The organism is Kitasatospora sp. NPDC018058 (genome assembly GCF_044327205.1).
In the GTDB taxonomy this organism is placed as follows: Bacteria; Actinomycetota; Actinomycetes; order Streptomycetales; family Streptomycetaceae; genus Kitasatospora.
This window is the reverse complement of the sequence record NZ_JBIRFA010000030.1, coordinates 22,629-79,843: the sequence shown is the minus strand read 5'-3', so window position 1 is coordinate 79,843 and position 57,215 is coordinate 22,629. Positions and strand designations below refer to the sequence as shown.

Annotated in this window: 52 protein-coding genes and 1 pseudogene (1 of these 53 only partly in view); 6 read left to right on the top strand and 47 right to left on the bottom strand. The window is 72.5% G+C overall.

Annotated features, from left to right (window positions below):
- Positions 1–84 carry the end of a hypothetical protein gene (locus tag ACH4E7_RS32635; protein WP_396252757.1) on the top strand. 1,068 nt of this gene lie to the left of the window's left edge, so 84 of the gene's 1,152 nt are visible here — the last part of the coding sequence; its start codon lies beyond the left edge, outside the window; it ends in the stop codon at positions 82–84.
- A gap of 3 nt (positions 85–87) precedes the next feature.
- Here ACH4E7_RS32635 and rlmN read toward each other — a convergent pair whose 3' ends face one another.
- The 6 genes from rlmN to rpsB form a co-directional block, all read right to left on the bottom strand.
- Positions 88–1,188 (bottom strand): 23S rRNA (adenine(2503)-C(2))-methyltransferase RlmN, encoded by a 1,101-nt coding sequence (gene rlmN, locus ACH4E7_RS32630; RefSeq protein WP_396252756.1) that lies wholly within the window; start codon positions 1,186–1,188, stop codon positions 88–90.
- A 74-nt stretch (positions 1,189–1,262) separates the two neighbouring features.
- Positions 1,263–2,525 (bottom strand): phosphatidate cytidylyltransferase, encoded by a 1,263-nt coding sequence (locus ACH4E7_RS32625; protein WP_396252774.1) that lies wholly within the window; start codon positions 2,523–2,525, stop codon positions 1,263–1,265.
- A 341-nt stretch (positions 2,526–2,866) separates the two neighbouring features.
- Entirely contained in the window at positions 2,867–3,424 is a 558-nt protein-coding gene (gene frr, locus ACH4E7_RS32620) for a ribosome recycling factor (RefSeq protein ID WP_355254729.1), read from the bottom strand.
- Between the two features lie 96 nt (positions 3,425–3,520).
- Positions 3,521–4,285, bottom strand: a complete 765-nt coding sequence (gene pyrH / locus ACH4E7_RS32615; protein ID WP_030056790.1) for a UMP kinase — start codon at positions 4,283–4,285, stop codon at positions 3,521–3,523.
- A 261-nt stretch (positions 4,286–4,546) separates the two neighbouring features.
- Entirely contained in the window at positions 4,547–5,386 is an 840-nt protein-coding gene (tsf, locus tag ACH4E7_RS32610) for a translation elongation factor Ts (protein ID WP_396252755.1), read from the bottom strand.
- 129 nt (positions 5,387–5,515) lie between these two features.
- Complete coding sequence (gene rpsB, locus ACH4E7_RS32605) at positions 5,516–6,358, bottom strand: 30S ribosomal protein S2 (protein WP_396252754.1); 843 nt, start codon at positions 6,356–6,358, stop codon at positions 5,516–5,518.
- A gap of 583 nt (positions 6,359–6,941) precedes the next feature.
- Between rpsB and ACH4E7_RS32600 the strand changes: the two are divergent.
- Positions 6,942–7,442: pseudogene (locus ACH4E7_RS32600) on the top strand (peptidoglycan DD-metalloendopeptidase family protein); the annotation flags it as partial.
- Between the two features lie 270 nt (positions 7,443–7,712).
- Here the strand turns inward: ACH4E7_RS32600 and ACH4E7_RS32595 are convergent.
- From ACH4E7_RS32595 to proS, 18 genes are all read right to left on the bottom strand, one after another.
- Positions 7,713–8,306, bottom strand: coding sequence for a TetR/AcrR family transcriptional regulator (locus tag ACH4E7_RS32595; RefSeq protein ID WP_396252773.1), 594 nt, complete (start codon positions 8,304–8,306; stop codon positions 7,713–7,715).
- A 112-nt stretch (positions 8,307–8,418) separates the two neighbouring features.
- The gene (gene whiG, locus ACH4E7_RS32590) at positions 8,419–9,438 is read right to left on the bottom strand and encodes an RNA polymerase sigma factor WhiG (protein ID WP_396252753.1); all 1,020 of its coding nucleotides are present in this window, start codon (positions 9,436–9,438) and stop codon (positions 8,419–8,421) included.
- Positions 9,439–9,775: 337 nt separating this feature from the next.
- Positions 9,776–10,981 (bottom strand): DNA-processing protein DprA, encoded by a 1,206-nt coding sequence (gene dprA, locus ACH4E7_RS32585; protein ID WP_396252752.1) that lies wholly within the window; start codon positions 10,979–10,981, stop codon positions 9,776–9,778.
- On the bottom strand, positions 10,978–12,687 hold the full coding sequence (locus tag ACH4E7_RS32580) for a YifB family Mg chelatase-like AAA ATPase (RefSeq protein WP_396252751.1): 1,710 nt from the start codon (positions 12,685–12,687) through the stop codon (positions 10,978–10,980). Before ACH4E7_RS32580 ends, dprA begins: the two co-directional genes overlap by 4 nt.
- 1 nt (position 12,688) lies before the next feature.
- Complete coding sequence (locus ACH4E7_RS32575; protein ID WP_396252750.1) at positions 12,689–13,192, bottom strand: YraN family protein; 504 nt, start codon at positions 13,190–13,192, stop codon at positions 12,689–12,691.
- A gap of 168 nt (positions 13,193–13,360) precedes the next feature.
- Positions 13,361–13,687 (bottom strand): DUF2469 domain-containing protein, encoded by a 327-nt coding sequence (locus ACH4E7_RS32570; RefSeq protein ID WP_030056781.1) that lies wholly within the window; start codon positions 13,685–13,687, stop codon positions 13,361–13,363.
- Positions 13,688–13,742: 55 nt separating this feature from the next.
- Positions 13,743–14,216: an NUDIX hydrolase gene (locus tag ACH4E7_RS32565; RefSeq protein WP_396252749.1), complete on the bottom strand. Its 474-nt coding sequence runs from the start codon at positions 14,214–14,216 to the stop codon at positions 13,743–13,745.
- A gap of 112 nt (positions 14,217–14,328) precedes the next feature.
- Positions 14,329–15,087 (bottom strand): signal peptidase I, encoded by a 759-nt coding sequence (gene lepB, locus ACH4E7_RS32560; protein ID WP_396252748.1) that lies wholly within the window; start codon positions 15,085–15,087, stop codon positions 14,329–14,331.
- Between the two features lie 145 nt (positions 15,088–15,232).
- Positions 15,233–16,240: a signal peptidase I gene (lepB, locus tag ACH4E7_RS32555; protein ID WP_396252747.1), complete on the bottom strand. Its 1,008-nt coding sequence runs from the start codon at positions 16,238–16,240 to the stop codon at positions 15,233–15,235.
- Positions 16,241–16,482: 242 nt separating this feature from the next.
- Complete coding sequence (gene lepB / locus ACH4E7_RS32550; RefSeq protein WP_396252746.1) at positions 16,483–17,424, bottom strand: signal peptidase I; 942 nt, start codon at positions 17,422–17,424, stop codon at positions 16,483–16,485.
- Positions 17,408–18,178 (bottom strand): signal peptidase I, encoded by a 771-nt coding sequence (gene lepB / locus ACH4E7_RS32545; RefSeq protein WP_396252745.1) that lies wholly within the window; start codon positions 18,176–18,178, stop codon positions 17,408–17,410. Before lepB (ACH4E7_RS32545) ends, lepB (ACH4E7_RS32550) begins: the two co-directional genes overlap by 17 nt.
- Before the next feature lie 302 nt (positions 18,179–18,480).
- Positions 18,481–18,831: a 50S ribosomal protein L19 gene (gene rplS, locus ACH4E7_RS32540; RefSeq protein ID WP_030243502.1), complete on the bottom strand. Its 351-nt coding sequence runs from the start codon at positions 18,829–18,831 to the stop codon at positions 18,481–18,483.
- A gap of 154 nt (positions 18,832–18,985) precedes the next feature.
- The gene (gene trmD / locus ACH4E7_RS32535; protein WP_396252772.1) at positions 18,986–19,804 is read right to left on the bottom strand and encodes a tRNA (guanosine(37)-N1)-methyltransferase TrmD; all 819 of its coding nucleotides are present in this window, start codon (positions 19,802–19,804) and stop codon (positions 18,986–18,988) included.
- 71 nt (positions 19,805–19,875) lie between these two features.
- A complete protein-coding gene (rimM, locus tag ACH4E7_RS32530) occupies positions 19,876–20,514 on the bottom strand; it encodes a ribosome maturation factor RimM (RefSeq protein ID WP_396252744.1) in 639 nt (212 codons plus the stop codon).
- 132 nt (positions 20,515–20,646) lie between these two features.
- Positions 20,647–20,886, bottom strand: a complete 240-nt coding sequence (locus ACH4E7_RS32525) for an RNA-binding protein (RefSeq protein ID WP_030056773.1) — start codon at positions 20,884–20,886, stop codon at positions 20,647–20,649.
- Between the two features lie 2 nt (positions 20,887–20,888).
- Complete coding sequence (gene rpsP, locus ACH4E7_RS32520) at positions 20,889–21,317, bottom strand: 30S ribosomal protein S16 (protein ID WP_045700219.1); 429 nt, start codon at positions 21,315–21,317, stop codon at positions 20,889–20,891.
- A gap of 398 nt (positions 21,318–21,715) precedes the next feature.
- On the bottom strand, positions 21,716–22,294 hold the full coding sequence (locus ACH4E7_RS32515) for a hypothetical protein (protein WP_280685330.1): 579 nt from the start codon (positions 22,292–22,294) through the stop codon (positions 21,716–21,718).
- Positions 22,295–22,694: 400 nt separating this feature from the next.
- A complete protein-coding gene (proS, locus tag ACH4E7_RS32510; protein WP_396252743.1) occupies positions 22,695–24,107 on the bottom strand; it encodes a proline--tRNA ligase in 1,413 nt (470 codons plus the stop codon).
- A 222-nt stretch (positions 24,108–24,329) separates the two neighbouring features.
- Between proS and ACH4E7_RS32505 the strand changes: the two genes are divergently transcribed.
- Positions 24,330–25,154 carry a class I SAM-dependent methyltransferase gene (locus ACH4E7_RS32505; RefSeq protein WP_396252742.1) on the top strand — a complete coding sequence of 275 codons (825 nt, stop codon included), beginning with the start codon at positions 24,330–24,332 and terminating at the stop codon, positions 25,152–25,154.
- Positions 25,155–25,300: 146 nt separating this feature from the next.
- Here the strand turns inward: ACH4E7_RS32505 and ftsH are convergent, their stop codons facing one another.
- The 7 genes from ftsH to ACH4E7_RS32470 form a co-directional block, all read right to left on the bottom strand.
- Positions 25,301–27,331 carry an ATP-dependent zinc metalloprotease FtsH gene (ftsH, locus tag ACH4E7_RS32500; RefSeq protein WP_396252741.1) on the bottom strand — a complete coding sequence of 677 codons (2,031 nt, stop codon included), beginning with the start codon at positions 27,329–27,331 and terminating at the stop codon, positions 25,301–25,303.
- A gap of 92 nt (positions 27,332–27,423) precedes the next feature.
- Entirely contained in the window at positions 27,424–27,966 is a 543-nt protein-coding gene (locus tag ACH4E7_RS32495) for a GNAT family N-acetyltransferase (protein ID WP_396252740.1), read from the bottom strand.
- A gap of 66 nt (positions 27,967–28,032) precedes the next feature.
- Positions 28,033–29,589, bottom strand: a complete 1,557-nt coding sequence (gene ffh, locus ACH4E7_RS32490; protein WP_396252771.1) for a signal recognition particle protein — start codon at positions 29,587–29,589, stop codon at positions 28,033–28,035.
- 149 nt (positions 29,590–29,738) lie between these two features.
- Positions 29,739–32,174: a [protein-PII] uridylyltransferase gene (locus ACH4E7_RS32485; protein WP_396252739.1), complete on the bottom strand. Its 2,436-nt coding sequence runs from the start codon at positions 32,172–32,174 to the stop codon at positions 29,739–29,741.
- A gap of 147 nt (positions 32,175–32,321) precedes the next feature.
- Entirely contained in the window at positions 32,322–32,660 is a 339-nt protein-coding gene (locus ACH4E7_RS32480) for a P-II family nitrogen regulator (protein WP_396252738.1), read from the bottom strand.
- Positions 32,657–34,024, bottom strand: a complete 1,368-nt coding sequence (locus ACH4E7_RS32475) for an ammonium transporter (protein WP_396252737.1) — start codon at positions 34,022–34,024, stop codon at positions 32,657–32,659. Before ACH4E7_RS32475 ends, ACH4E7_RS32480 begins: the two co-directional genes overlap by 4 nt.
- Positions 34,025–34,331: 307 nt before the next feature.
- Positions 34,332–35,786, bottom strand: coding sequence for a hypothetical protein (locus tag ACH4E7_RS32470; protein WP_396252736.1), 1,455 nt, complete (start codon positions 35,784–35,786; stop codon positions 34,332–34,334).
- A gap of 615 nt (positions 35,787–36,401) precedes the next feature.
- On the opposite strand from ACH4E7_RS32470, the gene ACH4E7_RS32465 reads away from it, so the two are divergent.
- On the top strand, positions 36,402–37,079 hold the full coding sequence (locus ACH4E7_RS32465) for a bifunctional DNA primase/polymerase (protein WP_396252735.1): 678 nt from the start codon (positions 36,402–36,404) through the stop codon (positions 37,077–37,079).
- Between the two features lie 66 nt (positions 37,080–37,145).
- Here the strand turns inward: ACH4E7_RS32465 and ftsY are convergent, their stop codons facing one another.
- From ftsY to ACH4E7_RS32435, 6 genes are all read right to left on the bottom strand, one after another.
- On the bottom strand, positions 37,146–38,372 hold the full coding sequence (gene ftsY / locus ACH4E7_RS32460) for a signal recognition particle-docking protein FtsY (protein WP_396252734.1): 1,227 nt from the start codon (positions 38,370–38,372) through the stop codon (positions 37,146–37,148).
- Between the two features lie 244 nt (positions 38,373–38,616).
- Positions 38,617–42,264 (bottom strand): chromosome segregation protein SMC, encoded by a 3,648-nt coding sequence (gene smc / locus ACH4E7_RS32455; protein ID WP_396252733.1) that lies wholly within the window; start codon positions 42,262–42,264, stop codon positions 38,617–38,619.
- 157 nt (positions 42,265–42,421) lie between these two features.
- A complete protein-coding gene (locus ACH4E7_RS32450; RefSeq protein WP_396252732.1) occupies positions 42,422–42,625 on the bottom strand; it encodes a hypothetical protein in 204 nt (67 codons plus the stop codon).
- Between the two features lie 411 nt (positions 42,626–43,036).
- Positions 43,037–43,336, bottom strand: a complete 300-nt coding sequence (locus tag ACH4E7_RS32445; protein WP_396252731.1) for an acylphosphatase — start codon at positions 43,334–43,336, stop codon at positions 43,037–43,039.
- A gap of 30 nt (positions 43,337–43,366) precedes the next feature.
- A complete protein-coding gene (locus ACH4E7_RS32440; protein WP_396252730.1) occupies positions 43,367–43,870 on the bottom strand; it encodes a winged helix-turn-helix transcriptional regulator in 504 nt (167 codons plus the stop codon).
- A 121-nt stretch (positions 43,871–43,991) separates the two neighbouring features.
- Positions 43,992–45,329 carry a hypothetical protein gene (locus ACH4E7_RS32435; protein ID WP_396252729.1) on the bottom strand — a complete coding sequence of 446 codons (1,338 nt, stop codon included), beginning with the start codon at positions 45,327–45,329 and terminating at the stop codon, positions 43,992–43,994.
- A gap of 316 nt (positions 45,330–45,645) precedes the next feature.
- Here ACH4E7_RS32435 and ACH4E7_RS32430 point away from each other — a divergent pair, with 316 nt between their 5' ends.
- Complete coding sequence (locus tag ACH4E7_RS32430) at positions 45,646–46,566, top strand: hypothetical protein (RefSeq protein WP_396252728.1); 921 nt, start codon at positions 45,646–45,648, stop codon at positions 46,564–46,566.
- A 4-nt stretch (positions 46,567–46,570) separates the two neighbouring features.
- Here ACH4E7_RS32430 and mutM read toward each other — a convergent pair whose 3' ends face one another.
- The 10 genes from mutM to ACH4E7_RS32380 form a co-directional block, all read right to left on the bottom strand.
- Positions 46,571–47,449, bottom strand: a complete 879-nt coding sequence (gene mutM / locus ACH4E7_RS32425) for a bifunctional DNA-formamidopyrimidine glycosylase/DNA-(apurinic or apyrimidinic site) lyase (protein WP_396252727.1) — start codon at positions 47,447–47,449, stop codon at positions 46,571–46,573.
- A 54-nt stretch (positions 47,450–47,503) separates the two neighbouring features.
- On the bottom strand, positions 47,504–48,292 hold the full coding sequence (gene rnc, locus ACH4E7_RS32420; protein ID WP_396252726.1) for a ribonuclease III: 789 nt from the start codon (positions 48,290–48,292) through the stop codon (positions 47,504–47,506).
- A 20-nt stretch (positions 48,293–48,312) separates the two neighbouring features.
- Positions 48,313–48,486: a 50S ribosomal protein L32 gene (rpmF, locus tag ACH4E7_RS32415; protein ID WP_030056747.1), complete on the bottom strand. Its 174-nt coding sequence runs from the start codon at positions 48,484–48,486 to the stop codon at positions 48,313–48,315.
- Positions 48,487–48,488: 2 nt separating this feature from the next.
- Positions 48,489–49,133, bottom strand: a complete 645-nt coding sequence (locus ACH4E7_RS32410) for a YceD family protein (RefSeq protein ID WP_396252725.1) — start codon at positions 49,131–49,133, stop codon at positions 48,489–48,491.
- Between the two features lie 171 nt (positions 49,134–49,304).
- The gene (locus ACH4E7_RS32405) at positions 49,305–50,477 is read right to left on the bottom strand and encodes a cell division initiation protein (RefSeq protein WP_396252724.1); all 1,173 of its coding nucleotides are present in this window, start codon (positions 50,475–50,477) and stop codon (positions 49,305–49,307) included.
- Positions 50,478–50,675: 198 nt separating this feature from the next.
- Entirely contained in the window at positions 50,676–51,167 is a 492-nt protein-coding gene (gene coaD / locus ACH4E7_RS32400; protein WP_396252723.1) for a pantetheine-phosphate adenylyltransferase, read from the bottom strand.
- Positions 51,168–51,214: 47 nt separating this feature from the next.
- Positions 51,215–51,799, bottom strand: a complete 585-nt coding sequence (gene rsmD, locus ACH4E7_RS32395; protein ID WP_396252722.1) for a 16S rRNA (guanine(966)-N(2))-methyltransferase RsmD — start codon at positions 51,797–51,799, stop codon at positions 51,215–51,217.
- A 160-nt stretch (positions 51,800–51,959) separates the two neighbouring features.
- Complete coding sequence (locus tag ACH4E7_RS32390; protein WP_396252721.1) at positions 51,960–52,493, bottom strand: hypothetical protein; 534 nt, start codon at positions 52,491–52,493, stop codon at positions 51,960–51,962.
- Positions 52,494–52,598: 105 nt separating this feature from the next.
- Positions 52,599–54,827 carry an ATP-dependent DNA helicase RecG gene (gene recG / locus ACH4E7_RS32385; protein WP_396252720.1) on the bottom strand — a complete coding sequence of 743 codons (2,229 nt, stop codon included), beginning with the start codon at positions 54,825–54,827 and terminating at the stop codon, positions 52,599–52,601.
- 39 nt (positions 54,828–54,866) lie between these two features.
- Positions 54,867–56,498, bottom strand: a complete 1,632-nt coding sequence (locus tag ACH4E7_RS32380; protein WP_396252719.1) for a DAK2 domain-containing protein — start codon at positions 56,496–56,498, stop codon at positions 54,867–54,869.
- A 303-nt stretch (positions 56,499–56,801) separates the two neighbouring features.
- On the opposite strand from ACH4E7_RS32380, the gene rpmB reads away from it, so the two are divergent.
- Complete coding sequence (gene rpmB, locus ACH4E7_RS32375) at positions 56,802–56,987, top strand: 50S ribosomal protein L28 (RefSeq protein WP_014138233.1); 186 nt, start codon at positions 56,802–56,804, stop codon at positions 56,985–56,987.
- Positions 56,988–57,215 lie beyond the last annotated feature (228 nt).

Genomic DNA, 57,215 nt, shown 5'->3' with positions numbered 1-57,215 from the left:
GCGCTGCGCACCCTCGCGGTCGGCACCGCGCTGCTGCTGACCGGCGGGGCGACCGCCGCACTGGCGGCCGCCGGACTGCGCTAGCTCCTAGCCGGCCGCGGCCAGCTGGCCGCAGGCGCCGTCGATCTCCTGGCCGCGGGTGTCGCGGACGGTCGTCGGCACGCCGTGCGACTGGAGCCGACGGACGAACTCGCGCTCGTCCTCCGGCCGGGAGGCCGTCCACTTGGAACCCGGGGTCGGGTTCAGCGGGATCAGGTTGACGTGCACCCGGTGGTTCTTGATCAGCCGGCCGAGCAGGTCCGCGCGCCAGGCCTGGTCGTTGATGTCCTTGATCAGCGCGTACTCGATGGAGACCCGGCGACCGGACTTCTCCGCGTAGTTCCAGGCCGCGTCCAGCACCTCGGCGACCTTCCACCGGGTGTTCACCGGGACCAGCTCGTCGCGCAGCTCGTCGTCCGGGGCGTGCAGCGACAGCGCCAGACGGCAGCTGAGGCCCTCGTCGGCCAGCCGGTTCATCGCCGGGACGAGGCCGACGGTGGAGACCGTGATGCCGCGCTGGGACAGCCCGAAGCCGTCCGGGGCCGGGTCGGTCAGTCGGCGGATCGCGGCCAGCACCCGGTTGTAGTTGGCGAGCGGCTCGCCCATGCCCATGAACACCACGTTGGACAGCCGCGCCTCGCCGCCCGGGATCTCGCCGGTCTTGAGCGCGCGCATCCCGGCGGCGATCTGCTCGACGATCTCGGCGGTGGACAGGTTGCGGGTCAGCCCGGCCTGGCCGGTGGCGCAGAACGGGCAGTTCATGCCGCAGCCGGCCTGCGAGCTGATGCACATGGTGACCCGGTCCGGGTAGCGCATCAGCACCGACTCGACGAGGGTGCCGTCGAACAGCTTCCACAGCGTCTTGCGGGTGGCGTCATCGTCGCAGGAGACGTGCCGCACCACCGACATCAGCTCGGGCAGCAGGCTCTCGGTGAGCTTCTCCCGGCTGGCGGCGGGGATGTCCGTCCAGCTGGCCGGGTCGTTCGACATCCGGCCGAAGTAGTGGTTGGAGAGCTGCTTGGCGCGGAACGGCTGCTCGCCCAGCTCGGCGACGGCCTCCTTGCGCTCGGCGGGGCTCAGGTCGGCGAGGTGTCGCGGGGGCTTGGCGCCGCGCGGCGCGACAAAGGTGAGTTCTCCGGGCTTAGGCATGGTTGTTCCAGTGTCGCAGACGCGCGAGGGCCCCGGACGCCTGGCGTCCGGGGCCCTCACGGTGAGCTCTCGCGCTAGCTGCCGACGAAGGCGGCCAGCAGCAGCCAGACCACCGGGGCGGTCGGCAGGAGCGAGTCCAGCCGGTCCATGATGCCGCCGTGGCCGGGCAGCAGCGTGCCCATGTCCTTGATCCCGAGGTCGCGCTTGATCATCGACTCGCCCAGGTCGCCCAGGGTCGCGGTGACCGCCGCGCAGCCGCCCAGGATCAGGCCCTGCCACCAGCTGCCGTCGTCGATGATCAGCTGCATCAGCAGAGCGCCCGCCAGCATCGACAGACCGATGCCGCCGGCCAGGCCCTCGCGGGTCTTGCCAGGACTGATCGTCGGGGCCAGCTTGGTCTTGCCGAACTTGTAGCCCACGGCGTAGGCCCCGGTGTCGCTGCAGATCGTGACGATCAGGAAGAGCACGATCCGCTGGGGGCCGTCGTCGGCCGCCAGCATCATCGCCACGAAGGTGGCCAGGAACGGCACGTAGAAGGCGGTGAACACACCCGCCGTTATGTCCCGCAGGTAGTCCTCCGGCGGTTCGGCCATCCGCCAGACCATCACCGCCAGCCCGGTCAGCGCGAGCGAGGCCGCAGCCCACTGGATCCCGGCCCAGTAGCCGGTGGCGACCATGGCGACGCCGCCCACCAGCAGCGGGATCAGCGGCACCTTGATCTGCTTGCGCTCGGCGAGCCGGGTCGTCAGCTCCCAGCTGCCGACCGCGACCGCGGCCATCACGACGACCAGGAACAGCGCCTTGACCACGAACAGGGAGGCGACGATCACCGCCCCGAGACCCACCCCCACGCCTATGGCGGCCTGGAGGTTACGGCCACCGCGCTGCTTACGCGGCTCCGGCTGCGGGGCGGGCTGGGCGGCCACGGGTGTCTCCTGCCCTGGGTGGGACGACGGCACGAAGTGGGGCTGCTTGGCCGCCTGGTGGCTCTGCGGCGGCACGGGATGCACCGGAGCCCCCGGGTACGGCTGGGCGCCGGGACCGGGGGCGGGAACGGTGGTGACGCCGTCGGCTATCGCGCGCAGCACGACCGTCTCCGTCACACCCGGCGGCGCCGTCTCGGGCTGCTCGTCCCGGAACAGCGGGCCGCCGGTCAGCCGGCCGGCCTCCCGAGCCGGGCCCGAGCCGGGCTCGGCCGGCTGACCGGGGGCCGCCGGCCGACCCTGCGCCGTGTGCTGGCCGGGGGCCGCCTGGCCGTACGGCGTCGACGGGCCCTGAGCGGGGCCGTGGTCGGGCATGCCGGAACGCGGGCCGGGATCGGCCGGTACGGGAGGCATGACCTGGGTCTCCTCCGCGTCGCCGCCCCAGTACACCGGAGGCTGCTGCGGGTGATCCGAACGGAGGTCCTGGTCACCCGGGACAGCGCTCGGCGCACCCTGGTGGGCGGCCTGGCCGCCCGGGTGGCCGGGGTGTCCCTGGGCGGGATGCCCCGGAACCGCGTGCCCCGGAACCGCATGCCCCGGGACGGCGTGCCCCTGGGCCGGCGCCGGGTGCTCGCCGTACCCCGGCGTCGGCTGGGCCGACGGCCGGGGTGCCTGCGGCTGCGGCGCCGGGCGGTAGGGCTGGAACTGCTGGTCGGACGGGCCCCAGTAGCCAGGGGCGTCAGGGGCGTCGTTCATCAGACCTCGAGCAGCTCGGCTTCCTTGTGCTTCAGCAGCTCGTCGACCTGGGCCACGTACTTGGCCGTGGTGTCGTCGAGCTCCTTCTCGGCGCGGCGGCCGTCGTCCTCGCCGACCTCGCCGTCCTTCACCAGCTTGTCGATGGCGTCCTTGGCCTTGCGGCGCACCGAACGGATCGAAACCTTGGCGTCCTCGCCCTTGGTGCGGGCGATCTTGATGAACTCCCGGCGGCGCTCCTCGGTGAGCTCAGGCAGCACCACTCGGATGATGGAGCCGTCGTTCGACGGGTTGACGCCCAGGTCGGAGTCGCGGATGGCCTGCTCGATGGCCTTCAGCGCGGTCTTGTCGAACGGCGAGACGACCGCCATCCGGGGCTCCGGCACCGAGAACGAGGCCAGCTGGTTGATGGGAGTCACGGCGCCGTAGTACTCGGCGACGATCTTGGCGAACATCGCCGGGTGGGCACGGCCGGTGCGGATGGCCGCGAGGTCGTCCTTGGCGACGGAAACGGCCTTCTCCATCTTCTCCTCGGCCTCGAGGAGGGTCTCTTCGATCACTGTGGTCTCCCTGTCCGGTTCATCTGCTGTTGTCCCGACCGGTGTCGGCGTCGGGGCCGGTCGCGGCGGACGCCGTCCCGTACGGCTGGTTGCTGCTCAGGCCCGGACGGAATCCTGGCTGATGAGTGTGCCGATCTTCTCACTCTTCACCGCGCGCGCGATATTGCCCTCCGCCAGCAGTTCGAAGACCAGCATCGGGAGGTTGTTGTCCTTGCACAGCGTGATCGCGGTGAGGTCGGCGACCTTCAGGTCACGCGCGATGACCTCGGAGTACTCCAGCGCGTCGAACTTCACCGCGTCCGGGTTGGTCCGCGGGTCGGAGTCGTAGACGCCGTCCACGCCGTTCTTGCCCATCAGCAGGACGTCGGCGTGGATCTCCAGGGCGCGCTGGACGGCCGTGGTGTCGGTGGAGAAGTACGGCATGCCCATACCGGCACCGAAGATCACCACACGGCCCTTCTCCAGGTGCCGGACGGCCCGCAGCGGCAGGTACGGCTCGGCGACCTGGCCCATGGTGATCGCGGTCTGGACCCGGGTCTCGATGCCTTCCTTGACCAGGAAGTCCTGCAGCGCGAGGCAGTTCATGACGGTGCCGAGCATGCCCATGTAGTCCGAGCGGGCCCGGTCCATGCCACGGACCTGCAGCTCGGCACCCCGGAAGAAGTTGCCGCCACCGATGACCACCGCGACCTCGGTACCGGCGCGGACGACCGTGGCGATCTCCCGAGCGATCGCGTGCACGACGTCCGGGTCGACGCCGAGCCCGCCGCCACCGGCGAAGGCTTCACCGGACAGCTTCAGCAGCACCCGGCGGCGCGAGCCCGCCTTGGGGTCCTGCGCGGTCTCCTGCGTCTCCTGCATGGACTTCTCCTTTTTGCACCTGCTGGTTCACAGGCCTGGGTGTGCGGATACCCGGCCTGCGTGTACACGCGAGGAGGCCACTGCCGCGGGAACCGGTTCGGTGTCCTGCACGGCAATGGCCTCCTCGTCGTTCATGGTGCCGAAGCGGCCCGCCCATGGACGGTTGGCGCTGGGTGAGCCCGTTCGGCGTTCCGCCCGCCCTGGTCAGCGGGCGGGGGCGGTTCCCAGCCTAAAGGGGCCGGGGACCAGGTGGAACGTGGCTCAGGCGCCGACGCGGAAGCGGGCGAAGCGCTTGAGGGCGACGCCGTTCTCCTCGAGGACCTTGGCGACGGTCTTCTTGTTGTCCTTGGCGAAGGCCTGCTCCAGGACGGAGTTCTCCTTCACGAAGCCGGTGACGCGACCCTCGACGATCTTCGGCAGGGCGGCCTCCGGCTTGCCCTCCTCGCGAGCGGTGGCCTCGGCGACGCGGCGCTCGTTCTCGAGGTCCTCGGCCGGGATGTCCTCGCGAGACAGGAACTTCGGCGCGAAGGCGGCGATGTGCTGCGCGACGTCCTTGGCGACCTCGGCGTTCTCCTTGTCCAGCTCGACCAGGACACCGACGGCTGGCGGCAGGTCGGGGCTGGTCTTGTGCAGGTAGACCGCGACGTAGCCGTCACCGTCGAACTGGGCGAAGCGACGGAAGACGATCTTCTCGCCCAGGCTCGCGTTGGCCTCGTCCACGAACTGCTGGACGGTCTTGCCGGCCTCGATCTCGGACGCCAGGGCGGCGTCCAGGTCGGCCGGGGTGGTCTTGGCGACGTGGGCGGCGATCGCGTCGGCGACCTCGACGAACTTCTCGCCCTTGGCGACGAAGTCGGTCTCGCAGTTCAGCTCGACCAGGACGCCGGACTTCTTGTCCTCGGCGATCAGCGCGGCGACGGCGCCGTTGGAGGCGTCACGGCCCTCGCGCTTGGCAACGCCCTTCTGGCCCTTGATGCGCAGGAGCTCGACGGCCTTCTCGACGTTGCCCTCGGCCTCGTCCAGGGCCTTCTTGCAGTCCATCATGCCGGCGCCGGTGAGCTCACGGAGCTTCTTGACGTCCGCGGCGGTGAAGTTCGCCATGGTGTGAATCTCTTCTCGCGTCTCGCGTGTCTGCGTGGGGTGGCACCGGGACCGGTGGTTCGGTCCCGGTGCGGGAGAGAGGGGCACCCGCCGGCTTCGTACCGGCGGTTACCCCTCACCCTTGGTACGTCAGGCCTGCTCGGCCGGAGCCTCGGCGGCGGCGGCGGGGGCCTCCTCGGCCTTCTTCTCGCCCTCGATGAGGTCCTTCTCCCAGTCGGCCAGCGGCTGGTCGGCGCCCGGCTCGGCCTTGGTGTCGCCCTTGGTGTCGCCCTTGGCGACACCGGCGCGGGCCTTCAGGCCCTCGGCGACGGCGTCGGCGATCACGCGGGTCAGCAGGGTGACGGAGCGGATCGCGTCGTCGTTGCCCGGGATCTTGTAGTCGACCTCGTCCGGGTCACAGTTGGTGTCGAGGATGGCGACGACCGGGATGTTGAGCTTCCGGGCCTCGCCGACCGCGATGTGCTCCTTCTTGGTGTCCACGATCCAGACAGCGCTGGGAACGCGCTGCATGTCGCGGATACCGCCGAGGGTCTTCTCCAGCTTGTCGTGCTCGCGCTGGAGGACCAGGAGCTCCTTCTTGGTGAGGCCGGAGCCGGCCACGTCCGAGAAGTCCAGCTCGCCGAGCTCCTTCAGGCGCTGCAGGCGCTTGTAGACGGTCGAGAAGTTGGTCAGCATGCCGCCGAGCCAGCGCTGGTTCACGTAGGGCATGCCCACGCGGGTGGCCTGCTCGGCGATGGCCTCCTGGGCCTGCTTCTTCGTACCGACGAAGAGGACGCTGCCGCCGTGGGCAACGGTCTCCTTGATGAACTCGAAGGCGCGGTCGATGTAGTTCAGCGACTGCAGGAGGTCGATGATGTAGATGCCGTTGCGCTCGGTGATGATGAAGCGCTTCATCTTCGGGTTCCAGCGGCGGGTCTGGTGACCGAAGTGGACGCCGCTCTCCAGCAGCTCCCGCATCGTGACGACGGCCATTGCCGTGCTCCTCAGGTGTTACGGCCCGGCTGTGGCGTTCCCGTGGGGTCTCCCGTCGGGTGACCGCCTACGGCCGGGTCAGTCTCGGTTTGTCCGTGGCGGCCAGGTGACAGCCACGCCTGACGCCCCGAACGTGCCGAGCCGCTCCACCCGCTCGGTCCGGGGACCGGTCGGGCTCGGCGGACCGAGCGGCACTCGCACCTGGCGGGGCTGCGGATGAACCGCGTCCGACCACCGGTGGCGGGGCGTGCGAAGTCGACCCGGTGGACCGGGTCGCGTGTGAAGTGTACGGGAAGCCCCGAGGGGCGAGCGACTTCGCGAGCGGCGGAAGGCCTGCGGAGGGCGTTGGAGAAGTCTGGGAAACGGCTGCGGCGGGCGGGTCCGCGGCGTCGGGAGGGCGGTGCGGACCGGATGCGCTTCGGCTGGGCGCCTGCCCACGATCCGGTGCCGGCCTGCCGCTTGTACACCGGATGGCGGCGTCCGTACACCCGCCGGAGGGACACCGGTCGGAGGTGGGGGCGGTTTGTCCACAGGAATCCGGACGTGGGTGGTGTGAGGCCGGGGGCACGGCGAGCCTCGGGGCATGACTGGGCTCAGTGGGGTTCGAGGGGTGTTCGCCGTCTTCGCCGGGATGGTGCTGGTGGTGACGACGGTGCTCGGGTTGTCCGGCGGCGCGGGGGCCGCGGCCGGCGCGACCGGGGACGGGCCCGAACGGGGTGCGGCGGCGCGGGCCTGGCCGGTGGGCGGGCCCGGTGGGGTGCTCCGGCGGTTCGAACCGCCGGCGAAACCCTGGGCGGCCGGACACCGGGGAGTGGACCTCGCCGCCGCGCCCGGGGCGGAGGTACGGGCGGCGGCCGCCGGGGTGGTCGCGTTCTCCGGCCTGGTGGCTGGGCGGCCGGTGGTGACCGTCGCCCACCCGGGCTCGGGGACTCCCCCGCTCCGGACCACCTACCTGCCCGTCACCGGCACCCTCCCGGTCGGCACCCAGGTGACCGCCGGGCAGGTGGTCGGGCAGCTCGCCCCGGACGGACGGCACTGCGGCGCACGGGACTGCCTGCACTGGGGGCTGCTGCGCGGCAGCCGCTACCTCGATCCGCTGGCCCTGCTCGGCGCGGGCACGGCACGGCTTCTACCACTGGGCGGCGCGGGGCGGGTGGGCGGAACGGGGCCGGTGGACGGCACGGGGCCGGTGGGCGGAACGGGGCCGGTGGGCGGAACGGGGCCGGTGGGCGGAACGGGGCCGGTGAGCGGAACGGGGCCGGTGAGCGGAACGGGGCCGGTGGGCGGAACGCCGAGCGGCCCTGTCACGGACCGTGGTTCTGTCACGGGCGGCGGCTCAGGCGCGGGCGGCGGCTCAGGCGCGGGCGAGGCCGTGCAGCGCCAGGGCGACGGCGGCGTCGGCGATCGCCTCGGTGGTCTCGGGGGTCTCGGCCGGGCAGCCCGCGCGTTCGCCGGAGGCCGGCTGCTCGGCCCGGCGGACGGCCGCCTCCACGATCCCCTGCAGCAGCGCCGCGGCGAGTCGGGGCTGCTCATGCCCGAGGTCCTCCAGCGCCTGCACGACCAGGCCGACGAGACGACCGTGCGCCGCCCGGATGCGCTCCCGCGCAGCCTCGTCGAGTTCCAGCGCGGAGATCGCCACGACCGCCCGGTGCCTCGGGTCGACGGCCAGCGCCAGCTGGCCCCGGACATACGCCTCTATCTGCTCGGCGGCGGTGTCGCAGCTCTCCATCCCGGCCTCGATCTCGGCCGCCCAGAGCGGGAAGTCCACCTCGCAGAGCGCCTCGACCACGGCGGCGCGGGAGCGGAAGTACTCGTAGACCGAGGAACGCGCCAGCCCGGTGCGCGCCGCGAGCCCGGGAAAGGTCAGGGCCTCCATGCCGCCCTCGGTGAGCAGAGTGCGGGCAGCGTCGAGGAGGGCTGCCCGCTGCAGCTGGCGATGCTCGGCCACCGTGGCCGCTCGGATCTTCGGCACGCACCCACTGTACGGAGCCGTACCCGCAGCCGGTACGGCGCCGCGCATTCGGGCGAGGTACAGGCCCGCCGGGCGGATCCGGTGCGCGCTAACGGATGTCCGAGAGCTTGGCGCGGAGCTGGAGGACGGACTTGGTGTGGATCTGGCTCACTCGACTCTCCGTCACCCCCAATACCTGTCCGATCTCGGCGAGGGTGAGTCCCTCGTAGTAGTAGAGCGTCACCACGGTCTTCTCCCGCTCGGGGAGGGTGTTGACCGCCTGAGCCAGCAGTCTCCGCAGCTCGCGGTCCTCGGCCACCTCGACCGGGTCGTCCGCGCCGTGGTCCTCCAGGGTGTCCATCAGGCTCAGCCGGTCGCCGCCCTCACCCACCGGGTGCAGCAATTCGTCCAGGGCCACCACGTTGGCGAGCGACAGCTGGCTGAAGATCGCGTGCAGGTCCTCGATCGCGATGCCCATCTCGGCCGCGACCTCGGGCTCGTGCGGCGTCCGGCGCAGCCGGGCCTCCAGCGTCGCGTACGTCCGTTCGACGGCCTTCGCCTTCTGCCGCACCGAACGGGGGATCCAGTCCAGGGCACGCAGTTCGTCGATGATCGCGCCGCGGATACGACTGATCGCGTAGGTCTCGAACTTGATGGCGCGGTCGATGTCGAACTTCTCGATCGCGTCGATCAGCCCGAAGACCCCGGAGGAGACGAAGTCGGCCTGCTCGACGTTGGAGGGCAGACCGACCCCGACCCGGCCCGCGACGTACTTGACGAGCGGCGAGTAGTGCAGGATCAGCTGCTCGCGCAGCCGCTGATCGCCGGTCCCCTTGTAGGAGCGCCAGAGCTCTTCGAGTGCGCTGCGCCCCGGGGCGCCGGGCAGTGAGGTCGCGCCGGGTGGGGAGGTGCCGTCCAGTGGGGAGGTGCCGTCCGGGGTGGGGGCGCTGCCGGGAGGGGTGGTGGCACTACCGGGAGGGCGAGGCGCATGGTCGACGGTCGCGCCGCCGGGCGCGCCCGCCCCACCGGCCGCCCCGCTGTCGTGGGTCGGCTCGGTGCCGCGGGTCGCGTCCGCGGGTTGACCGGGCACCACCGTCGGCCGGCCGCCCTGGCGCGACAGGCCTCCCATCGTCCCCGCCGGCTTGGAGGGGAACTCATTCGCAGGTCGCCGCTCGGTCCGCGGCCCTCCCGAGGACCGAGCGCCACCGGTCACTCTGTGTCCGGGAATGTGTGTGGGCATACGTTGGTCTGCGCCGTTCTGCCGAGTCATGTGCTGATAGGGAAGGCAGGTGGAGCGTAGCGTGACCAACTCACTGCAAAGCGCTACCGCCACCCGGTCGTCCCTCAATCCGGTGGCGTTCACTCACCGGATCCGGCCATACGAGCGGAAGAACCGGATCAGCAGGTCAGCCGGGCCGTCCCGGCGCGTCCTCCCCTGGCGCACTCGTGTTCTCCCCTCCTCATGGTCACCTCCTTCTCCGCACCATGCGCCAGTGCGCACCGTGCCGCTCCACATAGCCGAGCGAGACCAACTCGTAGAGCCGCTGCAGGACTTCATCGGGCGAGAGCCCGGACTGACGGGCCAGCCGCTCGACCGGGGCGCCCTCCGCCGTGGCCGGGACGGCCTCCAGCACCCGGGCCACCGCCGGCTCCAGTAGGTCCCGGGGCAGTACCGGCCCGCTGCGCTGCGGCGCCAGGTCGTCCCCGATCGCCCCGATCAGCTCGGTGATCTCGGCCGCGTCGGTCACCAGCGTGGCGCTGCCGCTGCGGATCAGGGCGTGCACCCCGGCGGAGAGCTCCGAGGTGACCGGGCCGGCGACGCCCATGGTGTGGCGGTTGAGGTCCCGCGCCCGTCTGGCCGTGCTCAGGGCTCCGCTGCGTATGGCCGCCTCGACCACCACGGTGCCCCGGGTGAGCGCCGCGATGACCCGGTTGCGGAGCACGAAGCGGAACCGATTCGGGTGCTCCCCGGGCGGGAGTTCGCTGACCAGCAGCCCCTGAACGCCGATCCGCCGGATCAGTTCGGCGTTCCCCTTCGGGTAGGCGACGTCGACCCCGCAGGCGAGCACACCAACGGTCATCCCTCCGACGGCGAGCGCCCCTCGGTGGGCGGCCGCGTCGATCCCGTAGGCGGCGCCGGAGACCACCACCCAGCCGCGCTCGGCCAGTTGGGCCGACAGCTCCCCGGCGACATGGGCGCCGTAGGCCGTGCAGGCCCGGGAGCCCACCATCGCCACCGAGCGCAGGGCGAGCAACCGGAGTGAAGCGGTGCCGGTGGTCCACAGCCCGATCGGGCGTCCGTCACCCAGGTCGTCCAGTTGGCTGGGCCATTCCGTGTCCCCCGGAATGATGAAGCGTCCACCGACTGCTCGCACCCGTTTCAGGTCGTCCGCCGGGTCGAGACCCGGGAGCCGCGCCTGGTAGGCGGCGAGCCGGGCGGCGTCCAGCCCGGGGTGCTCGGGGACGGTCCCCGCCCGGATCGCCCGGGCCACCTCCACGGCGGGGAGCTGCCTGAGCCAGCGGCCGACCACCGCGTCGCCCGGTTCGCTGAGCCGGTTCAGCAGGACGCGGGCGAGGCGCTCCGGATCGGGTCCGGCCGCGGTGGCGGGCTCGGCTGCGGTGGCGGGCCCAGCCGTTCGCGGTGCTTGAGGGTCCCTCAACAGCCGGCTCATGCCGCGTCCTCCTCGCTCACCGGGGGTTGTTCCCGCACCGGCGGCCAGTCGTCGTCCGGGCCGCTGCGGCGCTGGGGCGGGATGCCCCCGAGCTGGCCGAAGGGGCGATTGTTCAGCGGCAGTCCCTGCTCCACCCCGGTGCGCATGACCAGGGCGGTGCGCACGTCCCGTTGGTCCGGCCGGTCGCGGCCGGCCAGATCGGCGACCGTCCAGGCGACCCGGAGCACCCGGTCCAAGCCGCGGGCGGTCAGCAGTCCGCGCTCCAGCTGGCGCGCGGCGTCGTTGAGTGCGCCGGACGAGAGCTGCCAGTGGGTGCGCAGTTCATGGCCCGGCACCTCCGCGTTGGTCCGCCAGGGGGTGTGCTCCAGCCGGGCCGCCGCCCGCTCCCGCGCGGCCAGCACCCGGGCCGCGACGGTCTCGGTGCTCTCCGCCGTGGCGTCCCGCTCCATCAACTCGACCCTGGTCACCGGGGCGACCTGGACCTGGAGGTCGACCCGGTCCAACAGCGGCCCGGAGAGCCGCCCTTGGTACCGGCTGACCATCGCGGGCGTGCACTCGCAGCCCTCGCCCCGCCGTGAGTACCGGCCGCACGGGCAGGGGTTGGCGGCCAGGCAGAGCAGGAACCGGGCCGGGAGCCGGAGGGACCCGGCCGAGCGGGCGATCACCACCTCGCCCGACTCCAGCGGCTGCCGCAGCGCGTCGAGCACCCGCACCGGGAACTCCGGCGCCTCGTCGAGGAAGAGCACCCCACGGTGGGCCAGCGAGACCGCACCCGGTCTCGGCAGTCCGCTGCCGCCGCCCACGATCGCGGGCATCGTGGTGGAGTGGTGCGGGGCGCAGTAGGGCGCGGTGTCGATCAGCGGGCGCCCGGCCGGGAGCAGGCCCGCCACCGAGTGGACGGCGGTGACCTCCAACGCCTCCTTCTGGGTCAGCGGCGGGAGCAGCGAGGGCAGCCGCTCGGCCAGCATCGTCTTGCCCGCGCCCGGTGGGCCCTTCAAGTAGAGGTGGTGCCCTCCGGCGGCGGCGATCTCCAGCGCCCGCCGGGCCTCGTACTGTCCGGCCACGTCGGCCATGTCGAGCCTGAGCGCCCGGTCGTCGGGCAGGCCCCGCACGCCGGCGCTGGGCAGCATCAGGCCGGCCATCAGCGGATCCGGCCGGCCGCCGATCAGGTCGGGCGGCTCCTCCGGCGCCGTCGCCCCGGTCAGGATGGCGATCAGTTGGCGCAGGCTGCGCACGCCGATCACCGTCACCCCGGGGACGAGCGAGGCCTCGGGCGCGGTCTGCTCGGCGACCACGACCCGCACGTACCCGGCGTCGGCGGCGGCCAGCACCGACGGCAGCACCCCGCGGACCGGCCGCACCCGGCCGTCCAACCCCAGCTCCCCGATGAGCAGCAGGTCGGCGATGGAGGACGGGTCGAGCCGCTCGGCCGCGGCCAGCACGGCACAGGCCACCGCGAGGTCGAAGCCGCTGCCGCTCTTGGGCACCGAGGCGGGGCTGAGGCCGACGGTCAGCTTGCGCTGCGGCCAGGCCTCCCCACTGTTGCAGACCGCGGCGCGGACGCGGTCGCGGGCCTCGGTGAGTGCTTTGTCGGGCAGGCCGACCAGGGTGAACGCGGCCACCCCGGGCTCCAGATCGGCCTGGACCTCGACGATCACTCCGTCGACGCCGACCAGCGCGACGGAACAGGTCCGGGCGAAGGCCATCTCAGACCACCCCCCGCAGGTGGTCGACCAGGGCCGCACCCCGCGCCCGGTTGACCACTGCCACCAGGTCGATCCGCACCCCACCCGGCGGAGCGGGCGGCCATTGCGGATCGGCTGGCCCGGGGTCGTACCCGGGCCCGGCGAGCCGGGCGAAGTGGCCGGGCCAGCGTTCGGCCATCCAGCGCTCGGCCAAGCGTTGCAGTCGGGCCGCCTTGGCCCGGTCGATGGCCTCGCTGGGTTGTTGGAAGCCCCGCTCGGAGCGGGTCTTCACCTCGCAGACCGCGACGGTGTCGCCGTCGAGGGCGACGATGTCCAGCTCGCCCTCGACACAGCGCCAGTTGCGGTCCAGGATGCGGAGCCCGGCCTCCGTGAGGCGGCGGGCGGCGACCCGCTCCCCATAGCGGCCGAGCCCGTTCCTGGTGCCGCGGTCCGGGCGCTTCCCGGTGTCCGCCCCGGCTGCGGCCGTGTTCGGTACGGCCTGGTCCTGCGCGATGGTGTTCTGCATGGTGACCACCTCCGCCGAGGAGGCTGCACCACCGTGCGCGACGAAGCCGGGAAATTCCGACTCCCTGTGGATAACCCGGGCCTGTGGATAACTTTTGTCACCCGCAGGGGTGAGAAGCCCCCGTCGCGCGAAATTCGGTTGGACAACGCGGGACGGAGTCGTCCAACGTCAGTTCCCGAAGCCGGACTCGTCCGAGGGCAGCTCCAGATCGCTCTTCGCGAGTTCCTCGATGTTCACGTCCTTGAAGGTCAGCACCCGGACCTTGCGGACGAACCGGGCCGGCCGGTACATGTCCCAGACCCACGCATCCGCCATCGACACCTCGAAGAACACCTCGCCCTGGACCGAGTGCACCTGCAGCTCGTAGTCATTGGTGAGGTAGAACCGTCGCTCGGTCTCGATCACGTACTTGAACAGGCCGACGACGTCCCGGTACTCCCGGTAGAGCTTGAGCTCCATCTCGGTCTCGTACTTCTCGAGATCTTCGGCACTCATCCAGGCGTCCCCTCAACTTGTCACGTCCACCCATTGTGGACCACCACACCCACGCTCAGAGCCGTACCGGATCGACCGGCGGGCCCTCCGCCAGCAGTCGCCCGAGGAAGTCCGCCAGTCCGGCCGGATAGACCGTTTCGGCGGTCCCCCGCAGTTCCTCGACCGTCCACCAGCGCGCCGTGAGCAGCTGGGCGTGCTCCTCCTCGCCCATGCCCGAGTGGTCCAGACCCGTCTCCGTAGTCCGGGCCAGGTGGAACCACTGCTCCTGCTCGTAGCGCTGTCCCTGAAAGGAGAACGACACCGTGCCGTACGCCACCAAGGGCCCCAGGTCCACACCCCGCAGGCCGGTCTCCTCCGCGAGCTCCCGCTCGGCGGCCTCGCGCGCGTCCTCCCCCGGCTCCAAGCCGCCCCCGGGCGTGAACCACCACGTCTCCCCGGGCACGGCCGGATCGGCGCCCAGGAAAAGGAGGATGCGGTCCAGCCCGTCCAGCAGCAGGATCCGCGCAGCCCTGCGACGCTGTGCTGTCATGGCAGCGCTCCACACTCCTTCCGTACGCATCGGTGGCGCTACCGATCCTGCCACCCGACGCGTCCGTCCGGGGCGATGTTCCGCAGAGCGGCCCGGTCGGCGACGGCCACGCTCAGGAGCTGCGCCCCCGGCGAAGCCGGCGGGCCAGGCCCGCCACCCCGCCCACCGCCGAGGTCACGACGATCAGCGCCGCGCCCGCGACGCTGGCGTAGGCGGCCGGCTCCAGCGGCCCGGGCTCGCCGGCCTTCGGGCCCGCGAAGGAGTCGAAGGCCGTGGTGCGGTCGAGCACGCCCATCCGGCCGAAGGGCTGAAGGGTGGCCTCGACCCTGGCCTCGACCGCGGCGGCCGGGACGGTCCCGCCGTCCACCTCCAGGTGGGTGCGGGAGTCGAGCGAGCCGAGCCGGTTGTCACCGAGCAGGAACAGCCGCCCCTGCGGCACCGTCACGCTGAACGACTCGCCCTGGCGGCCCTGGGTCTCGAGGTAGGGCTCGTCCACCGGCTGCCCGTTCACCGTCAGCCGCTGGTCACTGCCGGTGGTGGCGACGGTGTCCCCGCCGACCGCGACCACCCGCTTGGCCATGAGCTCCCCGCCCCAGGCCTGGTCGCGGAAGACCACCACGTCGCCCCGGCCGATGTCGCCGCCGCCGACCTTGCGGGCGAGCACGGTGTCCCCGGCCTGGAGCATCGGATGCATCGAAGCGGTGGGGATCTTGTACGGCCGGTAGTCGACCGCGATGAGGGCGAAGCCGCCGATCATCAGCACCAGCCCGAGCGCGAGCGCGATGCCCTGCAGCACGGCGGCGGGCCCGCGACGGGAACGGGCGGGGGGCACGGCCGGTCGGTCGGCCGACTGTTCCACGACACTGCTCATCGACACCGTCCACTTCTGGCCGACCGGAGAACACCACTGGCACGCCGGCGGCTCGGGCGGAAACGCCGACGGGCCGTGGCACGTCCGAGCAGATTACTCGTCGGTACCACGGCCCGCACAAGAGCTGGGGACGATCCGGTGGAGCTCAGGACTCCTTCCGGCGGTCCGCCCGGGCCCGCGCCCGGCGCACCAGCGGAAGCAGGGCGACGGCACCCACCGCACCGGCCACGGGGGGTTCCATCGGCAAGGCCCCTGTCAGACCCTCCTGGTCGAAGGTGTCCGGCACCGGCAGCGTGGACCAGTGGGAGACCGGCCAGGCCACCACGAAGGCACGCCCGATGACGTTGTCCACCGGCACGGCTCCGCCACCCGGCTGGTCCATGTGGAAGCGGGAGTCCAGCGAGTCGGCGCGGTGGTCGCCCATCACCCAGATGCGGCCGTCCGGCACCTTCAGCGGGCCGAAGGGCTGCGTCCCGCAGGGGGTGTTGCCCGGGTAGACGTACGGCTCGTCGAGCGCGACGCCGTTGACCGTGACCGGTCCGTCGCCCTTGCACTCGACGGTGTCCCCGCCGACCGCGATGACCCGCTTGATCAGGTCCTTCTCGTTGGCGGAGGGCATCAGGCCGACGAAACTGAGCACGTCCTGGACACCGCGGACGAAGGAGTTGCCGCTCTGCTGCGTCGGCTCGTCGTTCAGCCAACCGCCCGGGTCGTGGAACACCACGACCTCACCGCGCTCGGGCTCGGCCCCGAACCAGGGGGTCAGCTTGTCCACCAGGACGCGGTCGCCGACCTGCAGCGTGTTCTGCATCGACTCCGACGGAATGGAGAACGCCTGGACGAAGAAGGTCTTGATCACCAGCGCGAGGATCAGCGCGATGCCGATCAGGATCGGCAGCTCCTTCAGAAAGGAGCGCTGCTTGTGCGGCTTGGCCGGAGCCTCCGACTCCGACTCGTCCGCCGGCTCGCTCCCCGACCGCCGGGGCTCCGAGGAGCCCTTCGCCCCGGTGCCGTGCTCATCGGCGGTCTGGGCGGTCGCGTCATCGACCGCGGCCGAAGGCGTCGAGGAATCGGCGGACCGGGTCACCCGGCCGCCGCCCGAGCCCTCGGGGTCCCCGGCGCCCGAGCGGGCGCCGATCACCAAATCCCCCACAACGTCTCCTCCCTGCTGTGCGGACGCCCGCGCGCCCGCGCTCAGAGTGCCGCACAGCGGGCACCACGCTCGCCACGACCATGAACGCATCAGGGCTGCCCACAACAGACTCCCCTGACACCAACACGGCCTCGGCGCACAGCCGGGACCGCTCCCGGCCGCACCTGCACTTCTCTATCACTCCAGGGCATCCGGCTCGCGGTCCCACACGCGCGGTCCGGCCGTTCAAACGCCGGAGCGGCTCACTCGGGAGGCCGCGCCGGCCGGCGAACGACGAACGGAAGGATGCCCAACACACCCATAACGAGCGGAGGTTCCATGGGAACCGGCCCAACGCCCATCGATTTCGGCGTAGTTCCGCCGGGCTGCGAAGCCCCGGCAAGAGAGGAGAGTGAACTCGGCTCATCGAGTTGATGGAAGCGGTCCAGCGGCCAGGCGATCACGAACGCGCGACCGACCACACCGCTCAGCGGGATGGTCCCCTGTCCTGGATTGCCCATGTGGAAACGGGAGTCGGCGGAGACGTCCCGGTGATCGCCCATGACCCACAGGCGCCCCTTCGGCACCGTCACCTTGAAGGGCTGCCGGGACGCCGGGTTGCCCGCCGCGAGGTACGGCTCCGCCACCGGACGGCCGTTGACACTGAGGCGCCCCTGCGCGTCGCAGCACTCAACGGTGTCCCCGCCGACGCCGATCACGCGCTTGATCAGGTCCTGCTCGTCGTCGGACGGCAACAGCCCGACGAAGGTGAGCACGTGTTTGGCCGCGCCCAGCACCGGACCGTCGTCGGACGGCTTGCGATCGTTCTCCAGCCAGCCACCCGGGTCCTTGAACACCACGACATCGCCGCGCTGCGGCTCACTGCCGAACCAGGGGGTCAACTTGTCCACCAGCACCCGGTCCCCGACCTGGATGGTCTGCTCCATCGAGCCCGAGGGGATCACGAACACCTGGATCAGGAAGGTCTTCATCACCAGCGCCACCAGCAGCGCCACCAGGATGATCAGCGGGAACTCGCGCAGCAGCGAGCGCTTGCGCCGACGGGCCGCGCGCCGGGCGGTGCGACGACGCTCGGCGCGGCCGCGGACCGTCGGGGCCGAATCGGGCCCGACGCCGCCCCGGCCGCTGTCATCCGGCTCCGGAGCCGGGCGGTCGGCGACCCGCCCCCTACCTCTGGTCCCCATGACCACCCGTCCCCGCGATCGCGGCGAAGGCCGTGGGCCGGTCCAGGACAGCCCAGCGCGAGAACGGGTAGACCACCCAGTCCGCCCGGCCGATCACCTTGTCCTCGGGCACGAAGCCGCCGCCGGGCTCGCCGAGGTGGTCGCGGGTGTCCCGGGAGGCGCTCCGGTGGTCACCCAGCACGAACAGCTTGCCGGTCGGCACCACGATGTCGAAGGCCACGTTCGACGGCTCGTCGCCCGGGGCCAGGTAGGAGCTCTCGTCCACCGGCACGCCGTTGACGGTGATCGGCTTGCCCGGGCCGGTGCTGGTCACCCGGTCCCCGCCGACGCCGACCACGCGCTTGACGTAGACCGTGTTCCCGGCCGGGGCCAGCCCGAGGTCCCGGCCGATCGAACGAACGTTGTCCCAGAAGCCGGGCTGCTCCGCCGACTCGGGCAGGAAGGAGCCCGTCCCGTCGAAGACCACGACATCGCCCCGCTGGGGGTGGCCGCCGAAGGCGTAGGCGAGCTGGTTGGCGATCAGCCGGTCGCCGGGCCGCAGGGTGTCCTCCATCGAACCGGAGGGCACCGTGAACGGACGCGCGACGAAGGCGTTCACCAGGAGCAGGACCGCCAGGCAGATCCCGACCAACAGCAACAGGTCCCGCGACCGCGAGCGCCCGGACTCCTCGTTCGGCTCCTCGCCCGGCTCCTCACTCGGCTGGGCACCCTCGGGCTGCTGCTCGCTCTCGCCCGGCTCCGCGGCCTCACACACCCCCGCAGCTGCCGCATCCCGGTCGTGCTCCGCCCCTCGCCCGCGCTCCCGCACGGCCGCGCCCTCGGCGCGGACCCCGCCACCGGAATCGACGCCGGCACCAGGAGCCGCCGCGGAACCGTCCCGCGGAACTCCCCCGGAAACGACCGCGGACCGCGACAGCGAGTCCGCACCGGTGGGTGCGGGACTGCCGTCGCGGTCCGCGGGTGGTTCGTGCGTGCTCATCGGGGGCTGAGCTTACCTTGCGGCAGCCCGGCCCTTCAGAGCGCTCCGATCCCCCGGCGTGGCCGGGGGCCGGTGGATCAGCGGTCGCGCTTCTCCTTGATCTTCGCGGCCTTGCCGCGGAGGTCACGCAGGTAGTACAGCTTGGCGCGGCGAACCGCACCGCGGGTCACGACCTCGATCTTCTCGACGACCGGGGTGTGCACCGGGAAGGTGCGCTCCACGCCGACGTTGAAGCTGACCTTGCGAACGGTGAAGGTCTCACCGACGCCGGCGCCGTGACGACGGATGACGACGCCCTGGAAGACCTGGACACGGGAGCGGTTGCCCTCGATGACCCGGACGTGGACCTTCAGGGTGTCACCGGCACGGAAGGCCGGGATGTCGGTGCGCAGCGAGGCCGCGTCGACAGCAGCGAGCTTGTTGCTCATGTTGCTCTCCATCGCAGGCGCCACGGGCCGCCCACGGAAGTTCGTCACAATGGGGTCTGCTGCGGGCCGCGTCGGCTGACGGCGATCCCCCCGTGGCGGGGGCGCCGGTCCACGTGCCCCCTACGGGAGGGGGCCGGCGACAGACAGCAGCGGCCTATTCTTCCACACCACCGGCCACGGACCGAAATCGGCCGAGCTCCTCGTCCCAGGCCAGACCCAGGACGCTGAGCGCCTGCCGGTCCTTCTTGTCGAAGGCGCCGTACTGCCAGCGCTCGACCAGGTCGGGCCGGTTGGCCAGGGTGCGAGCGAAGGCCTGCTCCCGCCGCCAGCGGGCGATCTTGCCGTGGTTGCCGCTGAGCAACACGTCCGGCACGGTCCGGCCGCGCCACTCGGCGGGCTTGGTGAAGACCGGGCCCTCCAGCAGGTCGGCCATGGCGCCGGGAGCGAAGGAGTCGTCCCGGTGGGACTCGGCGTTGCCGAGCACGCCGGGCAGCAGCCGGGCGATCGCCTCGACCATCACCAGCACCGCGACCTCGCCGCCGGCCAACACGTAGTCGCCGATCGAGGCCTCGACCACCGGCATCCGGGTGGCCGCCTCCTCGATCACCCGGCGGTCGATGCCCTCGTACCGCGCGGGGGTGAACGCCAGCCAGGGACGGCCGGCCAGCTCCTGGGCGAGCTCCTGGGTGAACGGGCGCCCGCTGGGGGTGGGCACGACCAGCGTGGGCACCTCGCCCTCGGGGCCGCCGGCCGCCACCGCGTCCAGCGCCTCGCCCCACGGCTCGGGCTTCATCACCATGCCGGGTCCGCCGCCGTACGGGCTGTCGTCCACCGTGCGGTGCACGTCGTAGGTCCACTCGCGCAGGTCGTGGACGTGCACGTCCAGCTGGCCGCGGGCGCGGGCCTTGCCGACCAGCGAGATGTTCAGCGGCTCCAGGTACTCGGGGAAGATCGTGACGACGTCGATCCGCATCCCGGACTGGACGCCCGAAGCGGCACCCTGCCCGGCGTCCTGTCCAGCGCCCTGGGGGGTCTGCTCGACGGTCACTCCGACTCCCCCGACCGCTCCGAATCGGTGGACTCGCCGGATTCAGCGGACTCGGCGGAATCAGCGGACCCGCCCGACGCCTCCGGCTCCGGCTCCGCCGCCGCCCGACCGGCGACCTCGGCCTGCTCGGGGTCGATCAGCCCGGCTGGCGGGGTGATCACGACCCGCTGGTTCTCCAGGTCGATCGTCGGCACGATCTGGCTGACGAAGGGCACGAGCACCTCCGTCCCGTCGGCCTTCGTCACCGTGAGCAGGTCCTGGTACGGCAGGTGGACCACCTCGGTCAGCTCGCCGACCAGGGTGCCGTCGAGCAGCACCACGTCGAGGCCGATCAGCTGGTGGTCGTAGTACTCCTCCGGGTCGTCCGGCCGCTCTTCCGGGTCGACCTCGGAGATGAGCAGGGTGCCCCGCAGCGCCTCCGCCGCGTTGCGGTCCTTGACGCCGGCGAAGCGCAGCAGCAGTCGGCCGCTGTGCACCCGGCCGGACTCGACGGTCAGCGGTCCGGCCGAGGCTGGGTCGGTGAGCAGGACGGCACCGGGTCCGAGCCGAAGTTCCGGCTCGTCGGTGCGGACCTCGACACTGACGTCCCCCCTGATGCCGTGGGCGCGGCCGATCTTGCCGACGACGAGCTGCACGGTGATCGTTCTCCTGGAGTTGCTGAGCAAGAAGGCAGAGACAGGTAAGCAGAGACAGCTAGCAAAAAAGGCCGACCGGGACGACATGCGTCCCGGTCGGCCTCAAGCCCGACGGCTGAACGAGCAGCTGCGTCAGCGAATGTTGTCCACGTCGACCAGGTCGACCCGGACGTTGCGACCGCCGAGGGCCCCGACCACGGTGCGCAGAGCGCGCGCCGTGCGGCCGCCCCGGCCGATCACCTTGCCGAGGTCATCGGGGTGCACTCGCACCTCGATGGTGTTGCCCCGACGCAGGTTGCGCGAACGCACCTGCACCTCGTCGGGGTGCTCGACGATGCCCTTCACCAAGTGGTCGAGGGCGTCCTCGATCACGATCAGGCCTCGGCGGCGGCGTCGGCCTCAGCCTCGGCCTTGTCCGACTTCTTGGCCTTCGGGGTGATGGCGACACCGGTGGTGGCGTCCTCGAAGCCGGCGACGGCCTTGGCGAACAGGTGCGAGAAGTCCTCGACCTTCGGCTCGGCGACCTTCAGCGGCGCCGGAGCCGGCAGGCCCTTGAACTTCTGCCAGTCGCCGGTCAGCTTCAGGATGGCGAGCACCGGCTCGGTCGGCTGGGCGCCGACGGACAGCCAGTACTGGGCGCGGTCGCTGTCGACCTCGATCTTCGAGGGGTTGTAGGTCGGCTGGTAGATGCCGATCTCCTCGATCGCGCGACCGTCACGCTTGGTGCGGGCGTCGGCGACGACGATGCGGTAGTGCGGGGAGCGAATCTTGCCGAGACGCTTCAGCTTGATCTTGACTGCCACGGGAGTGGATTCTCCTGGTGTTGACGTGGGTGAGCGTCCTCGCCGTCCGCGTGGGGTTGCGGGGCGGGGCGTTCAAGGGACACGCCAGCCGTAGGAGAGAGGGGTCCTGCCCGGCTGCCGAGTACTCAGCTGTCCATTCTGCCATACCGGCGCGAACGGTCTTGACCCGCCCTCTGCGGACGCGGCTGCTCAGGCCACCCCGAACGGAACCACCCGGGGACCACTCCGGGGGTCACTGGGGCTCACGACGGAGCCGCTCCAGGACCCGGAACACAGGGTTCAGGGCTCGACCGGGAGCCCCCGCTCCCGGTCAGCCCACAGACTCACCGACTCCGAACGTCCGATCGCCCCGGCGCACCGACTGCCCGCACAGTCGCCGACCGGTCCCGGCCGCCCGGTTATGCGATCTTGAACGGCTGCTGGCACGCGCCGCAGACGATGGACGCCTGTGCCAGTACGGACGGCACGACCCGGACGTTGCGCCCGCAGCCGCAGACCGCCTTGACCCGCACGCCGCCGCCGGAGGAACCGTGCCGGGCGGCCGGACCGCGGAAGGCACGGGTCGCGCCGTCGCCGGCCACCGCCTCCTGGTGCGCGCCGAGGGCGCGGTCCAGGCGCTCGATGGTCTCGGCGTAGCGCTCCTGCGTCTCCTTGAGCATGGTCACCTGGGAGAAGCCGCTGCTCGCGTGCGGCTCGACCGGGTGCGCCAGGCCCAGCTCGGAGGCCAGCATCAGGAAGCGTCGGTTGTGGTAGCGGCCGGCGCGCGAGGTGTCCCGGATGTCCCGGGCCGCGGCCAGACCGTGGGCAGCCTCGTGGAGGAGCCGCTCGAAACCGAGCCGCGTGCCACAGGCCGAGGAGGACTCGCCGATCAGGGCCTCGGGCGAGGCCAGGTCCGGGAGGTCCTGGTGGTGGGCCTGGATGTCGCTCCAGGCGGCGGCCAGTTCGGCCGCGAGGACGAGGGGCTGTGTCGTGCTCACGCTAGACCAACGATGCAGAGCGAGCCGATGTTCCGCATGTTCCCGTTCTCCGGGAATTCCCAGGGAACTCCCAGGAATGCGCGACTGTGCGCGAATTGCGTGTTCCGGATCTGACGCAAGACCAACCCCCTGCCGGTTTCGGCCCGTCGCAGAGTCGGCGGGCCTCGTGAATTCCGTCCGAGGGGCGGGCTGTCGCCCCAGGACGTACGGCCCGTGAACCCGTCGAAGTTGACAGGGCCACGGGCCGTACACCGTACCGCTATTCCGTTAATACCGGCAGTTGACCGGTGAGTAGGGATGTCGGGTGTCGGTAGTCGTCCGGGAGAGTTACCGGATTCTTACCCATCCGCATTCCGGGCAAATGTCGCCGCCAACGGTCATTACCTGCAGGTAACAGGCATCAGTACGCACGCGCGACGATCGCGATATTGCCGTCCTGGTCGTCCGTCTCCGGCACCGAACCGTCGGCCGCGACGATGCAGCGGACCGTGACGCCCTGCTCGGCCAGCTTGGCCTCGCCCTCCGGGCCGAGGTCGGCCCAGGAGATCCGGCCCCAGCCGGTCGCGGCGGCCTCGACGGCCTCGTCGAGGGTCTTGACATCGACGGTGCGGGCCTCGCGGCGCTCGCGGGACTGGCGCAGCAGCAGCGCCTGGTCCTCCTCCAGGATGCCCGGCAGCAGCGCGGCCAGGGCGTCGATGGAGACCGGCTCCTTGCCGCCCGGGATGCGGCGGGCCAGCATCGCGGTGCCGTTCTCGAGGTCGCGCGGGCCGACCTCGATGCGCAGCGGAACGCCCTTGAGCTCCCAGTCGACGGCGCGGCGGCCGAACGGGGTGTCGGTGCGGTCGTCGACGACGGTCCGGATGCCGACCGCCTCCAGCGCGGCGCCGATCTCGCGGACCTTGGCGATGACGGCGTCGTCGCCCTTGATGGCCAGCACGACGGCCTGGACCGCGGCCAGGCGCGGGGGCACCCGCAGACCGTTGTCGTCGCCGTGGGACATGATCAGGCCGCCGACCATGCGGGTCGAGACGCCCCAGGAGGTCTGCCAGACGTACTCGCGCTCGGCGCCCTGCAGCTGGTAGGTGGTGTTGAACGCCTTGGCGAAGTTCTGGCCCAACTCATGGCTGGTGCCCATCTGCAGCGCCTTGCCGTCGCCCATCATGCCCTCGAGGGTGAGGGTGTTGATGGCGCCGGCGAAGCGCTCCTTGGCGGTCTTGCGGCCGAGCACGACGTCGATGCCGAGCACGTTGGTCATGAAGTCGCCGTAGACCTGGGTGTGGATCATCGACGCGTAGTCGCGGGCGTCCTCGTACGTGGCGTGGGCGGTGTGGCCCTCCTGCCAGAGGAACTCGGTGGTGCGCAGGAAGACGCGCGGGCGCAGCTCCCAACGGACCACGTTGGCCCACTGGTTGATCAGCAGCGGCAGGTCGCGGTGGCTCTGCACCCACTTCGAGAAGTACTCGTTGATGATCGTCTCGGAGGTCGGCCGGACGACGACCGGCTCCTCCAACTGCTTGCCGCCGCCGTGGGTGACCACCGCGAGCTCGGGCGCGAAGCCCTCGACGTGCTCGGCTTCCTTGGTCAGGTAGGACTGCGGGATGAACATCGGGAAGTAGGCGTTCTGCGCGCCCGCCTTCTTGATGCGCGCGTCCAGCTCCTGCTGCATCCGCTCCCACAGGCCGTAGCCGTACGGTCGGATGACCATGGTGCCGCGCACCGGACCGTTGTCGGCCAGCTCGGCCTTGTTGATGAGGTCCTGGTACCAGCGGGGGAAGTCTTCCGCCTGAGGGGTGAGAACGGGTGCCTTAGCCATGGGCGGAATGGTACGGGGACGGGGCCCCCGGTTTCGAATCGGTATCACACCCCCGGCCGTTGGATGGCGGCCCGCGGTCGGCCGCAGGGGGCGCACGACCGCGACACGCGCGCACCACCCTGCACCCCTCTGGACGCCGGGCCCGACCCGCTGTTCGCTGGAGTGGGGCGGGACTTTGGGGGAGCCGTAGCAGCACACCGAAGGACCGGATGGGAGGCCGCGATGGCTTCAGCTCGGACGACCGGCACAACCGTACGACCAGCGGGCGCACGACCGCACCACCCGCAGCCCGGGGCCGCCGCGCCCGCGCGGGCGCGCGACTGGGCGGAGATCCAGGAACGCATGCTGGTGCCGCTCTACGAGGCGGTGTACGACCGCCTGGAGATCGGCCCGGCGAGCAGCGTGCTGGGACTGGGCTGCCGGTCCGGACTGGCCCTGCTGCTCGCGGCCGGACGGGGCGCCCAGGTCGCCGGACAGGAGCCGCGGGACGAGCTGCGCGAACTGGCCCGCGACCGCCGGCTGCGGGTGTGCACCGGGTCCCGGCCGACCGCCGCCGTCCCCCGCTCGGCCCATTCGCTGGTGACCGTTTTCGAGCAGTTGCCCGGCGCCACCGTGCCCGGCCCGGTGGTCGCCGAGGCGGCCCGGCTCACCCTCCCCGGCGGGCACGTGGTGCTCGCCGCCTGGGGCCCGCCGGAGCGCTGCCAGAGCGCCCCGGTGCTGGACGTGGCACGCCGGATGGCGGGCCGGACCACCGCGCGCGACCCGTTCGAGCTGAGCGCGCCCGGCGCGCTGGAGGACCTGCTCGCCCCGGCCGGCCTGCGCCCGGCCGGCAGCGGCCGGGTGAGCTGCCCGTTCGCCTACCCGGACCTCGACAGCGCGGTCCGCGGCCTGCTCTCCACCGGGCTGTTCGAGGCGGCCGAGGAGTTCTCCGGCGCCTCCCTGGTGGCCAAGGAGCTGGAGGAGGCGCTGCAGCCCTACCTGCGCCCGGACCGCACGGTCCGGATGGAGAACGTCTTCCGCTACCTGGTCGCCGAACGACCCCGGTAGCGGGCCGGTGGCGAGTCAAGCGAGTCAAGCGAGTCATCTGACGTCCGCGACAGGAACGAGCGGAAGCGAAACCGATCGGAGACAGTAGCCGGACGAAAGAAACCGGGGGCGCCCGCCATCACGGCGAGCGCCCCCGGCCGGCGCCTTCACGCCCGGTCGAGCGGCTTCCCGTCCGACCCGCCGTCGCCGTCCGACCCGCCGTCGCCGTCCGAGCCCGAAGCCGGGGACGAACCCGGGCCGCCGCCCGAGGCCGACCCGCCCTCCTCCTCCGAGGCCTTCCGCGGCACCCCCGCCGCCCGGTACGCCTCCTCCTCGTCCAGTGTCTCCGCCTCCAGCAGCGCCGCCGCCAGCGCGTCCAGCCGGTGCCGCTGCTCGGTCAGCAGCCGCACCGCGTCCTCGTAGCACTCGGCGACGATCCGCCGCGCCTCCTCGTCCACCGCGTCCAGCGTGGTGGGCGCGGCCGAGAGCCCGTACGCGCCCTGCGGGTCCGCGGGCACCGCGGTGAGCCGCCCGACCCGCTCGCTCATCCCCCAGCGCCCGGCCATCCCGCGCGCGATGTTGGTGACCTGCTCCAGGTCGCTCTCCGCGCCGGTGGTGATCACCCCGTACACCACCTGCTCGGCCGCCATCCCGCCCAGCGCGCCGATGATCCGGCCGCGCAGGTAGGGCTCGGTGTACGAGTAGCGGTCGTTCTCCGGGGTGGAGAGGGTGACGCCGAGGGCGCGGCCGCGCGGCACGATGGTGATCTTGCGGACCGGGTCCGCGCCGGGCTGGAGCATGCCCAGCAGCGCGTGCCCGCTCTCGTGGTAGGCCGTCCGCTCACGCTCCTCCTGGGGCATCACCAGCGGACGTACGGCGCCGAGTTGGACCTTCTCCAGGGCGTCCGAGAGGTCCCGCTCGTTGACCGCGTCCTGCTTGCGCTTGACGGCCAGCAGGGCCGCCTCGTTGACCACGTTGGCGAGTTCGGCACCGGTCATCCCGGGGGTGACCTTGGCCAGTTGGTCGAGGTCGGCGCTGCCGGCCAGCGGGACGGTCCGGGTGTGGATGGCCAGGATCGCGGCGCGGCCCTCCCGGTCGGGCGGGCTGACGGTGATCCGCCGGTCGAAGCGGCCGGGGCGCAGCAGCGCCGGGTCGAGCACGTCCGCCCGGTTGGTCGCGGCGATCACGATGACGCCCTCGGAGCCGGAGAAGCCGTCCATCTCGGTGAGGATCTGGTTGAGCGTCTGCTCGCGCTCGTCGTGCCCGCCCATGCCGCCGCCGGCGCCGCGCTGACGGCCGATGGTGTCGATCTCGTCGATGAAGATGATCGCCGGGGCGACCTTGCGGGCCTCGGCGAACAGTTCGCGCACCCGGCTGGCGCCGACGCCGACGATCATCTCGATGAACTCGGAGGCGGAGGCGGAGAAGAACGGCACGTCGGCCTCGCCGGCCACGGCCCGCGCCAGCAGGGTCTTGCCGGTTCCGGGCGGGCCGCTGAGCAGGACGCCGCGCGGCATCTTGGCGCCGAGCCTGCGGTACTGGTCGGGGTTCTTCAAGTAGTCGACCACCTCGGTGAGTTCGGCCTCGACCTCGTCGATGCCGGCCACGTCGGCGAAGGTGGTCCGCTTGCCCTGCTCGGCGGTGACCGGCTTGGGCGGGGCCTTGCGGCCGAGCGGTCCGGCACCGAGACCGCCGGCCATCCGGCGGGCGAGCAGCACCCAGATGAAGATCAGCAGCAGCATCGGGGCGAGCGAGAGCAGCAGATTGGTGAGGAAGCTGCGCTGCTGCACCGGTGAGGTGGCGGTGACCTCGACGCCCTGCTGCTGCAAGGTGGCCCACAGGTTGTCGCCCGCGAAGGAGGGGCGCTGGGTGTCGAACTCGGTGTAGTCGCCCTTGCCGCCGTCCGGCTTGGGCTGAGCGGTCTTGAGGGTGCCCTCGATCGCGTCGCCCTTGGAGTAGATCTTGGTGATGTTGCCCTTGTTCAGCTGGTTGTTGAACTCGGTGTAGGAGATCGTGGTGGTGCCCTCGTTGCCGAAGAAGGACAGCAGCACGTCGGAGATCAGGAACACCACGAGTGCGGTGAGGATGAGGCCCGTCCAGCCGCCGGGCATCCGGCGGCGGGGTGGCGGCGGGGGCGGGGCGCCCTCGGACCGCCAGGGCTGGTCGGGAGTCTGGCGCGGCGGCACGGGTTCGGTCACCCACCGGACAATACGGACAGGCGCTCGGACGAGCCAACCGCAACGCCGCGCCCCACCGCTCCCACGGGCCGCGCCACGGCCCCCACCAGCGGTTATGCCACGCTGCCCGGCCATTCCTCGGCGGTCAGCGCGAAGCGCTCGTGGTCGCGCCAGTCCCCCTGCAGGAACAGCATCCGCGGTGTGAAGCCCTCGTGCCGGAAGCCCAGCCGCTTGGCCATCGCGATCGAACGCTCGTTCTCCGGCTGTACGTTGATCTCCAGCCGGTGCAGGCCGAGCCCGCCGGCCGACTGCGGGGCGAAGCAGCGCTCCAGAACCAGCCGCAGGCCCTCGGTCATCCGCCCGGTGCCGGCGAACGGCAGGTACGAGTCGTAGCCCAGCGCGCCGTTGCAGAACCGGCCCATCACGATGTTGGCGACGTTCACCTTGCCGACCAGCCCGCCGGTGTCCCGGTCGAAGATCAGGAAGGTGCGCAGCCCCGCCCCCTGGCGCTCCAGCAGCTCCGGCAGACCATCCGGCTCGACCGGGTTCCACCGCCCGATGTGCTCGGCGGACCGTCGGACCGCCTCGGCGTACACAACCTCGTCGTCGGCCCTCGGGGCCCTGATCATCACTCGCACGCCAACATCATCGGACATGTGAGCGGCCCGCCGCCCCGGAAATGCGGGACGACGGGCCGATCGGGGACGGAGCCGGGCCGGGGCCTACAGCATGTCCTTGAACTCCTTGGGCAGCTCGAAGTCGGCCGGGCCCTTGCCCGCGCCGAGGCCGAACGCGCCGCCGTCGGCGGGACCCTGGGCGCCGAGGGCGCGGCGCTCGGCGGCCGCGGCCTCCTCCTGCGCGCGCTTCAGCGGGTTGCCGCTCTTGCGCTTGCCCTTGGCCTGCGGGGCCTTCTTGGCGGACTTCTTCGCGCCGCCGCCCATCCCCGGGATCCCCGGCATGCCGGGCATGCCCTTGCCGGAGGCCATCGCGGACATCATCTTGCGGGCGTCGAAGAACCGCTCGACCAGGTTCTTCACCTCGCCGACCTGGACACCCGCACCCTTGGCGATACGGGCCCGGCGGGAGCCGTTGATCAGCTCCGGCTCGGCACGCTCGGTCGGGGTCATCGACTTGATGATCGCGCCGACCCGGTTGACGTCCTTGTCGTCGATGTTGTTGATCTGCTCGCGGATCTGCCCCATGCCGGGCAGCATGCCGAGCAGCTTGGAGATCGAGCCCATCTTCTGGACCTGCTCCAGCTGCGACAGGAAGTCGTCCAGGGTGAACTGCTTCGGGCCGCCGCGCAGCTTGGCGGCGATCTTCTCGGCCTCGGCCTGCGAGAAGGTCTGCTCGGCCTTCTCGATCAGCGAGAGGACGTCACCCATGCCGAGGATGCGCGAGGCCATCCGGTCCGGGTGGAAGGCGTCGAAGTCGTCGACCTTCTCGCCGTTCGAGGCGAACATGATCTGCCGGCCGGTGACGTGCGCGACCGACAGCGCGGCACCGCCGCGGGCGTCGCCGTCGAGCTTGGAGAGCACGACACCGGTGAAGTCGACGCCGTCGAGGAAGGCCTGCGCGGTGGTGACCGCGTCCTGACCGATCATCGCGTCGACGACGAACAGGACCTCGTCCGGGTTCACCGCGGCGCGGATGTCGGCGGCCTGCTGCATCAGCTCGGCGTCGATGCCCAGGCGGCCGGCGGTGTCGACGATGACGACGTCGTACTGCTTCTGCTTGGCGTACTCGATCGAGTCCTCGGCGACCCGCACCGGGTCGCCGACGCCGTTGCCCGGCTGCGGGCCGTAGAAGGCCACACCGGCCCGCTCGGCGACCACCTGGAGCTGGTTGACGGCGTTGGGGCGCTGGAGGTCACAGGCGACCAGCAGCGGGGTGTGCTTCTGCTTCTTGAGCCAGTGCCCGAGCTTGCCCGCGAGGGTGGTCTTACCGGCACCCTGCAGACCGGCGAGCATGATGACCGTCGGGCCGCTCTTGGCGAACCGCACGCGACGGGTCTCGCCGCCGAGGATCGCGATGAGCTCCTCGTTGACGATCTTGATGATCTGCTGCGCCGGGTTCAGCGCACCGGAGACCTCGACACCGAGCGCCCGCTCCTTGACCTGCTTGATGAAGGCCCGGACGACCGGCAGCGCGACATCCGCCTCCAGCAGCGCGATGCGGATCTCGCGGGCGGTGGCGTCGATGTCCGCCTCGCTCAGGCGGCCCTTGCCCCGGAGGTTCTTGAACGTCGCTGCGAGGCGATCGGAAAGGGTGTCGAACACGTCGGCGCGGGTCCTCTGCGGCATCGGTATCGGTACGGTCGTCGTCCCCCAGGGTATCCGGCCGCCCCGGGTACGGTCTCCACCCCTGCGGGAACCCCTGTCGGAACCCCTGCGGGAACCCCCGTCGGAACCCCTGCCCGGGCGGGCTCTCAGCCCAACGCCGCCCGGACCGCCGCCGCCACCTCACCGGCCCGCTCGGCGGTGAGCGGACGGCCCTCCGCGTCGGTCAGGTAGAACGAGTCCACGGCCTCCGCGCCCAACGTGGAGACGTGCGCGGTGCGCACCCGCACCCCCGCCCCGTCCAGCGCCCGGCCGATCCGGTGCAGCAGCCCGGGGGCGTCGTGCGCGCGGACCTCCAGCACGGTCGCGGTCGCCGAGGCCACCGCGGGGGCCACCGCGACCACCGGCGGCGGGGTGGGAATGCCCTTGCGGCGCGGGGCGGCGGCGTCCCGCTCGGCGAGGCGGCGGGAGACGTCCAGCGAGCCGTCCAGGGCCCGGCGCAGATCGGCGCGCAGCCGGGCGGCCTCCGGCAGCTCGCCGAACTCGGCGGCCACCCGCCAGGACAGCAGCAGCACCGGGCCCGCGCCGATCGGGTCCAGCTCGCGCAGCCCCGCCGAGCGGACGGTCAGCCGGTGCAGCGCCAGCACCCCGGCGACCGTGCCGAGCAGGCCGGGCCGGTCCGGGACGGCCAGGGTCAGCTCGACGCCCATCGGCTCGGTGCCCGGGTCCGACCCCAAGGCCTGGGCCAGCAGCGACAGCGCGGGAGCGTCGGTGCGGGCGGCCTCGACCGCGAGCCGCTCCTGCTCGGCGGAGGGCGCCCCCTCCACGGGTGTCCCGCCGGCCCCGGCGAGCTGGGCGGCGGCCCGGGCCACCAGGCCGTCCACCAGCGAGGCCCGCCAGCTGCTCCACGCGGCCGGGCCGGTGGCCAGCGCGTCCGCCTCGGTGAGCGCGTGCAGCAGCTCCAGCTCCACCGGGGTGCCGACGACCTTGGTGATCGCCTCCACGGTGGCCGGGTCGTCCGGGTCGCGCCGGGTCGCGGTGTCGACCAGGGTCAGGTGGTGGCGGACCAGCACCGCCAGGGTCTCGGTGTCCTCGGCGCCGAAGCCCATCCGGACGGCCAGGTCGCGGACGATCACCTCGCCGGCCTCGCTGTGGTCGCCGGGCCAGCCCTTGCCGATGTCGTGCAGCAGCGCGGCGACCAGCAGCAGGTCCGGCCGGGCCACCCGGCGGGTCATCGCGGCGGCCCGCACGGCCGTCTCGACCAGGTGCCGGTCCACCGTCCAGCGGTGCACCGCGTTGCGCTGCGGACGGCAGCGCACCCGCTCCCAGTCCGGCAGCAGCCGGGTGACCAGCCCCTCCGCCTCCAGCGCCTCCCACACCGGGACGGCCGCCTCCCCCGCGCCGAGCAGGGTGACCAGCTGCTCGCGCGCCTCGTCCGGCCAGGGCACCGGCAGCGGTCGGCACTCGGTGGCCAGCCTGCGCACCGTCGCGTACGAGACGGTCAGCCCGTTCTGCGCGGCGGCAGCCGCGGCGCGCAGCGGCAGCACCGGGTCGGCGGCCGGGCGGGCGGCCTGGGCGAGCACCGCCTCGCCGTCCTGCTCGACCACGCCCTCGGCGAGCGGGCGGCGCTCGACCGCGCCCCGGGCCACCGCGCCGGTGCCCCGGCCGGTGCCGGTGAACGGGATGGCCAGCCGACCCACCCGGCGGCCCCGGCCGGACCGGGCGGCCAGTATCCGCTCCACCGCCCGCCAGGTGACGTCGCTCGCGTAGGCGATGGTCCGGGCGGCCTCGTAGACCTGGCGCAGCAGGGTGTCCGCGTCCAGCACGCCGAGCCGCTCGGCGACCTGGTCCTGGTCCTGGAGGCTGAGCCGCTCGGTGGACCGGCCGGTGGCCAGGTGCAGCGCGTCGCGGACGTCGGCCAGCCGCAGCGCGGCCGCGTCCAGGCCGTCGCGGGGCGCGTCGGCGAGCCAGGTGGCGGCGATCGCGTCCAGCGCGACGAGGTCGCGCAGCCCGCCGCGGGCCTCCTTGAGGTCGGGCTCCAGCAGGAAGGACAGCTCGCCGTGCCGCTCGGCCCGCTCCCGGCCCAGCTCGCGCAGCGCGGGCAGGCGCGCGGGGGCGCCGGCGCGCCAGTCGGTGAGCACCGCGGAGCGCAGCGCGGCGGTGAGCGCCGCGTCCCCGGCGAGGTGGCGGGCGTCCAGCAGACCGAGCTGGGCCTTGAGGTCGGCGGCGGCGACGGAGCGGGCCTCGGCGACGGTGCGCACCGAGTGGTCGAGCTTGGCGCCCGCGTCCCAGACCGGGTACCAGATCCGTTCGGGCAGCTCACGGGCGATCGGGCCGTCGTGCAGCAGCAACACGTCCAGGTCGCTCCGCGGGGACAGTTCGCCGCGCCCGTAGCCGCCGACGGCGACCAGCGCGACACCGGAGGCGGGGGCGCCGGCGGCGGTGAGCAGCCCGGCCAGCCAGTCGTCCGTGAGCCGGGCGAGCGCGGCGCGGCGGGGGCGGCCGGTCAGACCGGGCCGGTCGAGCAGCTCGGCCCGGGCGGCGGCGTGGTCGGAGGGGTCGGAGGGGCTGGTCTCGGTGGTCATGCGCGTGGGTCCCGTCCGTCAGGTGGGCCGCCGAGCGGCCGATCGGGGGCGCCGTACGGCCTGCGACCCGGCCGGGCGCCGATACGCCGTCGGCGGGCCCGCGCCCCCCGTGGGGAGGGGGCGCGGGCCCGCCGATCGGTCAGGGCCTCACAGGGCGTCCGGCCCGCGTTCGCCGGTGCGGACCCGGACGGCGGTGTCGACCGGGACGCTCCACACCTTGCCGTCGCCGATCTTCCCGGTCCGGGCGGCCTTCACCAGGACGTCGATCAGGTCGTCGGCGTCATCGTCCTCGACCAGGACCTCGATCCGGATCTTCGGCACCAGGTCCACGGTGTACTCGGCGCCCCGGTAGACCTCGGTGTGGCCGCGCTGGCGGCCGTAGCCGCTGGCCTCGGTGACGGTCAGGCCGTGGACCCCGAAGGCCTGCAGGGCGGCCTTCACCTCGTCCAGGCGGTACGGCTTGATCACGGCGGTGATGAGCTTCATCGGGCGTCGACCTCGGTCTTCTCGGCGGGCTTCTCGGCGGGCTTCTCGGCGGACACGGCGACCGGCGCGGAGGCCACGCCGCCCAGGCCCGGCAGGGCTCGGGCCAGGCCCGCGCCCACGGCGCTGAAATCGTAGGCGGACTCGGCGTGTTCGGCCTGGTCGATGCCGGCCACCTCGACCTCCTCGGCGACCCGGAAGCCGACCAGCTTGTCGACCGCCTTCGCCAGCAGCCAGGACAGCACGAACGAGTACGCCGCGACCACCGCCACGCCCATCGCCTGCTTGCCGAGCTGGCCCAGCCCGCCGCCGTAGAACAGGCCCTTGGCGGTCTGGCCGACCCCGCCGGTGGCGAACAGGCCGATCAGCAGCGAGCCGATCGCCCCGCCCACCGCGTGCACGCCCACCACGTCGAGCGAGTCGTCGAAGCCCCAGCGGTACTTCAGCGAGACGGCGGCGGCGCAGACCGCGCCCGCGATCAGGCCGATCGCCACCGCCCCGAGCGGGCTGACCGAGCCGCAGGCCGGGGTGATCGCCACCAGACCGGCCACCGCGCCGGAGGCGGCACCCAGCGTGGTGAACGCGCCGTGCTTGAGCTTCTCGTAGATCAGCCAGCCGACCAGCGCCGCGCCGGTGGCGACCTGGGTGTTGACCATCGCCATCGCGGCGACGCCGTTGGCGGCCAGCGCCGAGCCCGCGTTGAAGCCGAACCAGCCGAACCACAGCAGCCCGGAGCCGAGCATCACCAGCGGCAGGCTGTGCGGGCGCATCGGGTCCTTCTTGAAGCCGACCCGCTTGCCCAGCACCAGGCAGAGCGCGAGGCCCGCGACACCGGCGTTGATGTGCACGGCCGTCCCGCCGGCGAAGTCGATCACGCCGTTTCTGTCGCCGAGCCAGCCGCCGTTGCCGTTGTCGAAGAAGAACACCCAGTGCGCGACCGGGAAGTAGACGACCGTCACCCAGAGGGCGATGAACAGGCCCCAGGCGGAGAACTTGGCCCGGTCCGCGATGGCACCGCTGATCAGCGCCGGGGTGATGATCGCGAACATCAGCTGGAAGACCGCGAACGCGGTCACCGGGATGGAGCCGGTCAGCTCGTTCAGCCCGATGCCGCGCATCCCGAGGAAGTCCAGGTTGCCGATGAGTCCGGCGAAGGAGTCGGGCCCGAAGCTGAGCGAGTACCCGTAGAGGACCCAGAGCACGCTGACGATGCCGAGCGAGAGAAAGCTCATCGCCAGCATGTTCAGTGTGCTCTTGGCCCTGACCATGCCCCCGTAGAAGAAGGCCAGGCCCGGGGTCATCACCATGACCAGGGCCGCACTGATGAGCACGAAGGCGGTGTCGCCCGCGCTGAAGCCGTCCGGCATCGGCGTCTCCTCTGCGTGAAAGCCGCTCCACCCCCGGGTACCTGTCCCGTGCCACCCGGGGTGGCGGCGATGAAGAGGAGAGTGCCGAAGGCTGGTTTCGGCCAGTGCGGTCCGTTGTTTCGCGGCCGTGACGCGTGCGACGCGCGGGTTACGGGCACGTGAACCGCGGCCCTGCCGCAGGGCCGGATGGCGTACCGTGCCGCCGCACACCGGCACCGGCGCCGGCAGCGCTCTTCGGGGAGGAAATGCCGCCGACCGTGGCGGCGGCGGCCGTCACGGTCGGTGGAGTCCTCTGTGCGGGGGCCGTTCAGACCACCGAGACGTACTCCGGGATGTCCTGGACCACCCGCTCCTTGAGCCGGCTCACCGCGTCCACGCCCTTGAACCGGGCGGCCGCGGCCTCCGTGGTCTTGCGCACCCGGGAGTTCAGCCGCTCCGAGCGCACCTTGGTGGCGATGTCCACCGCCCGCTCGGCGTACACCACCGCCTCCTCGGCCTCCCTCTGCAGCAGGTGCACGCTGGCCATGCCGACCAGGTTGAAGGCGTACGAGCGCACGTGGTCCTCGTCCTGGCGGAACAGGTCGACGGCGCGCTCCATCACCGGCGCCGACAGCGAGGCGTACAGCTGGGCGTTGTCCGAGTGGTACGCGAGGTCGCGGTAGGAGTGCGCGTTCTCGGCGTTCAGCTCGGCCGGCGAGAAGAACTTCAGCCAGTCCGGCTCCCCGTCCCCCTCGCGGATGTCGGTGAAGGTGTCCTCGGCCAGCCGGATCGCCCGGGCGCAGCGGTTCACCTCGCCGATGGTGGCGTAGGCGCGCGCCTCCATCGCGTACAGCAGGGACTGCTGGCGCGGGGTGGCGGCGTCCCGGCTGCCGTACTGCGCCAGGTGGATCAGCTCCAGGGCGTCCTCGCCCCGGTTGAGGTGGATCATCTGGCGGCTCATGTCGGTGAGGATCAGCGCGCCGAACGGGCGGTCACCGGCCTCCTTGGCCGCGTGCAGGGCCAGCACGTAGTACTTCTGCGCGCTCGGGTGCATCCCGACGTCGTAGGACATCCAGCCGGCCAAGTGGGCGAGCTCGGCGGTGAGCCGGAACAGCCGCTTGGTGGTGTCCTCGGTGTACGTCTCCTGGAGCAGGTCGGTGACCTCGTGGAGTTGGCCGACCACGGCCTTGCGGCGCAGCCCGCCGCCGTTCTGGGCGTCCCACTGGCGGAACATGACCGTGGTCTGCTCCAACAGTTCCAGCTCGGGCTCGGAGAGCCGGCCGGTGAACGCCTCGCCGCCGTTGGCCGCGGTCAGGATCGGGGTGGGCATGCCGCCCGGGCCGGGGGCGAGCCAGCGCTGCATCGGCTCGATCAGCGCGGCGCCGGCGGTCAGCGCGAGCGAGGTGCCGAGGAAGCCCCGGCGGTTGAGCATCAGGTCGCTGCGGGAGTACTCGCTGATCAGCTGGACGGTCTGCGGGGCGCTCCACGGCAGGTCCACGCCGCCACCCACGGTGGAGACCGGGATCGCGGCGCGCAGGCCGAGGTCCTCGATCGAGACCACCGAGCCGAAGCGCTCCGAGAACAGCTCCGACATGATCTTCGGGATCGGCTCGCGCGGCTGCTCGCCGTCGAGCCAACGGCGCACCCGGGAGGTGTCGGTGGACACGTGGTGGGCGCCGATCTGCCGGGCCCGGCGGTTGACCTGGCGGGCCAACTCCCCCTTGGACCAGCCGCTGCGGGCGAACCACGTGGTCAGCTTCTCATTGGGTTGCTTCTCTGCCATGGGTAACGTCCCCATCCCGCCCGGCCCCTGAGGGGCCCCGATCGTGACCGCCCGACGGTTGCGGGCTCTTGCCAGACGTGCCGTGCCTGAGGTGTTGCGGTACCGCCTCGTCGTACTGGTGTGCCATCGTTCCGGGCGGTGCGTCAGATCCCCAACTCCCGTTCTCCGGCGGCCCGGAGCAGGCTCCTCGACGACGTCCGTGTGCCGAACGTAGTGCCCCGCGAGGTACCCGTGGGAGCGGCTCTGGCGAAACGCCACCTTTCGCCACCCCCAGGAGTGAACCGAAGTCAAGGGGCACACGCTTCACTGGATAGTCCCGACGGTCCGGCATATGCGAGCCGCCAAGTCCCCCGGCCAACCCCGGAAGGCCCGGCAGACCCCGCAGTCCACCGCAGTCACAGGCGAGCTCGCCGCCCACTCGGGACAGCAGCAGCCTCGCGCACACGACGATCCGGCATCGACGCCGCCCCCACAAGGCGGCGCCCGAGGCGCACCACTGCAACAGGCGCGCGCCAAGCGCCGCGCGCCGCCACCGCACAACGCACCACGCAACGGACAATCAACACACAGTCACCATCCCGTAACCATCGGCAACGAGAACCTGTTGGGGGAGGCATGGACAACCTGTTCGGCGAACTTCGACTGGGGCACCTGCGGCTGGCACCGCTGGGCGCGCGCCGCCGCACCAAGGTCACCGCGTCCCAGGCCGCCGCGGAGTACACCGGCCGCTGGGGCTGGACGGTCGCCACCGGCGACCCGGCCGGCTCCGCCACCGCCCCGACCCGCTGTCCCTGCGGGACCCCCCGCTGCGCCGCACCCGGCCTGCACCCCGTGCCGGGCGCCGAGCGGCGGGCCCGCTCCGCCGGCGCCGAGGACTCCGTACTGTTCCCCACCGGCCGCGCCTTCGACGTCCTGGACGTCCCCGAGCAGGCCGGCCTGCAGGCGCTGGTCCGGCTGGAGCGGATGGGCACCCAGGTCGGCCCGGTGCTCGCCCCGCCCACCGGCCGGCTGCAGTTCCTGGTCGCCGCCGGCACCGCCCGCCGACTGCCCGACCTGCTGTACCGGATGGGCTGGGACGACGCCGCGCTCGACCTGGCCTGCCACGGCGAGGGCGGCTACGTCGCCGCCCCGCCCACCGTCCTCGGCGGGCTCGGCCCGGTCCGCTGGCTGCGCCGCCCCACCCGCGACAACGCCGGCTGCCCGCCCGAGGCCCGGCTGCTGCTCGGCACCCTCGCCTACGCCTGCCACCGCAGCCGCGAGCGCACCGCCGAGCCCGCCTGGATCGCCTCGTAGGAGAGCGGGCACGCGAAAGGGCCCGCCCCCGGAGGAGCGGACCCTTCGTTCGACGGGGAGCCCCGGTCAGTCCCCGATCAGCGCGTCCACGAACGCACCCGGCTCGAACGGCGCCAGGTCGTCCGCGCCCTCGCCCAGACCGATCAGCTTGACCGGCACACCCAGCTCGCGCTGCACCGCGACCACGATGCCACCCTTGGCGGTGCCGTCCAGCTTGGTCAGCACGATGCCGGTGATGTCCACCACCTCGGCGAACACCCGGGCCTGGATCAGGCCGTTCTGTCCGGTGGTGGCGTCCAGCACCAGCAGCACCTCGTCCACCGGGCCGTGCTTCTCGACGACCCGCTTGACCTTGCCCAGCTCGTCCATCAGGCCGGTCTTGGTGTGCAGTCGGCCGGCGGTGTCGATCAGCACGGTGTCCACGCCCTCGGCGATGCCCTCCTTGACCGCGTCGAAGGCGATCGAGGCCGGGTCCCCGCCCTCCGGGCCGCGCACGGTGCGCGCACCGACCCGCTCGCCCCAGGTCTGCAGCTGGTCGGCGGCGGCGGCACGGAAGGTGTCGGCGGCGCCGAGCACCACCCTGCGGCCGTCGGCGACCAGGACGCGGGCCAGCTTGCCGGTGGTGGTGGTCTTGCCGACGCCGTTGACGCCGACGACCAGGACCACGGCCGGGCCCTCCTCGTGCTTGACGGAGTGGACGGTGCGGTCGGCGTCCTCGCCGATCAGCCCGACCAGCTCCTCGCGCAGCAGCGCGCGCAGTTCCTCGGGCGTCCGGGTGCCGAGCACCTTCACCCGGGTGCGCAGCCGCTCGACCAGCTCCTGGGTCGGCGCGACGCCGACGTCGGCGGTGAGCAGGGTGTCCTCGATCTCCTCCCAGGTGTCCTCGTCCAGGTGCTCGCGGGAGAGCAGCGAGAGCAGGCCCTTGCCGATCGAGTTCTGCGAGCGGGAGAGCCGGGAGCGCAGCCGGACCAGCCGGCCGGCGGTGGGCTCGGGGACCTCGACGGCGGGCACCGCCTCGGCCTCGGCGGCCTCGACCTCGACGGTCTCGGGGACCTCGGGGGCCTCGGGGGCCTCCGGGAGTTCCACCTCCTCGACGGTGCGGCGGGGCTCCTCGGTCGGCGGCGCGGCCTCCTCGCCGACCTGGGGCTCCTGCGGGGTGGTCTTCGGCGCCGTGATGACCGGCGCCTGCGACTTCGGGGGCAGCTGCTGGCGTCGTCTGCCGGAAACGACGAGGCCCGCGATCGCGCAAACGGCGATCACGGCGATGACTACGGCAAGGATCACGTATTCCACATCAGTTTCCTTCGTTTGTTCCCACGACAGAATGACCCTTCGGCTTTCGACGCACGAAGCGCTGCCGCCTCCCTTACGCTGGCCGCTGTCCCGTCCGGCACCGGTCAGGGCTTGGCCGTCACAAGGTCGTCAGACGACTGAGTGAGAAGCCCCCTCACACCTGAGGGGGAGGAATCACAACGTCCCCCAGTATCCGTGATCGGGGGTCGCGGGCGGGCATGTGCCCGACATCGGCCGGCGGGTCTCAACCCGTCGGCTCCGGGACGGCACCGCGAGGCTTCCGCTCCCGGTGCTCCTCCCGCAGCCGCTGGCTGATCACCTGGGAGATCCCGTCGCCCTTCATGGTCACGCCGTACAGGGCGTCGGCGGACTCCATGGTCAGCTTCTGGTGGGTGATCACGATCAGCTGGGAGCTCTCCCGCAGCTCCTCCATGATCCCGATCAGCCGGCGCAGGTTGGTCTCGTCCAGCGCCGCCTCCACCTCGTCCATCACGTAGAACGGGCTGGGCCGGGCCTTGAAGATCGCCACCAACAGCGCCACCGCGGTCAGCGAGCGCTCGCCGCCGGACAGCAGCGACAGCCGCTTGACCTTCTTGCCCGGCGGGCGGGCCTCCACCTCGACCCCGGTGGTGAGCATGTTGTCCGGGTCGGTCAGGACGAGCCGCCCCTCGCCGCCCGGGAAGAGCCGGGCGAAGACGCCCTCGAACTGGGCGGCGGTGTCGTGGTACGCCGAGGTGAACAGCTGCTCGACCCGCTGGTCCACGTCCCGGACGATGTCCAGCAGGTCGCGCCGGCTGCGCTTGAGGTCGTCCAGCTGCTCGCCGAGGAACTGGTGGCGCTCCTCCAGCGCGGCGAACTCCTCCAACGCCAGCGGGTTGACCTTGCCGAGCTGCTGGTAGGCCTTCTCGGCGGTCCTCAACCGCTTCTCCTGCTCGGCCCGGACGTACGGGTACGGCTCCCCCGGCTCCTTCCCCTCCTCAGCCATGACATCAGCGGCTGACGCCGCGGGCGACGGCGGGACGGGCTGGTCCGGCCCGTACGAGGCGAGCAGCTCGCCCCCGTCGATGCCGAACTCCTCCAGCGCACGGGCCTCCAGCTGCTCGATCCGCAGCCGCTTCTCGGCCCGCAGCACCTCGTCCCGGTGCCCGGCGTCGACCAGCTTGTCCAGCTCCTCCTTGAGGCCCCGGCCGTGCTCGCGGTGTTCGCGCAGTTCGTTCTCGCGCTCGGCGCGCGCCTGTTCGACCGCCGCGCGCCCGGCGTCGGCGCGGGCCAGCGACACCTCCAGGCAGGCCAGCAACTGCCGGGCGCCCGCCGCGACGGCCTTCGCCACCCCGGCGTCGTGCTCGGCGCGCCGACGGCGTTCGGCGGCCCGGGCGCGCGCCTCCCGCTCGGCGCGGGCGGCGCGGTCCAGCTGGTCGGCCCGGCCGGCCAGGGCGCGGACCCGCTCCTCGTGGGTGCGCACGGCGAGCCGGGCCTCCAGCTCGGCCTGCCGGGCGGCCGAGGTGGCCTCGGCCAACCGCTGCTGCTCGGCGGGGTCCGGCTCGTCCTCCCCCGCGTCCGCCGACTCCTCGGCCACGGCCAGTCGTTCGGCCAGTTCCTCGGCGGTGAGCAGCAGTTCGGCCAGGCCCTGTTCGGCCCGGGCGGCGGCGGCCGACAGCCGCTCGGCCTCCCCGACGGCGGCGCGGGCCTGCCCGCCGAGGCGGCCGAGCGCACCGGCCACCTGAGCCCGCTCCTTCTCCGCCTGCCGCCGCAGCTCGGCGAGTTGCTCCACCTCGGCGGCCGACTCCCGGCGCAGCTCGGCGAGTTCGGTCAGCCGCTCGGCCGACTCGGCGCAGCGCAGGGTGAGTTCCCCGATCGCCCGCCCCGCCTCGTCCACCGCCGCCTGAGTCTCCAGCAGGCTCGGCGCGCCGCCGGAGCCGCCCTGTGCGAAGCCGGCGCCCAGCCGGTCCCCGTCGGCGGTGACGGCGGTCAGCCCGGGGCGGTCGGCGACCAGTCGCAGCGCCCGGTCCAGGTCGGCGACCACCGCCACCCCGGCCAGCAGGCTCCGGACGGCGGCGAGCAACTCGGCCGGGCCGTCCACCAGTTCGGCTGCCCAGCGGGCCCCTTCCGGCAACTGCCCTTCCGGCAACTGCCCACCCGGCGAACGCCCGTCCGCATACGGAACTTCCGGAGCGCCGGCGATCAACAGCGCGGCCCGCCCGGCGTCCTGCTCGCGCAGCAGCCGCAACGCCCCGACTGCGGCGGTCGGCGAGTCCACGGCCACCGCGTCGGCCGCCGCTCCGAGCGCCGCGGCGACCGGCACCTCGTACCCGGCCTCGATCCGCAGCAGCGCGGCCGCCGGGCCGAGCAGCCCGGTCAGCCGCTCCCCCGCGTCCAGCAGCGCACCGGTGCCGTCCTTGCGGCGCAGTCCGAGTGAGAGCGCCTCGTGCCGCGCGGTGAGTGCGGCCCGTTCGCGCTCGGCGGCCCCGGCCGCCTCCCGGGCGGCGGCCAGCTCCCGTTCCACGGCGGCCAGCCGCTCCCGGGCCGCCCGGTGCCCGGCCTCGGCCTGCTCGTCGTCCCCGGTCAGACCGTCCACCTGCTGCTGGAGCTCGTCCAGTTCGCCCTGGGCGGCCTCGGCGCGCAGCAGCGCCTCGTCCCGGGCTTCGGTGAGCCGGCCGATCTCGGCCTCGGCCGAGGCCGCCTTGGAGCGGGCTGCGGCGGCCTGCCCCTGCAGTCGGGCGAGGCCTTCCCGGCGGTCCGCGATGGCCCGGGCGGCGTCCCGCAGCCGGCGCTCCTCGGCGGCCAGCCCGCGTTCCAGCCCGTCCTTGCGCTCGACCGCCTCGGCCAGCGCGTACTGGGCCTCCTCCAGCGCCTCGACGAGGGCGGCCTCCTCCTCGCGGACCCGCTCGGCCTCCCGCTCCAGTTCCTCGGGGTCGCGGCCGCGCCGCTCCTCGCTCTGTCCCCCGGCGGCGGCGTGCCGGGCCCGGGCCTCGGCCAGTCCGATCGTGCCGCGGGTGCGCTCGGCGAGCGCGGAGATCCGGTACCAGGCATGCCGGGCGGTCTCCAGGCTCGGGCCGAGCTGCTGGACCTGCGCCTCCAGGACCCGTTCGCGCTGCACCGCGCGGGCCAGCTCCTGTTCGACGGTGGTCCGGCGCAGCCGCAGCGCCAGTTCGTCGGCGACCTCGGCCTCGACGGCCCGGCGCAGGGTGAGCAGGTCGTCGGCGAGCAGCCGCAGCCGGGCGTCGCGCAGGTCGGCCTGGATGCCGGCGGCGCGGCGGGCGATCCTGGCCTGGCGGCCGAGCGGTCCGAGCTGGCGGCGCAGTTCGGCCACCAGGTCCTGGACCCGGTTGAGGTTGGCCTGCATCGCGTCCAGTTTCCGCAGCGCCTTCTCCTTGCGCTTGCGGTGCTTGAGGACGCCGGCCGCCTCCTCGATGAAGGCGCGTCGGCCCATCGGGTCCGCGTGCAGCACGGAGTCGAGCTGGCCCTGCCCGACGATGACGTGCATCTCGCGGCCGATGCCGGAGTCGGAGAGCAGCTCCTGGATGTCCAGCAGGCGGCAGGTCTCGCCGTTGAGGGCGTACTCGCTGCCGCCGTTGCGGAACATGGTCCGGGTGATCGTCACCTCGGAGTAGTCGATCGGCAGGGCGCCGTCGCCGTTGTCGATGGTGAGGCTGACCTCGGCGCGGCCGAGCGGGGCGCGCCCGCTGGTCCCGGCGAAGATGACGTCCTCCATCTTGCCGCCGCGCAGCGACTTGGCCCCCTGCTCGCCCATCACCCAGGACAGTGCGTCGACCACGTTCGACTTGCCGGAGCCGTTCGGGCCGACGACACAGGTGATGCCCGGCTCGAAGCGCAGGGTGGTGCTGGAGGCGAAGGACTTGAATCCGCGCAGCGTCAGACTCTTCAGGTGCACGCGGCCGGTCTCCTCAATCACTCACGACGGGGACCGACTGTATCCGGAGTCCGACACGACGAAGGGACGCCACATCCGGGCGTCCCTTGCAAAGCTGCGTCCCTTTCGGGGCGGCTCAGTGCACAGCGGCGTCGATCTGTGAGGACCGGGGCGGGGCTCAGGTGAGAGCCGGCTCCCGCTGGTCCAGATCAATGCTGTTGAGCAGCGAGTGCTCACTAGCGACAGCGGTGAGAGCGTCGTTCTCAGCCTGCATCCGAAGGAGCTCGGCTTCAAGGTCCTGGACGCGCTGCTGAAGCCGTCGCATCTCGGAGAGCATTCGCGGGTCGGGGCCGCCGACGTACCCGAGAAGCGCCTTTGCCATGATGAATGGTCCTCCACGCTGAGTGACCGAACCGGAACGGTACAGGTCTAGGGGGAAGGGGGACGCACGCGCGGCGCGCTCCGGAAGTGCTGGCTGGGCACTACGGCACAACCATCGTGAGCTGGGCTCACGACGGCATACGCCTGCCGGGAAACGCGATCGTGTGCGCGGGCTTCAAGCGTCTCACCAAAGACGGTACGGGTCAACACGATCACCGCACGCTACCGCGCCCCTGTCACCTGCCCGGCGGTGTCGTCACGCCTGGGGGTCTCGGGCCCGGGTCCACCACGTGCTCGTGGATCATCGTTCGATGCGGAGTCAACCACGAGTCTGCCCGAATGGCAACCGTATGACACCGGCGGTTGCCGATCATTTCCGGGACGCGACGGTGTCGGGCCGGAAAACAGCGGCTCAGCGGATCTCGAAACCGTCGTAACCTGCGCCGACGGCGGTCCAGATCTCGGTCACGCCGCTCACCGCGCCGGGCGTGTCGGGGCCGCGCAGCAGGGCCAGCAACTGCTCGCAGTCGGCGGCCAGACCCTCGGCCACCACCTGCACCCGACCGTCGCCGAGGTTGCCGGCGTAGCCGGTCAGACCGATCTCCAGCGCCCGCGCCCTGGCCCACCAGCGGAAGCCGACCTCCTGGACCTTCCCCCGGACCCAGGCGGTCACCCGAACCGGTTCATCACTGTGGGCGTCGCGACCGTGCATGCCCCCGACCTTAACGTTCGCCGCGGCCGGTCACAGCTCCACGGGGCCCTCGACCGTCCAACCCGGGGTGTGCACCTCGGCGTGCAGCTCGCCGCGGCGGGCCTCCCGGCCGCAGGTGCGGCAGACCCAGGCCGGGTCGAAGGGGTGCGGCTCGTGCCCCTCGGGTTCGTGCGCGAAGGTCACCGGGGAGTCCGGCACCAGCCAGCGGTCGCCCCACGTGCGCAGCGCGTGTGCGAGCGGGGCGAGGTCCCGGCCGGCCTCGGTGAGGTGGTACTCGTAGCGGAGCGGCCGCTCGCTGTACGCGCGGCGCTCGACCACCCCGGCCTCCTCCAGGGCCCGCAGCCGCGCGGTCAGCCGGTCGCGCGGGGCGCCGGTGTTGCGGGCGATCCGGTCGAAGCGGTGGTTGCCGTAGAACAGCTCTCGCACCGCCAGCAGCGCCCACTTCTCGCCCACCACCTGCAGCGCGGCCGCCATCGAGCACGGTCGGCCGGGAACGGCGGCGGGGGTGCGGGCGGGCGGGGTGTCGGAGGTCACGGTGCCAGCGTGCCACACCGGGTTGGCTTCTCAAACCGCGTCACTCGGCCCCGCCCGAGGACGGCGAACGGCCCCGCCGGAAGAACCGGCGGGGCCGTGGGGTCGGGCTCGGATCAGCGGATCACCAGTCGTCGCCACCGCCACCGAAGTCGCCGCCACCGCTCCAGTCGCTGCCGCTGAAGTCCGCGGCGTTGAAGTCGGCCCCGGTGTAGTCGCCGCCCTCGTACTGGTCCTGGTAGCCGTGGTGGCTCTCCATCATCGGCGCCGCGGCGTAGGCCGGCTCGCTCATCATCGAGCCGAGCGCGGTGCCGACCAGCAGGCCCGGCAGCAGGCCGCCGCCGAAGCCGCTGTAGTACCCGCCCGCGTACGGCGCGTAGGCCGGGCCGGCGTTCCAGTACGGCTGCGGGCCGTACTCGGTGTCGACGGTGCGGACCGCCGGGTCGAGACCGGCCGCGACCCGGTCGGCGTCGGCCTGGCAGACCGGGACGGAGCGGGCGGCGCCGCCGGCCGGGGCCCAGTCGACGTCCTTGACGGACGGGCCGTGCCGCGGGTCCATGAAGCACGGGGGACGACGCTCGGGCAGCGGACGCTTCTCCCGCCGGGCGGCCAGGGTGGCCAGCTGGAACCGGCCGTCCTCGATCGCCTCGGTGACCTGCTTGACGTCCTCGGGCTTCTTGGCCTCGTCCATCAGCCGCTTGGACTTCTCGTACGAGTCCAGCGCGCTGCTGTAGTCGGCGCGCTGGGCGTCGTCGGCGTCCGCCGCACGCGGGTTGAAGTCGAGCCGCTCCAGCTCGGTGCCGAAGGCGGTGATGTCCTCGTCGACGACGCGGCGCAGCTGCTCCAGCTCGGCACGGGCCTTCTCCTCCTTGCGCTTCTTGGCGCGGCGGAAGAGGAAGAAGACGCCGGCGCCGGCCAGTGCCACCAGCACCACCGGGATGATCACCCAGGCGATCGAGGTGCTGTGGTTGACCCCGGTGCCCTTGGTCTGCGGGGCGGCCTGGTCGACGAAGTCGTTCAGGGTGGCGTTGATGTCACCCTTGTCGGCGCGGGCGACGGCGCCCCCGATCCGGTCCGCGACGCCGGCGCCCATCGCGCCGCGGTCGGAGCGGGCCATGAAGCCGCCGGTGCCCCGCCAGACGCCGTAGACGCCGTCGATGCCCACCAGGGTGCGCAGGTCCGTCAGGACGGTGTCCTTGTTGGCGGCGTCGGGGACGACCGCGATGAAGATCGGCTTGTCGGCCTTCTCGATCTTCTTGGTCAGGGCGTCCGCCTGGGCCTGGCTGAAGCGGTCCAGCATCTGCGGAGCGACGTAGACCTGCCCCTTCTTCAGGCTGGCCGCGGCGTCACTCAGCCCGCCGGCGGCCGAGGCCGCCGGCGCGAACAAGAGCAGCAGCCCGAGCAGCGCCGCCACCAGGGCAAGCGGCCCGGTGCCCCGGGAACGTCGTGCAAGGGTTCTCATGCCCCCGACGCTACCGTGACCGGCGGCAGAGCACGGCATACCCTTCGCATACTGGTTATGACGAAATTCCCCGCCGTCCGCCGGGGCGCTTCCCCTTCTCGCGGATGACATGTCCCCCAGTCACCCCTGAGAGGGGTGGGGCGTGGGAACCGCACGAAGCGCCCGGACGTCCGTCCCGGCAGGCCCGGGGCGGTCGCGGGGGCGGTCCGCGAAGGCCCGAGGGGGCGTGCCGACCGTACCGCGCGAGCGGGCATAGTGGTCCCGGACCGCTGGTCCCATGACCTGTTCTTGAACCAACTCCCGATCGGAGCGCTCGGTGATCATCGGCCTCGTCACGGCCGTGGCGGCATCCGCCTGCTACGGCACCGGCTCGGTCCTGCAGGCCGTCGGATCCCGCCGTTCCGCCCGGGAGGAGGAGGCCAACGGCGCCACCACCGCGACCACCGAGCACGGCGGACCGAGCCTGTCCTCCACCGCGAAGGCCGCCGTCACCTGGGAGTTCATCACCGGCACGGTGCTCGACCTGATCGGCTTCGGGCTGGGCGCGCTGGCCGCGCGGCTGCTGCCGCTGTTCCTCTCCCAGACCATCATCAGCGCCAACCTGGTGATCACCGCGGTGCTGAGCATCAAGCTGCTGGGCCTCCGGCTCAAGCAGCTTGAGTGGGTCTCGATCGGCGTGCTCTGTTCGGCGCTGGTGCTGCTGGCCGTCTCGGCCGGCCCGGAGGGCGGCCACCACGCGGAGATGTCCTTCCACTGGTGGCTGCTGATCATCACCACCGTGCTGCTGGTCGGCGGCGGCCTGCTGGTGCGCCGGATGGGCTCCAAGGGCGCGATCGTCGCCGGTCTGCTCTCCGGCCTCGGCTTCGGCGCCCTGGGCATCGGCGTGCGCATCCTCAACGGCCTCGACCCGTTCGACCTCGGCCGGCTGCTCTCCGACCCGGCGCTGTACGCGATCCTGATCGGCGGCCTCGGCGGCATGTACGTGCACACCGTGGCGCTGCAGATCGGCTCGGTGAACGGCGCGACGGCCGCGCTGGTGGTCGGCGAGACGGTGCTGCCCGGCGCGGTCGGCGTGCTCTGGCTCGGCGACTCCTCCAAGGCCGGCCTGGGCTGGCTCGGCGTGATCGGCTTCCTGCTCGCGGTGGTCTCCGCGGTCGGCGTCGCCTACTTCGGCCAGGACACCCACGGCGCCCCGGCCGAAGAGTCCGCCGACCAGCCGGAACTCGCCAAGCGGTAGCGGCTCAGTCCCCGCTGCGGGTCCGCGGCACGCGCTGGCAGCGGGGGCAGAAGTAGCTCGAGCGGTTCATCCAGGCGGCCCGCCGGATCGGGGTGCCGCAGCGGCGGCAGGGCTCCTGCTCGCGGCCGTAGGCGTCGAGGTCCCGGGAGAAGTAGCCGCTCTCGCCGTTCACGTTGACGTACAGGCTGTCGAAGCTGGTGCCGCCGACGGCGAGCGCCGCGGTCATCACGTCCCGGGCGTTGGCCAGCAGCAGGGCGGCCTGCGGGCGGGTGAGCGTCGCGGTCGGGCGGTCGTAGTGCAGCTTGGAGCGCCACAGCGCCTCGTCGGCGTAGATGTTGCCGACACCGCTGATCAGGGTCTGGTCCAGCAGCGCCCGCTTGACCGTGGTGCGCTTGGCCCGCAGCGCGGCCGTGAAGGCCTCGTCGTCGAAGCGCCGGTCGAGCGGGTCCCGGGCGATGTGCGCGATGGAGAGCGGTGTGCCCTCCGGGTCGCCCTCCTCGGCCTCCTCGACCGCCAGGCCGCCGAAGGTCCGCTGGTCGACGAAGCGCAGCTCGCGCCCGCCGTCGGTGAAGCGCAGCCGGACCCGCAGATGGGTCTCGTCCGGCGTGGACGGGTCCTGGACGAGCAGCTGGCCGCTCATCCCGAGGTGGCCGATCAGTGAGAAACCCGCCCCCGTGCCGGTCAGCGGCAGCCAGAGGTACTTGCCGCGCCGCTGGGCGGTGCCGAGGGTGGTGCCGGTCAGCCGCGCCGTGAAGTCGGCCGCGCCGGCCGGCTGGCGGCGCACCGCGCGCGGGTGCAGCACCTGGACGTCGGCGACGGTCCGCCCGGCGACCCAGTTCGCCAGACCACGGCGGACGACCTCGACCTCGGGAAGTTCGGGCACGGGAACAGGCCTCCTGCGGAGAAGGGATCGGCAGGAGTGAAGGCTACTTCCACGTCACGTGCCGGCGGGCAGCCGGTCGGCGTACTTCTCCTTGATCGCGCGCCAGGCGCTCTCGGCGGCCTTCTGCTCGGCTTCCTTCTTCGAGCGGCCGACGCCGCTGCCGAAGTCCTCGCCGGCCACCCGGGCCGCCGCGGTGAAGGTCTTCTCGTGGTCCGGGCCGGACTCCATGACCACGTACTCGGGCACCCCGATGCCCACCGAGGCGGTGAGCTCCTGGAGGCTGGTCTTCCAGTCCAGGCCGGCTCCCAGCTGAGAGGACTCCTCGATCAGCGGGTCGAACAGCCGGTGGACGAACTCGGTGGCCGCCTCCAGACCGCGGTCCAGGTAGACGGCTCCGATCACGGCCTCGACGGTGTCGGCGAGGATCGACGACTTGTCGCGGCCGCCGGTGCCCTCCTCGCCCTTGCCGAGCCGGATGAACGCGCCGAGGTCCAGACCCCGGCCGACGTCCGCGAGCGCGCGGGAGTTGACCACCGCGGCGCGCAGCTTGGCGAGCGTGCCCTCCGGGACGTCCGGGTGGACGCGGTAGAGGGTGTCGGTCACCACCAGGCCCAGCACCGAGTCGCCGAGGAACTCCAGGCGCTCGTTGGTGGGCAGACCCCCGTTCTCGTACGCGTACGAGCGGTGGGTCAGGGCACGTACCAGAAGGGCGCGCTCAAGCGTGTACCCGAGGCGCCCTTCCAGGACGTCGTATTCGGTCGAAGCCGGCCCGCCGGCCTTGCCGCTGCCCGAAGAACCCTTCGAGGCAGAGGACGCCTTGCGGGTGGAGTTACCGTCCGACATCGATCCGTACACCCCGCCGATCAGACCGAGAGGACCTGGCGACGGTTGTACGTGCCGCAGCTCGGGCACGCGATGTGGCCCAGCTTCGGCTCGTGGCAGCGGTCGCACGCCACGAGGGCCGGAACGACGGCCTTCCAGTTGGACCGGCGGTGGCGCGTGTTGCTGCGCGACATCTTCCGCTTCGGAACAGCCACGGCTACTTCTCCTGGTTCTCGGCGAGACCCTCACGGGTGTCGCTGTTCTTGATTCCGTCACCCTCGTCGCCGGGGGCGGCGGAGAGTCCCTGCAGAGCCGCCCACCGGGGGTCGGCGGCGTCGTGGTGGTGCGTCGGGTCGTCGCTCAGGCGCGCTCCGCACTCGGAGCACAGGCCCAGGCAGTCTTCCTGGCACACCGGCTGCAGCGGCAGTGCGAGCACCACCGCGTCACGCAGCACCGGCTGGAGGTCGAAGAAGTCGCCCTCCAGGCGGTAAGTCTCTTCTTCCGAGTCCTCGTCGAGGTCCTCGGTCCCGGTGGTCCGGGCGCGGTGGCGCTCGTCGGACTCCGGGTAGTAGTACAGCTCCTGGAAGTCCACGTCGATGTCGAAGTCGACGGGCTCCAGGCACCGGACGCACTCGCCCTCGACGTGGGCGTCGGCGGTGCCGGTGACCAGCACGCCCTCGACCACGGACTCCAGGCGGAGCTCCAGCTCGATCGGGCTCTTCTCCGGGACGCCGACCACGTCGATGATCCCGAAGCCCTCGGGGGCCTCCAGGGTCCGGCTCACCTTGCGCATGGCGCCCGGACGACGGCCCAGCTCGTGCGTGTCGAACACGAGGGGGTCGCGGTGGTCGAGGCGGTTCAAGGTGTCCTGACTTCCATAGGAATCAACGCTGCGTCCCCATACAAGTCGACGTTGCGAGGGCAAGCCGACGGCCGGACATGGGGATGCCGGAGTGGTCAGACTACCGGAGTCTCCCGCCAGGCCCAACTTCGGTCCCGTCAGGAGACTCCCGGCAGCCCCACCGGGGCCGGCTCAGCGGCCGCCGAGCTCCCGCAGTCGGGTCATGTCGATCATGCTGGTATCGAAGAAGCTGGTCTCGTCCAGGCTCTGCTGCTGGTGCGGCACGGCCGGGGGCAGGGCGGGCTGCTGCGGGTAGTTGTAGCCGTCGTACGGCTGGGCCGCGTAGCCGTCCTGCTGCTGTGGATAGCCGTAGCCGGCGCCCTGCTGCTGGTCCGGGTAGCCCTGCTGCTGCGGGTAGCCGCCCTGCTGCTGGTGGCCCCACTGGGTGTTGTACGGGTCGCCCTGGTGGCCGGCCGGGTCGAAGCCGCCGCCGTACACCTCGGCGTACTGTCCGCCCTGCTGCTGGGCGGCCGCGTACTGGTCGGTGCCGGGGGCCTGCCAGTCGGCCGCGGCCGGGGTCTGCTCGGGCCAGGCCTGCTGCTGCGGGACGTCCTCGCGGTACCAGGCGATGTCGTCGCCGTCGGCGTCCCCGGCGAAGCCGGCGGCCACCGCCTCGGCCCGCTCCTTGGCCTGCTGCGCCTCGTCGGCGGCGGCCAGGTAGGCGCCCAGCTCGTCGATCGGCCGCTTGCCGAGCAGCTTGTCGCGCCCCTTGCCGACCGCTTCCAGGGTGGCGCCGAGCACGTTCTCCAGCGTGGCGAGCTTCACATCGACGTACTCGTCGACCTCGGGGCTCGGGCTGATCCGCTGCGGCTTGAACTCCTCGCCGTCGGCCTCGCCGTCGTGCTCGGTCTCGAAGACGCCGGAGTCGCCGCGCAGCTTGGTCCGGCCGCGGCCGACCGCGCCGAGCGTCTTGGTCAGCACGACCTCGAAGTTGGCGAGCTTGCTGTCCACGTAGTCGTCGGCCTCGGCCCGCTTGGTCTCGACGTCGGAACGGGCCTCGGCGAGGATCCGGTCCGCCTCGGCCTGGGCCCGGCGGACCACCTCGGTGTCCGAGATCAGCGAGCCGCGCTCGGCGTGCGCGCCCTGGATGATCCGGTCCGCCTCGGCCTGGGCGTCGGCCACCACCTGCTCGTGGTCGGCCATCACCGACTGCGCCTGGGCGAGTTCGGCCGGCAGGGCCGCCTTGAGGTCGTTGAGCAGGCCGATCAGCTCGGCCCGGTTCACCACGCAGGAGGCCGACATCGGCATCGAGCGGGCGTTCTCGACCGCCGCCACGATCTCGTCGACCTTGTTCTGCACGTCCACGGGGCTTCGTCTTTCCGTGTGCCGCCGACGGTCCGGCGGAGGCAGGCCCGGCGCGGTGCACCTCACCGCAGGGCAGGAATACAGACTGTACGGCCCTCGCGCGGCGAGCTCACAACGCCCGAACCGAACCGGTCTCCGAGGAAACGGACATGACGTGACGAACCGGCAGGAACCGGCAGATGGTCGAACGCTGCTCGACTACTGCTCGGCCTTGCGCTCCGCGATCCGCTCGACCAGCCGGCGGTGCACCGTCTCCGGCAGCAGGTGCGAGACGTCGCCGCCGTACGAGGCGACCTCCTTGACCAGCGTCGAGGAGAGGAAGCTGTACGTCGGCGAGGTCGGCAGGAACAGCGTCTCCACGCCGGTCAGGCCGTGGTTCATGTGCGCCATCTGCAGTTCGTAGTCGAAGTCGCTGACCGCGCGCAGGCCCTTGATGATCGCCGGGATGCCGCGCTCCCGGCAGTAGTCCACCAGCAGGCCCTGGTGCGACTCGACCACCACGTTCCCGAAGTCCGCGGCGACCTCCTCGATCAGGCCGATCCGCTCCTCGATGCTGAACATGCCCTGCTTGTTCGGGTTCACCAGGACCGCGACATGCACCACGTCGTACAGCTTCGAGGCGCGCTCGATGATGTCGAGGTGGCCGTTGTGGATCGGGTCGAACGAACCGGGACAGACGGCTCGACGCATGGCATGTGCTCCCTCGTGGGGTGACGGCTGCTGCGGGCCGCGGCCCGCTACTCGTGATCGCTGGCCTCGGCGGCGGCGCGACCGTACCAGAGCGTGCCCTCGCCGTAGCGGCGCGAGCGCAGCACCTCGAAGCCCTCGGGCCAGCCGAACTCGCCGCCACGGGTGCTGCGCTCCACGGTGACGAGTGCGTCGTCCGCGAGCCAGCCTCCAGCCAACAGTGTGATCAGCATCTCGCGCAGTTCCTCGTCCGTCACGGCGTACGGCGGATCGAGGAACACCAGGTCATAGGGGGTCTGCGGAGGCGGTCCAACGATCACCTTCTCCGCCTTGGCGGCCCGTACCTCGGCGCCCGGCAGGCCGATCGTGCGGACGTTCTCCCGGATCACCCGGGCCGCCTGACCGTCCGCCTCGACCAGCAGGACGTGCTCGGCGCCGCGCGACAGCGCCTCCAGGCCGACCGCGCCCGATCCGCCGAACAGGTCCAGCATCCGGGCCCCGTGCAGGGGACCACGCAGCGCCTCCAGGGTGGAGAACATCGCCTCGCGGGCCTTGTCGGAGGTCGGGCGGGTGCCCCGGCCGGGCGGTACGGCCAGCCGGCGGCCGCCGGCCGACCCGGCGATCACGCGGGTCATGGTGGTGGAAGGTCCTTTCGTCGCTGCCCGACCACGCTATCCCGACCATCGCTCCCCGCTCACGCCGACTGCCCCACCCCGAACCGAAGGCGCGCGCCGACGGGTGACAGCTGCGGCCCGGCGGGGCGCCCCGCCGGGCCGCGGTCGCTCACTCGGGTGGTCAGCCGACCTCGGAGCCCGCCGACTGGGCCGGGACCGCCGCGCCGAGCAGGGCCGGCGAGGCGTAGCGGGACCAGGACAGGCAGCCGTCGGGCGGGCAGAACTCGGGGCGGCGCGGGTCGTGCCCGAGCTCGCGCAGCTTGGTCCGGACGGAGTCGGGCGTACGGCCGAAGCGGGCGGCGATCCGGGCGACGGTCTCACCGTCGTGGAAGCGCCGGACCAGCTCCTCCTCGTGCTGCGGCACCCAGGGGGCGCCGTGGCCGGGGTACAGCTCGCGCAGCACGTCGCGGTCGGGGATGGGCTCGGAGACGTCGGCGACGATCGCCAGCGCCCGCAGCGCGCGGTTGAGCGCGATCCGCAGCGAGGCGACGTCCTCGACCGGCAGGCGGAGCTTGCCCGAGGCGAGCGGCGCGGCGGCCGCCCCCTCGCGCCAGCCGGTCAGGGTGAGGGTGACCTCGCGGTCGTCGTCGCTGGCGAGTTCGATCCGGAAGACCTTGTCGCCCAGCGGGAGCTCGTTGAGATGACGGAATGCCATGGCAGGACCCCCAAATGTCGTGCCAGGTACGCACCTTGAGGGTGCGCCCTGAACACCTTCATTCTCTCCCGGGGGTCTGACAATCCGGCCTGCCCGAGGGCCCGCTCAGCCCTTCTCCATGTAGGCCGCGCGGTCCTCGTCGAGCAGGCTCTCGAGCGCGGTGCGCAGCTCCGGGTGGGCGGTGAGGTCCGGGTCCTCGGCGACCAGCCGGGTGGCCTCGGTCCGGGCGGTGAGGATGACCTCCTCGTCCTCCAGCACCGAGAGCACCTTGAGCGAGGACTTCACCCCGGACTGCGCCTGGCCCAGCACATCGCCCTCGCGGCGCTGTTCGAGGTCGATCCGGGACAGCTCGAAACCGTCCAGGGTGCCGGCCACCGCGTCCAGCCGGGCCCGGGCGGCGCTGCCCCCGGGCATGTCGCTGACCAGCAGGCACAGGCCCGCCGCGCTGCCGCGGCCGACCCGACCGCGCAGCTGGTGGAGCTGGGACACGCCGAAGCGGTCGGCGTCCATGATGACCATCGCGGTGGAGTTGGGGACGTTGACGCCGACCTCGATGACCGTGGTGGCGACCAGCACGTCCGCCTCCCCGGCGGCGAACCGGCGCATCACCTCGTCCTTGGCCTCCGGGGCGAGCCGGCCGTGCAGGATCTCCACCCGAAGGCCGCTCAGCGGGCCCTTGGCGAGCTTCTCCGCCGTCTCCACCACCGAGAGCGGGGGCCGCCGTTCGTCGCTCGCGGCGCCGAGGTCGGCGATGTCCTCGAAGTCCTCCTCGGCCGCCTTGCGCTTCTTCTTCGGATCGGCCTTCGAAGTCGCCGCGGGCTCCTCGTCCCCGATCCGGGGGCAGACCACGTACGCCTGGTGGCCCTTGGCGACCTCCTCGCGGACCCGTTCCCAGGCCCGGGTGAGGAAGTTGGGCTTCTCCAGCGCCGGGACGACATGGGTGGAGATCGGCGAGCGGCCGGCCGGGAGCTGGTCCAGGACGGAGGTCTCGAGATCGCCGAAGACGGTCATCGCGACGGTGCGCGGGATCGGGGTGGCGGTCATCACCAGCAGGTGCGGCGGCTGGTCGCCCTTGGCGCGCAGCGCGTCCCGCTGCTCGACGCCGAAGCGGTGCTGCTCGTCCACCACGACCAGGCCGAGGTCCTGGAACTGGACCTTGTCCTCGATCAGCGCATGGGTGCCGATGGCGATCCCGGCATCCCCGCAGGCCATGTCGAGCAGCGCCTGCCGACGGGCGGGGACACCCATCGAGCCGGTCAGCAGCACCACCTGGGTGCCGAGGTCGGAGCCGCCGAGCATGCCGCCCTCGGCGAGGTCGCCCATCATCTCGACGATCGAGCGGTGGTGCTGCTGGGCCAGCACCTCGGTGGGCGCGAGCAGGACGGCCTGGCCGCCCGCGTCCACCACGGCGAGCATGGCGCGCAGCGCCACCAAGGTCTTCCCGGAGCCGACCTCGCCCTGGAGCAGGCGGTGCATCGGGTGCTCGGTCGCCAGGTCGGCGGCGATCTCGGCGGACACCTTCCGCTGGCCCTCGGTGAGGGTGAACGGCAGTCGGGCGTCGAAGGCGTCCAGCAGGCCGCCCTCGCGGGCCTTGCGCGGCTTGGCGGGCAGTGCGGAGTCGGCGGCGCGGCGCTGGGCGAGGGCGACCTGGAGGACGAAGGCCTCGTCCCAGCGCAGCCGGCTCTGGGCGCGCTCGCGGTCGGCCTGGCTGCGCGGGCGGTGGATCAGCTCCAGCGCCTCGGGCAGCGGGATCAGGTCGTGCCGCTCGCGCAGTTCGGCGGGCAGCGGTTCGCCGACGTCGCCGAGGTGCTTGGTGAGCGCGGTCTCGATGCAGATCGAGAGCTTCCAGCTGGGCATCTGCGCGCTGGCGCCGTAGACCGGGATGAGCCGGCCGGCGAACTGCCGGGCGGCGTCGGACCCGGCGTCCTCGTCGAGCAGTTGGTAGTCGGGTGAGACCAGCTGGCGGGTGCGGTTGAAGACGCCGACCTTGCCCGCGAACAGGCCCTGGGCGCCGGCCTTGAGCTCCTTCTGCCGCCAGCCCTGGTTGAAGAAGACCAGCGAGAGCCGGCTGCGGCCGTCGGTGACCACGACCTCCAGGCGGTCGCCCTTGCGGCCGCGGAACGGGATCAGGGTGACCTTCTCGATCCGGGCCAACACGGTGACGTGCTCGTCGATCTCCAGCTCGTCCAGGCTGGTGAGCTGGCCGCGCTCGACGTAGCGGCGCGGATAGTGGTGCAGCAGGTCCCCGACCGTGCGCAGTTTGAGGCTGTCGGCGAGCACCTTCGCGGTGCGGTCGCCGACGAGCTTGGTCAGTGGTTCATCGAGAGCGCCCATCAGGCCCCTGTTTACACCACGGGACCGACGAACCGGGCCCTACTCGACCCCGATGAGCAAGGGCGTGGACTCCTGCCCGCCGTGGAAGACCACCGAGTCCACCTCCGGCCGCCGGTGGCGCACGTGCGCGACCAGCCGGTCGGCGAGGCCGTCGTCGGCGCCCTCGCCGAGGATCAGGGTGACGAGTTCACCGCCCGCGCCGAGCATCCGGTCCAGCACGCTCTCGCCGACCTCGGCCAGCCCGCCGCCGATCACCGCGACGTCGCCGTCGATCAGTCCGAGCACGTCCCCGGCCTGGCAGACCCCGGCCATGGTCCAGGACTCCCCCTCGGCGACGGCCAGTTCGGCGTACCGGGTGGCCCCGGCGGCAGAGGTCATGGCGACCACGTCCTCGTCGAAGCGGCGGCCGCCCTCGTGCACCGCGAGCGCCGCGAGCCCCTGCACCGGCGAGCGGGTGGGCAGGACGGCGATCCGCACGCCCTCCTCGCGCAGCTGGTCGGCGGCGGCCCCGGCGGCGGCGCGCAGTTCGGGGTCGTTGAGCAGCAGCACCACCTCGCGGGCGGCCGAGCGGCGCACCGCGTCGGCGAGTTCGGCGCTGGCCGGGCGGCGGTCCGGGTCGGCGTGCAGGGCGACGGCGCCGGCCTGCTCGCACAGTTCGGCCAGGCCCTCACCGGAGACCACGGAGAGCACCGCGCGGGCCTGCTCCTCGCGCTCGCCGGGCTCGGCGGCGGTGCCGGAGCGGGCGGCGGCCTCGGCGAAGTGGGTGATCCGGATCTGGTGCGGGCGCCCGGCCTCGACCCCGGCCTCCACGGCGGCGCCCGCGTCGTCCACGTGGACGTGGACGTTCCACAGGCCGTCGCCGCCGCCGATCACCACCGAATCGCCGAGCGCGCCGAGCCGCTCGCGCAGTGCGGGCAGCGACCGGTCCGGTGCGTCCAGCAGGTAGATGACCTCGAAGGCGGGGTGCCCGGGGCCGGGCGGGCGGACGTGCACCTCGCAGCTCTCGACGGCCCGGATGTCCCCGCGCAGCGCGACCGGCCCCATCGGCTGTTGCCCCGCGACGGCGTCGGCCAGGGCGCCGAGGACGGCCACCAGGCCGCGCCCGCCGGCGTCCACCACCCCGTTCTCGGCCAGCACGGCGAGCTGCTCGGGTGTGTGCCGCAGCGCGTCCCGGGCGGCCCGGTAGGCGGTGTCGGCGACCTGCCCGAGCCCGTCCCCGGCCCGTACGGCCTCCCGGGCGGCGACCCGGGCGACGGTCAGCAGGGTGCCCTCGACGGGCTCCGCGACGGCCTGGTAGGCGGAGTCGGCGGCCCGCTGCAGGGCGGCCCGCAGCTGTTCGGCGCCGCCGCCCTCGGCGAGCGTCTCGGCGGTGCCGCGCAGCCACTGGGCGAGGATCACCCCGGAGTTGCCGCGGGCGCCGACCAGGGCGCCGCGGGCCATCGCCCGGACCGCGTCGGCCAGCCCGGGGGCCGGGTCGGCGGCGGGGTCGGCGAAGCGGCTCTCCACCTCGGCGGCGGCGGACTCGACGGTCAGGTAGAGATTGGTGCCGGTGTCGCCGTCCGGGACCGGATAGACGTTGAGCGCGTCGATCTCCTCGCGGGCCTGGCCGAGCGCGCGCAGGGCGAGCTGGCACCAGGTGCGCACGGCCGGGGCGTCGAGCGTGTGCAGCACCAGGTCTCCTCCGGATGGGACGCCGATATGGCCTGACGGGCAGCGGCACTCTCAGGGCAGCGGCAAGGGGTGATACCGGCAGGTTATCGGGGGCCGGGCGGAGCCGCCCGGACCGGCGGCCGGCCGGAGCGATCACTCGGCCGCTCATGGTAGTTTCGTGGGACGGAAGCAAGCGTTGTATGCTCTTCCGGTTGCCTGGAACCGTCCAGGCTCACCCCCTTGTCCGGTCTGGTTCACGTGAGTGCTCCGGTGGGTGAGTGGGGTTTTCGAAAGTATCTGATCTGAAGTCTTGGAGTGACTCCTGTGGCTGCCAACTGCGACGTCTGCGGCAAGGGGCCGGGCTTCGGCAACAGCATCTCCCACTCTCACCGCCGTACCCCCCGTCGTTGGAACCCCAACATCCAGACGGTGCGCGCTGTGATTGGGCGGACGCCGAAGCGGCTCAACGTCTGCACCTCGTGCATCAAGGCCGGTAAGGTCTCGCGCTGACGCGCAGACCGGCATGCCGGTCCTCCAGTGAGTCGGTTCATCCCCGGATGGACCGGCTTCGCTGTTTTCGGGACCGGTCACGCTTTCCGGACGTAACCGTGGTGGGGGGGGGCCCGTGGGGGCCGCCCCCCACAGGTGTCCGGCGGGCGGCGAGCGCCCGCGCCCCGCGGGGGCGGCCGGCCCCCTCCCCGCGCCCCCCGCGCAGCCCGCGGCGCTCGCGCCGGGGGT

Coding starts and splice junctions, on each gene's coding strand:
- rlmN (WP_396252756.1), bottom strand. CDS start 1,188: ATGCCTAAGCCCGGAGAACTCACCTTTGTCGCGCCGCGCGGCGCCAAG.
- ACH4E7_RS32625 (WP_396252774.1), bottom strand. CDS start 2,525: ATGCCTCCCGTACCGGCCGATCCCGGCCCGCGTTCCGGCATGCCCGAC.
- pyrH (WP_030056790.1), bottom strand. CDS start 4,285: ATGCAGGAGACGCAGGAGACCGCGCAGGACCCCAAGGCGGGCTCGCGC.
- tsf (WP_396252755.1), bottom strand. CDS start 5,386: ATGGCGAACTTCACCGCCGCGGACGTCAAGAAGCTCCGTGAGCTCACC.
- rpsB (WP_396252754.1), bottom strand. CDS start 6,358: ATGGCCGTCGTCACGATGCGGGAGCTGCTGGAGAGCGGCGTCCACTTC.
- whiG (WP_396252753.1), bottom strand. CDS start 9,438: ATGGGAGGCCTGTCGCGCCAGGGCGGCCGGCCGACGGTGGTGCCCGGT.
- dprA (WP_396252752.1), bottom strand. CDS start 10,981: ATGAGCCGGCTGTTGAGGGACCCTCAAGCACCGCGAACGGCTGGGCCC.
- ACH4E7_RS32580 (WP_396252751.1), bottom strand. CDS start 12,687: ATGGCCTTCGCCCGGACCTGTTCCGTCGCGCTGGTCGGCGTCGACGGA.
- ACH4E7_RS32575 (WP_396252750.1), bottom strand. CDS start 13,192: ATGCAGAACACCATCGCGCAGGACCAGGCCGTACCGAACACGGCCGCA.
- ACH4E7_RS32570 (WP_030056781.1), bottom strand. CDS start 13,687: ATGAGTGCCGAAGATCTCGAGAAGTACGAGACCGAGATGGAGCTCAAG.
- ACH4E7_RS32565 (WP_396252749.1), bottom strand. CDS start 14,216: ATGACAGCACAGCGTCGCAGGGCTGCGCGGATCCTGCTGCTGGACGGG.
- lepB (WP_396252748.1), bottom strand. CDS start 15,087: ATGAGCAGTGTCGTGGAACAGTCGGCCGACCGACCGGCCGTGCCCCCC.
- lepB (WP_396252746.1), bottom strand. CDS start 17,424: ATGGGGACCAGAGGTAGGGGGCGGGTCGCCGACCGCCCGGCTCCGGAG.
- rplS (WP_030243502.1), bottom strand. CDS start 18,831: ATGAGCAACAAGCTCGCTGCTGTCGACGCGGCCTCGCTGCGCACCGAC.
- trmD (WP_396252772.1), bottom strand. CDS start 19,804: ATGCGGATCGACGTCGTCACGATCTTCCCCGAGTACCTGGAGCCGCTG.
- proS (WP_396252743.1), bottom strand. CDS start 24,107: ATGGCTAAGGCACCCGTTCTCACCCCTCAGGCGGAAGACTTCCCCCGC.
- ACH4E7_RS32505 (WP_396252742.1), top strand. CDS start 24,330: ATGGCTTCAGCTCGGACGACCGGCACAACCGTACGACCAGCGGGCGCA.
- ACH4E7_RS32495 (WP_396252740.1), bottom strand. CDS start 27,966: ATGTCCGATGATGTTGGCGTGCGAGTGATGATCAGGGCCCCGAGGGCC.
- ACH4E7_RS32485 (WP_396252739.1), bottom strand. CDS start 32,174: ATGACCACCGAGACCAGCCCCTCCGACCCCTCCGACCACGCCGCCGCC.
- ACH4E7_RS32480 (WP_396252738.1), bottom strand. CDS start 32,660: ATGAAGCTCATCACCGCCGTGATCAAGCCGTACCGCCTGGACGAGGTG.
- ACH4E7_RS32475 (WP_396252737.1), bottom strand. CDS start 34,024: ATGCCGGACGGCTTCAGCGCGGGCGACACCGCCTTCGTGCTCATCAGT.
- ACH4E7_RS32470 (WP_396252736.1), bottom strand. CDS start 35,786: ATGGCAGAGAAGCAACCCAATGAGAAGCTGACCACGTGGTTCGCCCGC.
- ACH4E7_RS32465 (WP_396252735.1), top strand. CDS start 36,402: ATGGACAACCTGTTCGGCGAACTTCGACTGGGGCACCTGCGGCTGGCA.
- ACH4E7_RS32450 (WP_396252732.1), bottom strand. CDS start 42,625: ATGGCAAAGGCGCTTCTCGGGTACGTCGGCGGCCCCGACCCGCGAATG.
- ACH4E7_RS32445 (WP_396252731.1), bottom strand. CDS start 43,336: ATGCACGGTCGCGACGCCCACAGTGATGAACCGGTTCGGGTGACCGCC.
- ACH4E7_RS32435 (WP_396252729.1), bottom strand. CDS start 45,329: ATGAGAACCCTTGCACGACGTTCCCGGGGCACCGGGCCGCTTGCCCTG.
- rnc (WP_396252726.1), bottom strand. CDS start 48,292: ATGTCGGACGGTAACTCCACCCGCAAGGCGTCCTCTGCCTCGAAGGGT.
- coaD (WP_396252723.1), bottom strand. CDS start 51,167: ATGCGTCGAGCCGTCTGTCCCGGTTCGTTCGACCCGATCCACAACGGC.
- rsmD (WP_396252722.1), bottom strand. CDS start 51,799: ATGACCCGCGTGATCGCCGGGTCGGCCGGCGGCCGCCGGCTGGCCGTA.
- ACH4E7_RS32390 (WP_396252721.1), bottom strand. CDS start 52,493: ATGGCATTCCGTCATCTCAACGAGCTCCCGCTGGGCGACAAGGTCTTC.
- recG (WP_396252720.1), bottom strand. CDS start 54,827: ATGGGCGCTCTCGATGAACCACTGACCAAGCTCGTCGGCGACCGCACC.